54 protein-coding genes and 1 pseudogene (1 of these 55 running past the window's edge) are annotated in these 55,388 nt (G+C 72.8%); 27 read left to right on the top strand and 28 right to left on the bottom strand.

Going from position 1 to position 55,388, the window contains the following annotated elements:
- Both IE134_RS12555 and pgfA read right to left on the bottom strand, forming a co-directional pair.
- Positions 1-375, bottom strand: the start of a protein-coding gene (locus tag IE134_RS12555) for a glycosyltransferase family 4 protein (RefSeq protein WP_030714257.1). It extends 795 nt beyond the left edge of the window; only the first 375 of its 1,170 coding nucleotides appear in the window; the start codon lies at positions 373-375; its stop codon lies beyond the left edge, outside the window.
- A 275-nt stretch (positions 376-650) separates the two neighbouring features.
- Positions 651-1,634: a cell envelope lipid trafficking protein PgfA gene (gene pgfA / locus IE134_RS12550; protein WP_189430490.1), complete on the bottom strand. Its 984-nt coding sequence runs from the start codon at positions 1,632-1,634 to the stop codon at positions 651-653.
- A gap of 103 nt (positions 1,635-1,737) precedes the next feature.
- Between pgfA and IE134_RS12545 the strand changes: the two genes are divergently transcribed.
- Together IE134_RS12545 and IE134_RS12540 are read left to right on the top strand one after the other, a co-directional pair.
- Complete coding sequence (locus tag IE134_RS12545; protein WP_143660982.1) at positions 1,738-1,974, top strand: hypothetical protein; 237 nt, start codon at positions 1,738-1,740, stop codon at positions 1,972-1,974.
- Entirely contained in the window at positions 1,971-3,176 is a 1,206-nt protein-coding gene (locus IE134_RS12540) for a PucR family transcriptional regulator (protein ID WP_006122667.1), read from the top strand. The genes IE134_RS12545 and IE134_RS12540 overlap by 4 nt, the downstream gene beginning before the upstream one ends.
- Before the next feature lie 63 nt (positions 3,177-3,239).
- Here the strand turns inward: IE134_RS12540 and IE134_RS12535 are convergent, their stop codons facing one another.
- From IE134_RS12535 to IE134_RS12525, 3 genes are read right to left on the bottom strand one after another with little or no spacing between them, the layout of a single operon-like run.
- Positions 3,240-4,025, bottom strand: coding sequence for a 3-oxoacyl-ACP reductase (locus IE134_RS12535; RefSeq protein ID WP_030714253.1), 786 nt, complete (start codon positions 4,023-4,025; stop codon positions 3,240-3,242).
- A gap of 5 nt (positions 4,026-4,030) precedes the next feature.
- Positions 4,031-5,413: an aldehyde dehydrogenase family protein gene (locus IE134_RS12530; protein WP_189430488.1), complete on the bottom strand. Its 1,383-nt coding sequence runs from the start codon at positions 5,411-5,413 to the stop codon at positions 4,031-4,033.
- Between the two features lie 50 nt (positions 5,414-5,463).
- Positions 5,464-6,828 carry a glutamine synthetase family protein gene (locus IE134_RS12525; protein WP_030714247.1) on the bottom strand — a complete coding sequence of 455 codons (1,365 nt, stop codon included), beginning with the start codon at positions 6,826-6,828 and terminating at the stop codon, positions 5,464-5,466.
- 133 nt (positions 6,829-6,961) lie between these two features.
- Here IE134_RS12525 and IE134_RS12520 point away from each other — a divergent pair, with 133 nt between their 5' ends.
- The 3 genes from IE134_RS12520 to IE134_RS12510 all read left to right on the top strand — a co-directional run bounded on the left by IE134_RS12520 (position 6,962) and on the right by IE134_RS12510 (position 10,137).
- Positions 6,962-7,696 carry a FadR/GntR family transcriptional regulator gene (locus tag IE134_RS12520; protein ID WP_098020593.1) on the top strand — a complete coding sequence of 245 codons (735 nt, stop codon included), beginning with the start codon at positions 6,962-6,964 and terminating at the stop codon, positions 7,694-7,696.
- A 153-nt stretch (positions 7,697-7,849) separates the two neighbouring features.
- Positions 7,850-9,319: an ethanolamine permease gene (eat, locus tag IE134_RS12515; RefSeq protein WP_030714240.1), complete on the top strand. Its 1,470-nt coding sequence runs from the start codon at positions 7,850-7,852 to the stop codon at positions 9,317-9,319.
- Positions 9,320-9,387: 68 nt separating this feature from the next.
- A complete protein-coding gene (locus tag IE134_RS12510) occupies positions 9,388-10,137 on the top strand; it encodes a gamma-glutamyl-gamma-aminobutyrate hydrolase family protein (protein ID WP_030714237.1) in 750 nt (249 codons plus the stop codon).
- On the opposite strand, the gene IE134_RS12505 is transcribed toward IE134_RS12510, so the two are convergent.
- From IE134_RS12505 to IE134_RS12495, 3 genes are all read right to left on the bottom strand, one after another.
- A complete protein-coding gene (locus tag IE134_RS12505) occupies positions 10,040-10,801 on the bottom strand; it encodes a hypothetical protein (protein ID WP_098020594.1) in 762 nt (253 codons plus the stop codon). The two genes, IE134_RS12510 and IE134_RS12505, sit on opposite strands and share 98 nt — an antisense overlap.
- A 92-nt stretch (positions 10,802-10,893) precedes the next feature.
- Entirely contained in the window at positions 10,894-11,475 is a 582-nt protein-coding gene (locus tag IE134_RS12500) for a TerD family protein (protein ID WP_089114314.1), read from the bottom strand.
- 32 nt (positions 11,476-11,507) lie between these two features.
- A complete protein-coding gene (locus tag IE134_RS12495) occupies positions 11,508-12,083 on the bottom strand; it encodes a TerD family protein (RefSeq protein ID WP_010062701.1) in 576 nt (191 codons plus the stop codon).
- 244 nt (positions 12,084-12,327) lie between these two features.
- Between IE134_RS12495 and IE134_RS12490 the strand changes: the two genes are divergently transcribed.
- The 4 genes from IE134_RS12490 (at position 12,328) to IE134_RS12475 (ending at position 16,446) form a co-directional block, all read left to right on the top strand.
- Entirely contained in the window at positions 12,328-12,759 is a 432-nt protein-coding gene (locus IE134_RS12490) for a BlaI/MecI/CopY family transcriptional regulator (RefSeq protein WP_030714231.1), read from the top strand.
- 2 nt (positions 12,760-12,761) lie between these two features.
- Positions 12,762-13,697: a M56 family metallopeptidase gene (locus IE134_RS12485; protein ID WP_189430487.1), complete on the top strand. Its 936-nt coding sequence runs from the start codon at positions 12,762-12,764 to the stop codon at positions 13,695-13,697.
- Between the two features lie 371 nt (positions 13,698-14,068).
- Positions 14,069-15,427 (top strand): hemolysin family protein, encoded by a 1,359-nt coding sequence (locus IE134_RS12480; protein WP_189430485.1) that lies wholly within the window; start codon positions 14,069-14,071, stop codon positions 15,425-15,427.
- Positions 15,424-16,446 carry a hemolysin family protein gene (locus tag IE134_RS12475; RefSeq protein ID WP_030714224.1) on the top strand — a complete coding sequence of 341 codons (1,023 nt, stop codon included), beginning with the start codon at positions 15,424-15,426 and terminating at the stop codon, positions 16,444-16,446. Before IE134_RS12480 ends, IE134_RS12475 begins: the two co-directional genes overlap by 4 nt.
- A 9-nt stretch (positions 16,447-16,455) precedes the next feature.
- On the opposite strand, the gene IE134_RS12470 is transcribed toward IE134_RS12475, so the two are convergent.
- The 3 genes from IE134_RS12470 to IE134_RS12460 all read right to left on the bottom strand — a co-directional run bounded on the left by IE134_RS12470 (position 16,456) and on the right by IE134_RS12460 (position 19,361).
- Positions 16,456-16,680: a twin-arginine translocase TatA/TatE family subunit gene (locus tag IE134_RS12470; protein ID WP_126932060.1), complete on the bottom strand. Its 225-nt coding sequence runs from the start codon at positions 16,678-16,680 to the stop codon at positions 16,456-16,458.
- Positions 16,681-16,803: 123 nt separating this feature from the next.
- Positions 16,804-17,946 carry a winged helix DNA-binding domain-containing protein gene (locus IE134_RS12465; RefSeq protein WP_189430483.1) on the bottom strand — a complete coding sequence of 381 codons (1,143 nt, stop codon included), beginning with the start codon at positions 17,944-17,946 and terminating at the stop codon, positions 16,804-16,806.
- Between the two features lie 35 nt (positions 17,947-17,981).
- Positions 17,982-19,361: a geranylgeranyl reductase family protein gene (locus IE134_RS12460; protein ID WP_189430481.1), complete on the bottom strand. Its 1,380-nt coding sequence runs from the start codon at positions 19,359-19,361 to the stop codon at positions 17,982-17,984.
- Between the two features lie 142 nt (positions 19,362-19,503).
- On the opposite strand from IE134_RS12460, the gene IE134_RS12455 reads away from it, so the two are divergent.
- Complete coding sequence (locus IE134_RS12455) at positions 19,504-24,606, top strand: HEAT repeat domain-containing protein (protein WP_189430479.1); 5,103 nt, start codon at positions 19,504-19,506, stop codon at positions 24,604-24,606.
- A 25-nt stretch (positions 24,607-24,631) separates the two neighbouring features.
- Here the strand turns inward: IE134_RS12455 and IE134_RS12450 are convergent, their stop codons facing one another.
- Complete coding sequence (locus IE134_RS12450) at positions 24,632-25,195, bottom strand: DNA polymerase ligase N-terminal domain-containing protein (RefSeq protein ID WP_030714204.1); 564 nt, start codon at positions 25,193-25,195, stop codon at positions 24,632-24,634.
- Between the two features lie 273 nt (positions 25,196-25,468).
- Here IE134_RS12450 and IE134_RS12445 point away from each other — a divergent pair, with 273 nt between their 5' ends.
- Together IE134_RS12445 and IE134_RS12440 are read left to right on the top strand one after the other, a co-directional pair.
- The gene (locus IE134_RS12445; protein ID WP_097986531.1) at positions 25,469-26,374 is read left to right on the top strand and encodes a glycoside hydrolase family 16 protein; all 906 of its coding nucleotides are present in this window, start codon (positions 25,469-25,471) and stop codon (positions 26,372-26,374) included.
- A 130-nt stretch (positions 26,375-26,504) separates the two neighbouring features.
- The gene (locus IE134_RS12440) at positions 26,505-27,497 is read left to right on the top strand and encodes an aldo/keto reductase (protein WP_098019876.1); all 993 of its coding nucleotides are present in this window, start codon (positions 26,505-26,507) and stop codon (positions 27,495-27,497) included.
- A 45-nt stretch (positions 27,498-27,542) separates the two neighbouring features.
- Here IE134_RS12440 and IE134_RS12435 read toward each other — a convergent pair whose 3' ends face one another.
- Both IE134_RS12435 and IE134_RS12430 read right to left on the bottom strand, forming a co-directional pair.
- Entirely contained in the window at positions 27,543-28,844 is a 1,302-nt protein-coding gene (locus tag IE134_RS12435) for a serine/threonine-protein kinase (RefSeq protein WP_189430478.1), read from the bottom strand.
- A gap of 253 nt (positions 28,845-29,097) precedes the next feature.
- On the bottom strand, positions 29,098-29,607 hold the full coding sequence (locus IE134_RS12430) for an Lrp/AsnC family transcriptional regulator (protein ID WP_189430476.1): 510 nt from the start codon (positions 29,605-29,607) through the stop codon (positions 29,098-29,100).
- A gap of 325 nt (positions 29,608-29,932) precedes the next feature.
- On the opposite strand from IE134_RS12430, the gene IE134_RS12425 reads away from it, so the two are divergent.
- The 3 genes from IE134_RS12425 to IE134_RS12415 all read left to right on the top strand — a co-directional run bounded on the left by IE134_RS12425 (position 29,933) and on the right by IE134_RS12415 (position 33,107).
- A complete protein-coding gene (locus IE134_RS12425; protein WP_030714190.1) occupies positions 29,933-31,432 on the top strand; it encodes an FUSC family protein in 1,500 nt (499 codons plus the stop codon).
- 148 nt (positions 31,433-31,580) lie between these two features.
- Positions 31,581-31,892 (top strand): hypothetical protein, encoded by a 312-nt coding sequence (locus tag IE134_RS34090; RefSeq protein ID WP_078614411.1) that lies wholly within the window; start codon positions 31,581-31,583, stop codon positions 31,890-31,892.
- 153 nt (positions 31,893-32,045) lie between these two features.
- Positions 32,046-33,107: a lactonase family protein gene (locus IE134_RS12415; RefSeq protein WP_030714184.1), complete on the top strand. Its 1,062-nt coding sequence runs from the start codon at positions 32,046-32,048 to the stop codon at positions 33,105-33,107.
- A gap of 135 nt (positions 33,108-33,242) precedes the next feature.
- On the opposite strand, the gene IE134_RS12410 is transcribed toward IE134_RS12415, so the two are convergent.
- The 4 genes from IE134_RS12410 to IE134_RS12395 form a co-directional block, all read right to left on the bottom strand.
- The gene (locus IE134_RS12410) at positions 33,243-34,175 is read right to left on the bottom strand and encodes a sirohydrochlorin chelatase (RefSeq protein WP_078614405.1); all 933 of its coding nucleotides are present in this window, start codon (positions 34,173-34,175) and stop codon (positions 33,243-33,245) included.
- 156 nt (positions 34,176-34,331) lie between these two features.
- Positions 34,332-35,477 carry an N-acetylglucosamine kinase gene (locus IE134_RS12405; protein WP_229823531.1) on the bottom strand — a complete coding sequence of 382 codons (1,146 nt, stop codon included), beginning with the start codon at positions 35,475-35,477 and terminating at the stop codon, positions 34,332-34,334.
- A complete protein-coding gene (locus IE134_RS12400; RefSeq protein ID WP_030714176.1) occupies positions 35,474-36,151 on the bottom strand; it encodes a uracil-DNA glycosylase in 678 nt (225 codons plus the stop codon). The genes IE134_RS12405 and IE134_RS12400 overlap by 4 nt, the downstream gene beginning before the upstream one ends.
- A gap of 67 nt (positions 36,152-36,218) precedes the next feature.
- Positions 36,219-37,304: a WD40/YVTN/BNR-like repeat-containing protein gene (locus IE134_RS12395; protein ID WP_189430472.1), complete on the bottom strand. Its 1,086-nt coding sequence runs from the start codon at positions 37,302-37,304 to the stop codon at positions 36,219-36,221.
- A gap of 238 nt (positions 37,305-37,542) precedes the next feature.
- Here IE134_RS12395 and IE134_RS12390 point away from each other — a divergent pair, with 238 nt between their 5' ends.
- The gene (locus tag IE134_RS12390; RefSeq protein WP_030714170.1) at positions 37,543-38,259 is read left to right on the top strand and encodes a cupin domain-containing protein; all 717 of its coding nucleotides are present in this window, start codon (positions 37,543-37,545) and stop codon (positions 38,257-38,259) included.
- Positions 38,260-38,302: 43 nt separating this feature from the next.
- On the opposite strand, the gene IE134_RS12385 is transcribed toward IE134_RS12390, so the two are convergent.
- Complete coding sequence (locus IE134_RS12385) at positions 38,303-38,488, bottom strand: hypothetical protein (protein ID WP_143668783.1); 186 nt, start codon at positions 38,486-38,488, stop codon at positions 38,303-38,305.
- On the opposite strand from IE134_RS12385, the gene IE134_RS12380 reads away from it, so the two are divergent.
- Positions 38,466-38,924: a hypothetical protein gene (locus IE134_RS12380; protein WP_189430470.1), complete on the top strand. Its 459-nt coding sequence runs from the start codon at positions 38,466-38,468 to the stop codon at positions 38,922-38,924. The genes IE134_RS12385 and IE134_RS12380 overlap by 23 nt on opposite strands.
- Positions 38,925-39,001: 77 nt before the next feature.
- Complete coding sequence (locus IE134_RS12375) at positions 39,002-39,760, top strand: class I SAM-dependent methyltransferase (protein WP_030714164.1); 759 nt, start codon at positions 39,002-39,004, stop codon at positions 39,758-39,760.
- Between the two features lie 14 nt (positions 39,761-39,774).
- On the opposite strand, the gene IE134_RS12370 is transcribed toward IE134_RS12375, so the two are convergent.
- Both IE134_RS12370 and IE134_RS12365 read right to left on the bottom strand, forming a co-directional pair.
- Positions 39,775-41,196: an FAD-dependent oxidoreductase gene (locus IE134_RS12370; RefSeq protein WP_098019869.1), complete on the bottom strand. Its 1,422-nt coding sequence runs from the start codon at positions 41,194-41,196 to the stop codon at positions 39,775-39,777.
- A gap of 90 nt (positions 41,197-41,286) precedes the next feature.
- Positions 41,287-41,973: a DUF305 domain-containing protein gene (locus IE134_RS12365; RefSeq protein ID WP_179888276.1), complete on the bottom strand. Its 687-nt coding sequence runs from the start codon at positions 41,971-41,973 to the stop codon at positions 41,287-41,289.
- A 158-nt stretch (positions 41,974-42,131) separates the two neighbouring features.
- On the opposite strand from IE134_RS12365, the gene IE134_RS12360 reads away from it, so the two are divergent.
- Complete coding sequence (locus IE134_RS12360) at positions 42,132-43,625, top strand: LVIVD repeat-containing protein (protein WP_030714155.1); 1,494 nt, start codon at positions 42,132-42,134, stop codon at positions 43,623-43,625.
- Between the two features lie 306 nt (positions 43,626-43,931).
- Here the strand turns inward: IE134_RS12360 and IE134_RS12355 are convergent, their stop codons facing one another.
- The 5 genes and pseudogenes from IE134_RS12355 to IE134_RS12335 form a co-directional block, all read right to left on the bottom strand.
- Complete coding sequence (locus IE134_RS12355; RefSeq protein ID WP_179255609.1) at positions 43,932-44,108, bottom strand: hypothetical protein; 177 nt, start codon at positions 44,106-44,108, stop codon at positions 43,932-43,934.
- A 130-nt stretch (positions 44,109-44,238) separates the two neighbouring features.
- Positions 44,239-44,935 (bottom strand): annotated as a pseudogene (locus IE134_RS12350) (HAD family hydrolase).
- Positions 44,929-45,627 (bottom strand): phosphatase PAP2 family protein, encoded by a 699-nt coding sequence (locus IE134_RS12345; RefSeq protein WP_097986541.1) that lies wholly within the window; start codon positions 45,625-45,627, stop codon positions 44,929-44,931. The pseudogene IE134_RS12350 and the gene IE134_RS12345 overlap by 7 nt, the downstream one beginning before the upstream one ends.
- Before the next feature lie 90 nt (positions 45,628-45,717).
- On the bottom strand, positions 45,718-46,653 hold the full coding sequence (locus IE134_RS12340; protein WP_097885790.1) for a M56 family metallopeptidase: 936 nt from the start codon (positions 46,651-46,653) through the stop codon (positions 45,718-45,720).
- 98 nt (positions 46,654-46,751) lie between these two features.
- Positions 46,752-47,363 carry a DUF5134 domain-containing protein gene (locus tag IE134_RS12335; RefSeq protein ID WP_030714147.1) on the bottom strand — a complete coding sequence of 204 codons (612 nt, stop codon included), beginning with the start codon at positions 47,361-47,363 and terminating at the stop codon, positions 46,752-46,754.
- 222 nt (positions 47,364-47,585) lie between these two features.
- On the opposite strand from IE134_RS12335, the gene IE134_RS12330 reads away from it, so the two are divergent.
- Positions 47,586-48,131 carry a GNAT family N-acetyltransferase gene (locus tag IE134_RS12330; protein ID WP_030714144.1) on the top strand — a complete coding sequence of 182 codons (546 nt, stop codon included), beginning with the start codon at positions 47,586-47,588 and terminating at the stop codon, positions 48,129-48,131.
- 33 nt (positions 48,132-48,164) lie between these two features.
- Here the strand turns inward: IE134_RS12330 and IE134_RS12325 are convergent, their stop codons facing one another.
- Positions 48,165-48,848, bottom strand: a complete 684-nt coding sequence (locus IE134_RS12325; protein ID WP_189430468.1) for a glycerophosphodiester phosphodiesterase — start codon at positions 48,846-48,848, stop codon at positions 48,165-48,167.
- A 294-nt stretch (positions 48,849-49,142) separates the two neighbouring features.
- On the opposite strand from IE134_RS12325, the gene IE134_RS12320 reads away from it, so the two are divergent.
- From IE134_RS12320 to IE134_RS12305, 4 genes are all read left to right on the top strand, one after another.
- The gene (locus IE134_RS12320) at positions 49,143-50,540 is read left to right on the top strand and encodes a DUF6421 family protein (protein ID WP_030714138.1); all 1,398 of its coding nucleotides are present in this window, start codon (positions 49,143-49,145) and stop codon (positions 50,538-50,540) included.
- A gap of 26 nt (positions 50,541-50,566) precedes the next feature.
- Positions 50,567-51,334, top strand: coding sequence for an SDR family NAD(P)-dependent oxidoreductase (locus IE134_RS12315; protein WP_030714135.1), 768 nt, complete (start codon positions 50,567-50,569; stop codon positions 51,332-51,334).
- Positions 51,331-52,392 (top strand): threonine aldolase family protein, encoded by a 1,062-nt coding sequence (locus tag IE134_RS12310; RefSeq protein WP_030714132.1) that lies wholly within the window; start codon positions 51,331-51,333, stop codon positions 52,390-52,392. The genes IE134_RS12315 and IE134_RS12310 overlap by 4 nt, the downstream gene beginning before the upstream one ends.
- Positions 52,393-52,478: 86 nt before the next feature.
- Positions 52,479-53,078, top strand: a complete 600-nt coding sequence (locus IE134_RS12305; protein ID WP_030714129.1) for a transglutaminase-like domain-containing protein — start codon at positions 52,479-52,481, stop codon at positions 53,076-53,078.
- A 63-nt stretch (positions 53,079-53,141) separates the two neighbouring features.
- On the opposite strand, the gene IE134_RS12300 is transcribed toward IE134_RS12305, so the two are convergent.
- Positions 53,142-53,864: a lysophospholipid acyltransferase family protein gene (locus tag IE134_RS12300; RefSeq protein WP_010062748.1), complete on the bottom strand. Its 723-nt coding sequence runs from the start codon at positions 53,862-53,864 to the stop codon at positions 53,142-53,144.
- 230 nt (positions 53,865-54,094) lie between these two features.
- On the opposite strand from IE134_RS12300, the gene IE134_RS12295 reads away from it, so the two are divergent.
- The 3 genes from IE134_RS12295 (at position 54,095) to IE134_RS12290 (ending at position 55,127) form a co-directional block, all read left to right on the top strand.
- Complete coding sequence (locus IE134_RS12295; protein ID WP_030714126.1) at positions 54,095-54,421, top strand: TlpA family protein disulfide reductase; 327 nt, start codon at positions 54,095-54,097, stop codon at positions 54,419-54,421.
- 72 nt (positions 54,422-54,493) lie between these two features.
- A complete protein-coding gene (locus IE134_RS34620) occupies positions 54,494-54,574 on the top strand; it encodes a putative leader peptide (RefSeq protein ID WP_351449023.1) in 81 nt (26 codons plus the stop codon).
- Positions 54,575-54,617: 43 nt separating this feature from the next.
- Positions 54,618-55,127 (top strand): flavin reductase family protein, encoded by a 510-nt coding sequence (locus tag IE134_RS12290; RefSeq protein WP_126932066.1) that lies wholly within the window; start codon positions 54,618-54,620, stop codon positions 55,125-55,127.
- The last annotated feature ends 261 nt before the right edge of the window (positions 55,128-55,388 follow it).

The raw sequence follows: 55,388 nt of genomic DNA, 5'->3' as shown, positions 1-55,388 counted from the left end.
CCCGCGGTGCCACAGGGGCGCGAGGTACGGCATGCCGTTGCAGACCTCGACCAGCAGGTCGCAGTCGCCGACCTGCCGGGCGAAGGCGGACCGCGCACCGAGGTAGTGACCCAGGTTGCCGCCCGCCGAGACGACTCGGTAGGGCCTGCGGGCGGCCTGGCCGCCGCACAGGAGGGTGACGTCGTGGCCCTGCTCGGTGAGGCCCGAGGCGAGCCGGTCGATCAGCAGCTCGGAGCCGCCGGCGGCCGGGTTGCCCAGGTCGCGGTGGGCGAGGAAGACGATGCGTCGCGGGGCCGCGGGGACCCTGGAGGACGCCGGGCCCTGACCCTGGCGCGTGACTGCATCGAGCAGTGGGGGAGGTACGTGCTGGGGCATTGGGCGCTCCAACTCGGCTCGGGTTGCGGGAACTCGCGGATGAGCGGAAAGAGGGGGGAGAGGGTTGTCCGCGACGGGCGAGAGGACGGAAGGGGACGGGAGGGTCGAGGGGGTAGGGGAGGGGACGGGAAGGCAGGGGCGTACGGGGCGGGGCAGGGATCGCACATGATGTGACGGAAAAGGAAAGACCGGGGGGCCGTGCTCTGGTGGGGATAGACAGTTTTCGGCACGGGTTACCGCCCGGCTACTCACCGGCGCAACAACTTGCGGGTAACTCAGGTGTGCGTACTCGTCATCATGTGAGTGTTCGAGGCTTCCGGAGCCTCCCGGCGCCCCCGGACGACGAGGACGACCCCCACCACGGTGAGTACGAGGCCGATCCCGGCCGCTCCCATCGGCGCGGTCTCACCGAGCATCGCCAGCCGGTCGCTGTCCGCCGACGCCAGCTCGACCTGCTTCTTCTGGGTCGCCTCGGTGAACTCCACGCGCTTGCTCTCCAGCAGCACCACGGCGTCCTTCTTCGAGCCGGGAGCGCGCAGGGTCTTCTTCGGGCCGATCGCCGCGTTGATGATGCGGCCGGTGCGCTTGTCCACGACCAGCTCGATGCCGCTGTTGGAATACCACTCCTCGGCCAGCACCTGGGGCGTCTTCTTCCGGTCCACGAGGACCCCGGGCACCTGACGCACCCCGGTCCTCGTCGGCTCGACCTCGCCCTTGAACAGGTAGCCGGCGTAGCCCTGGATCTCCTTCTCGCCCTCGAAGGAGAGCCGCACCACACCGCCGAGCGTGCTGTCCCACCAGCGGTAGGCGCGCTTCTCGACGTCGAAGGGGAACTTGAGGTAGGCCTCCCCGTCGAAGGTCGGGGACTCCTCGCAGCAGTGCACCGGCTCGTTGGTGGTGCGGTCGGTCACCCAGCGCTCCAGTGTCCACTGGAGGGCGTCACGGGGATCCGATGCGGGCAGCGTCGCGTCGTGGTCGACGGACGTGGACACGTCCCAGACGGCGTTGCCGCTCTTCTCGCTGTCGGCCACGTCCCCGCGCACCTGCCGGGTGATCGTGATCGTCTCGTCGGCGACCGTCTCCACCTTGCCGGTGTCGAAATAGCTGCCGGTACCGGTGAACACGGTGGTGGTGTCGGTGTCTATGGGCGTGCGCTTGGCATGCGGCTGGACATACCAGACGAGCAGTGGTGCGAGGACGAGCAGAAAGACCCCCGCCCCCAGCAGAACGAGCGAGAGGGGTGAAGCATTGCGGCGCATCCGGGCACTCCTGGGTCGAAATCTCTTCGCGGAGGTGCACGGGCCCCGGGCCGGTCAGCCCTTGATTGGCGTGAACAGTAAGCAAGGCCTTGACGAGATGTCAATGACCTGTCGACACTGTGTGCGAGCCGGAGGGGCCCGGCTCGACGGGGTGGGGATCGCCTCCAGCAAGGAGCTGAACCCGACTATGCGCAGACTCATCGCCGCTCTTTCCACCGCCGTGGTGGCCGCGGCGCTCGCCGTAGGTGCGGCGGTCGGTGTCGTGGCACTGCTCGACGCCACCCCCGACCAGCCCAATACGCCGCTGATCAGCTACGACACCGCACCGGCGGCTCCATGACCCGCACGGCCTGGCAGGAGGTGCCCCGGTCCCAGCTGGACCGGTTCGCCACCATCGCCCTGTCCGAGGCCCCGGAGCTCGCCCAGACGATCCTGCACGCGATCCGCCGGGACTACCCCTACCTCCACCTCGTCGAGGACGAGTCCGGGGAGCCGCTGGCCCTGGTCGGCATCCGCCGTGCCATCGAGGGGTTCGTCGACAACCTCACCTCCGGCGCGCACCCCCGGGTGCCGCCGGAGATGTTCCAGGAGTTCGGACGGGGTGAGGGCCTGGAGGGCCGCAGCCTCGACTCGCTCCAGGCCATCTACCGCTTCGGCGTCCGGCTCACCTGGCGCAGGCTCGCCGAGATCGGCCAGCAGGTCGACATCCCGGCGCCCGCCATGTACGAGCTGGCCGAATCGGGATTCGAGTATCTGGACGGGCTCGTGGAACAGTCGGTACGGGGCTACGCCGAGGCGGCGGCCCGGCGCGCCAGCGAACGCCTCCGCCTCCAGCGCCAGCTGATCGAGATGCTGCTCATGGAGCACCGCGTCGAATCGACCCGGACCCTGGCCGAGCGGGCCGCCCGCATCGGCTGGGAGCTTCCCGAGACGATCGCGGTGGGCGTGCTCATCCGTCCCGCCCGGGAGGCGGTGGCCCCGGCCGTCGGCCAGGGCATCCTGCTGGAGATGGAGAGCGAGCAGCCGCGCATCGTCATCCCGGACCCGGACACGGCGGGCCGCGCGGAGACCCTGCGGCGGGCCACGGCGGGCTGGTCCGGGGCGATCGGCCCGGCGGTCCCGCTGGCCGCCGCCGCGACCTCGCTGCGCTGGGCGGAGACGGCGGTCCAGCTGATCAAGAAGGACCTGCTCCCGCAGGGCGAGGTGCTGCACTGCACCGAGCGCGTGGAGGAACTGGTCCTGCTGCCGGCCCAGGAGCTGATCGACGCCTCAGCCCGCCGCTGCCTCGCCCCGCTGGACGGGCTCAGCCCGACCCAGTCGCGGCGGCTGGCCGAGACGCTGCTCGCCTGGATCGAGACCCCCGGCGGCGCCCCCGAGGTGGCCGCCCGCCTCGGTGTCCACCCCCAGACGGCCCGCTACCGGCTGCGGCAGATCCGTGAGCTGTGGGGCGACGCCATCGACGAACCGGACCAGCGGTTCGAGATGCTGCTCGTGCTCCGCGCCCAGCGGCTGCGGGGCGACCTGGCCCCGGCCCAGGGCTGAGGCCGAAAGCCGGCGCGGCCCGCACGTCCTCGGACGTGCGGGCCGCGCGTGCGTCCGCCCGTTCTAGACCGGGGTGACGTACGCCCCGGCGATCCCGCCGTCGACCAGGAAGTCCGTGGCGTTCACGAACGAGGAGTCGTCGCTCGCGAGGAACGCCACGGCGGCGGCGATCTCCGTCGGCTCGGCGAACCGCCCGACCGGGATGTGGATCAGCCGCCGGGCGGCCCGCTCCGGGTCCTTGGCGAACAGCTCCTGGAGCAGCGGGGTGTTGACCGGCCCCGGGCAGAGCGCGTTGACGCGGATGCCGTCGCGCGCGAACTGCACCCCCAGCTCGCGTGACATCGCCAGCACCCCGCCCTTGGACGCGGTGTACGAGATCTGTGAGGTGGCCGCGCCCATCCGGGCCACGAACGAGGCCGTGTTGATGATGGAACCCTTGCCCTGCGCGCGCATGTAGGGGATGGCAGCCTTGCAGCAGAGGTAGACCGAGGTGAGGTTGACCTCCTGCACCCGCTTCCACGCCTCCAGACCGGTGTCCAGGATGGAGTCGTCGTCGGGCGGCGAGATCCCCGCGTTGTTGAACGCGATGTCGACCGAACCGTAGGTGTCGTGGGCGGCCTTGAAGAGGGCGTCCACCTCCTCGGCGTCGGTGACGTCGGTACGGACGAAGAGCCCGGCGGCCTCCTCGGCGGCGGCCTTGCCGCGCTCCTCGTCCACATCGGCGCAGACGACATGGGCGCCCTCGGCGGCCAGCCGCCGCACGGTGGCCAGACCGATGCCGCTGCCGGCTCCGGTGACGACGGCGGTGCGGCCGACCAGGCGGCGGCAGACGGAAGAAGTGTCGGTCATGGTGCTCAGGCCTCCGTGCTGATGAAGACGTTCTTGGTTTCGGTGAAGGCGGCCAGGGCGTCCGGGCCGAGCTCGCGGCCCAGCCCCGACTGCTTGTAGCCGCCGAAGGGGGTCGAATAGCGCACGCTGGAGTGCGAGTTGACGGAGAGGTTGCCCACCCGCAGCCCCTGGCTGACGCGCAGCGCGCGGCCCACGTCCCGGGTCCATACCGAGCCGGCCAGCCCGTAGTCGGTGGCGTCGGCCAGCCGCACCGCGTCCGCCTCGTCCCCGAACGGCAGCACCACGGCCACCGGCCCGAAGACCTCCTCGACGGCCACGGGAGCGTCGGGCGCGACCCCGGCGAGGACGGTCGGCGGGTACCAGAACCCGGGCCCCTCGGGAGCCTTGCCGAGCATCGCCCGTACGCCGTCGGCCTTCCGGCCGCCGTCGACGAGCCCCCGGACCCGGTCCCGCTGGACGGCCGAGATCAGCGGTCCCATCTGCGTCTTCTCGTCGGCCGGGTCGCCCACCGCCACGGCGGACACGGCCGGGACGAGGGCGTCGAGGAACCGGTCGTACACGGACCGCTCGACCAGGATCCGGGTCCGGGCGCAGCAGTCCTGGCCGGCGTTGTCCAGGAAGGACATCGGGGCGGAGGCCGCCGCGGCCTCCACATCGGCGTCGGCGAAGACGATGTTGGGGCTCTTGCCGCCCAGCTCCAGGGTGAGCCGCTTCACGCGCTCGGCGCAGCGGGTCATGATGTGCTTACCGGTCCGGGTGGAGCCGGTGAACACGATCTTCGCGACGCCCGGGTGCTCGACCAGCGCGCTCCCGGCCACCGGGCCCTCGCCGGGCAGCACCTGGAAGAGACCCTCGGGAAGGCCTGCCGCCAGGGCGAGTTCGGCCAGCCGCAGAGCTGTCAGCGGGGTCGTCTCGGCGGGCTTGAGGAGGACGGCGTTGCCCGCCGCGAGGGCCGGGGCGAGGCCCCAGGCGGCGATCGGCATCGGGAAGTTCCACGGGGCGATGACCCCGACGACACCCAGTGGCTCCAGGATCGTGAAGTCGATGCCGCCGGCCACCGGGATCTGCCGGCCCAGCAGCCGTTCGGCCCCGCCCGCGCTGTAGTCGAGCAGATCGCGGACGTTGCCCGCCTCCCACCGGGCGTTCCCGATGGTGTGGCCGGCCTCCCGGACCTCCAACTGCGCGAGTTCCTCGATGTGTTCGTCGACGACGACGGCGAAGCGGCGCAGCAGCCGGGCCCGGTCGGCGGGCGCGGCGGCGGCCCAGGAGCGCTGGGCGGCCGCCGCGCGGACGACGGCGGCGTCCACATCGGCGGCGGAGGCGGCGGGGACGGTGGCGATGACCTCGGCGGTCGCCGGATTGAGGACGTCCAGGGTGGGTTGTGACACGTACGGACCCCGATCAGGGAAGCGGGTGGTGGTCAGTGGCGTTCGAGGGATCAGAGGCGTTCGAAGGAGCGGCGCAGCTCCCAGTCGGTCACCGCGGAGTCGTACGCGGCCAGTTCGACCCGGGCCATGTTCAGGTAGTGCGCGACGACCTCCTCGCCGAACGCCTCCTTGGCGATCGGGCTGGCCTCCCACAGTTCGGCGGCCTCGCGCAGGGTCGTCGGCACCTGGTCGTAATCGGCGGTGTAGGCGTTGCCCGTACAGGCCTCGGGCAGCTCCAGCCGGTGCTCGACCCCGTACAGTCCGGCGGCGACCAGTCCGGCGACGGCCAGATGCGGGTTGACGTCGCCGCCGGGCAGCCGGTTCTCGAAGCGCATCGAGCGCCCGTGGCCGACGACCCGCAGGGCGCAGGTGCGGTTGTCGACGCCCCAGGCGACCGCGGTGGGGGCGAAGGAGCCGGGCTGGAAGCGTTTGTAGGAGTTGATGTTGGGGGCGTAGAGGAGGGAGAAGTCCCGCAGGGCGGCGAGCTGCCCGGCCAGGAAGTGGCGCATCACCTCGGACATGCCGTCCGGTGCGTCGCCCGCCATCACGTTCTCGCCGTCCGCGTCGGTCAGCGAGAGGTGGATGTGGCAGGAGTTGCCCTCGCGCTCGTCGTACTTGGCCATGAAGGTCAGCGAGACACCCTCCTGGGCCGCGATCTCCTTGGCGCCCGTCTTGTAGACGGCGTGCTGGTCGCAGGTGGTGAGCGCCTCGTCGTAGCGGAAGACGATCTCGTGCTGGCCGGGATTGCACTCGCCCTTGGCGGACTCGACGGTCAGCCCGGCCTGCTGCATCTCGTTGCGGATGCGGCGCAGCAGCGGCTCGATGCGGCCGGTGCCGAGGATGGAGTAGTCGATGTTGTACTGGTTGGCCGGGGTCAGCCCGCGGTAGTCGCGGTCCCAGGCCTCCTCGTAACTGTCCCGGAAGACGATGAACTCCAGCTCCGTGCCGACCTGGGCCGTCCAGCCGCGCTCGGTCAACCGGTCGAGCTGGCGGCGCAGGATCTGCCGGGGGGCGGCCACCACCGGACTGCCGTCGTGCCAGGCGAGATCGGCGATCAGCAGGGCGGTCCCCTCGTGCCAGGGGACGGGCCGCAGGGTGGCGGGGTCGGGGACCATCCCGAAGTCGCCGTAGCCGTGCTCCCACGAGGACATCGCGTAACCGTCGACCGTCTGCATCTCGGTGTCCACGGCCAGGAGATAGTTGCAGCCCTCGGTGCCGTGCTCCAGCACCTCGTCGAGGAAGAACCCGGCCGCGAACCGCTTGCCCTGAAGCCGGCCCTGCATGTCCGGGAAGGCCAGCACCACGGTGTCTATCGACCCGTCCGCGACGCGTGAGCGGAGCTCGTCGACGCCGAGCGGGGGTGTGCGGTCTGCCACGGGATGCCTCCTTGGGTGAACCGGGAGGCATAAGGTATGACAGAGAACCATTGCTTGGGAAGGGGATCCGTCAGTGGCCACGAGCGGAAGAGCGGACGACACCCGTCCGGGGGTACGGGGAGAGGCGGACGGAGTGGCGGGCGGCGCGGGCGATCCCCCGCCCGGCCCGCTGGACTCCGTACTGCGCCCGGTCCGCGCGGGCAACGGCTTCGAGGAGGCCCTGGAACAGGTCCTCCAGCTCCTGCGCCTCGGCCTCGTACCACCGGGCGAACGCCTGCCCTCCGAGCGCGAGTTGTCCCAGCACCTGCGGATCAGCAGGGTGACACTGCGCGAGGTCCTCAAGGTCCTCCAGGACCAGAACATGGTCGAGAGCCGCCGCGGCCGCTACGGAGGAACGTTCGTCCTGCCGCGCACCGCCGCCCCCGACGGCAGCGGTGAACTGCGCCGCCGTATCGCCGCCGTCGACGTCGAGGACACCCTGCGCTTCCGCGAGGTGCTGGAGGCCGGAGCCGCGGGCCTGTGCGCCGAGGGGCTCGCGGCCGACGGCGAGGACCGGCTGCGCGGAGCGCTCGACGCCACCCAGGGCGCCCGGCTGGAGGACTACCGCCGCCAGGACACCCTGCTCCACCTCACCCTCGCCGAACTCTCCGGCTCCCGCACACTCGCCGCCCAGTACGCCGCCGTCCGGGCCACCCTCAACGAACTGCTCGACGGCATCCCGCTGCTGGTGCGCAACCTGGAGCACTCCCAGCAGCAGCACACGGCCGTCGTCGAGGCGGTCCTCGACCGGGACCCGGACGCGGCGCGCGAGATGATGCGCGAACACTGCGGCGGCACGGCGGCCCTGCTGCGCGGCTTCCTCGCCTGAAAGCGGTGCCGGCGGCGCCCGGCGAGGCGAATCCGTAACCACTCTTTAACGCACGCCCCTTGCCAGGCGCCGCCCCGTTCCACAAAGGTGTGCCGACGAACCTTTGATCGAAGCAGTTCCAACGATGAAGTCGACACATATCTGGAGCGCCTCATGGCTCAGGGAACCGAAACACCCGCCGGACCACCCGGTGACGCGGGCCCGGCGAAGTCCGGTACGGACGCGTATCTGCACCGCAGGACCCTGCGCCGCGGCAGCGCCGGCTGGCTCCTGCTGACCGGACTCGGCGTCGCCTACGTCGTCTCCGGGGACTTCTCCGGCTGGAACATCGGCCTGTCCAAGGGCGGCTTCGGCGGACTCGCCGTGGCCATGGTCCTGATGGGCGTCATGTACGCGTGTCTGGTCTTCGCGCTGGCCGAACTCTCCGCCATCCTCCCCACGGCGGGCGGCGGTTACGGCTTCGCCCGGCGGGCGCTGGGCACCTGGGGCGGCTTCCTGACGGGGACGGCCATCCTCATCGAGTACATCCTCGCCCCCGCCGCCATCTCCCTCTTCATCGGCGACTACGTCGAATCGCTCGGCCTGTTCGGCCTCACCTCCGGCTGGCCCGTCTACCTCGCCTGCTTCGTGATCTTCATCGGCATCCACCTCTGGGGTGTCGGCGAGGCGCTCCGCTTCAGCCTGGTGGTGACCGCCATCGCGGTGGCCGCGCTGCTGATCTTCGCCGTCGGCGCGTTCACCGAGTTCGACGCGGGCCGCCTCAACGACATCCCGGCCGACGCCTCCGCCTTCGGCTCCTCCTCCTGGCTGCCGTACGGACTCCTCGGGATCTGGGCCGCCTTCCCCTTCGGCATGTGGTTCTTCCTCGGGGTGGAGGGCGTGCCGCTCGCCGCCGAGGAGGCCAAGGACCCGGTCCGCTCGATGCCCAAGGCCCTGGCGATCTCGCTGGCCGTGCTGGTCTTCCTGGCCCTCATCACCTTCGTCTCCGCCACCGGCGCCCAGGGCGCGAACGCCATCAAGGAGGCCGGCAACCCGCTCGTGGTGGCCCTCCAGGGCGACGGCGAGCCGACCGCCCTGAGCCGCTTCGTGAACTACGCGGGCCTCGCCGGGCTCGTCGCCTCCTTCTTCTCCCTGATCTTCGCCGGATCCCGCCAGCTCTTCGCCCTCTCCCGGGCGGGCTATCTGCCGCGCTTCCTCTCCCTCACCAACCGCCGGAAGTCCCCTTACCTCGGCCTGCTGATCCCCGGCGTCATCGGCTTCACGCTCGCCGCCTGGAGCGGCAACGGCGGCCGGATGCTGAACGTCGCCGTCTTCGGCGCCACCATCAGCTACGCGCTCATGGCCCTCTCCCACCTGGTGCTGCGCCGCCGCGAACCGGAGCTGCCGCGCCCCTACCGCACCCCCGGCGGCGCGCTCACCTCGTCCGTCGCCTTCGTTCTGGCATGCTCGGCCCTGGTGGCGACCTTCCTGGTGGACCGCGACGCTGCGTTCATCGCGCTCGCCGTGTACGCGGTGGCGCTGGCCTACTTCGCCTTCTACAGCCGTCATCGGCTGGTCGCGGGAGCCCCGGAGGAGGAGTTCGCCGCACTGGCGGCGGCCGAGGCCGAACTCGCCCGCGACTGAGCACGCCGGAGTCCCCGGCCGCCGACGCGATCCGCCGACGCGATCCCCCGACCGAAGGAGTACGTTCCATGCCCCGGCCCGTCATCGGCATCAGCACCTACCAGGACCCGGCCCGGTGGGGGGTGTGGGAGATGCCCGCGGTGCTGCTGCCCGCCGCTTATCCGCGCCTCGTCCGGGCGGCGGGCGGGCTCGCGGTGCTGCTGCCGCCCGATGACGCCGAGGACGCGGCCCGGGACACCGTCGCCGCGCTGGACGGGCTGGTGATCGCCGGGGGAGCGGACGTCGAGCCTGCCCGGTACGGGGCGGCCGCCGACCCCCGTACCGGCCCCCCGGCCCGCGAACGCGACGCCTGGGAGCTGGCGCTGATCCGGGCGGCGATCGACCAGCGGGTCCCCCTGCTCGGCATCTGCCGGGGCATGCAACTGCTCAACGTCGCCCTCGGCGGCACGCTGATCCAGCACCTGGAAGATCACACCGGCGGCCTCGGCGTCTTCGGCAGTCACCCGGTGACCCCCGTGACCGGCACCGTGTACGCGGACGCCGTGCCGGAGACCGCCATGGTGCCCGCCTACCACCACCAGGCGGTCGACCGCCTCGGCGCCGGCCTGCTGGCCTCCGCCCATGCCCCGGACGGGACGGTGGAGGCCCTGGAACTCCCGGACCACGCAAGCCTGGTGCTCGGGGTGCAGTGGCACCCGGAGATGGGCCAGGACACCCGGGTCATGGCCGCCCTGATCCGGGCTGCCGGGGAGCGGGCCGCTGCGACCCCTCGAACCCCGGACCGGAGTAGTCGGGCCCCGCGAACGCCGGTGAGCTGAAGCGGGAGCCGCGCCCCTCGCCCGCACCCGGCGCGGACGCCTCCGCCTCGGCCAGCTCCTGGAGGAGGAACGGCCGGATCCCCCGGTCGCGCAGCGCGACGAGCCACGCCTCACGGGCCTGGGCGAGCGCTGGAGAACCGTCGGCGGAGGGACCGGGCACGGCCGCCGCAGACTGCCGCGCCGCCGTCCGGTAGAGGGCGACCACGCTGACCAGGGCCGCGAGCGCCGCGACGACCAGACTGAACCAGCCGACGCCGACGAGGGTGTCCGCCAGGGCGGGCAGGGTGTCGGCGAGCCGCAGACCGTACCCGAGCAGCAGGAACGTCGCCGCGGCCACGGCGGCGAGCACCGGTGTCAGCACCCCGAGGACCGCCAGCACCCCGGCCCCCGGCCGCTCCTGATCGCCGGGACCGGAGAGCGGCCGGGGGCCTCGGTCCCGCCGCCCGCCCTGGGCGTGGAGCCGCAGGGCCGCGTATCTCCGGTACTCCGCGTCGGCGGCGGCCGCCGTGCGCGCCACGGCCGCCAGGCCCCGGACGCGCAGCCGGTCGCCGGGGACGCCCGAGCGCTCCAGCAGGCGTCGGATCTCCGGGGAGGCGATCACCTCGTCGAGCGCGCTCGCGTAGTCGGATCTGTCCTCGTCCCCGAGCCGGGAAGGTCTGCCCATGCTGTCCCTCGGTCGATACGTGCGTCGATGTGTAGGGCGGTACAGGGGTGCGCACGTGCCGCGTGCGCACCCCCGCGAAGCTGCCGGCTGGGTCAGAGGTGCTGCGTGACCGCGGGCATGAGGTCCTGGAAGGTCCGCCCGTCCGCCGCTGCGCCGATCGCCGTCATCTGCCAGCCCGAGCCGGTCCGCTGGACCTTGGCCATGATCTGGGCGGTGTTCCGGCCGCCGCCGGTCAGCGTGTACCGGGCCAGCTCCTGGCCGTTGCTCTCGTCGACCAGCCGGCAGAACGCCGCCTCGACCTCCTCGAAGGTCTGGCCGGTGAACGAGTTCACCGTGAAGACGATCTGGTCCACATGGGCCGGGACGCGGCGCAGGTCGACGACGATCGACTCGTCGTCGCCGCCCTGGCCCGCCCCGCCGACCCGGTTGTCCCCGGTGTGCTGGACCGAGCCGTCGTCGCTGGTCAGATGCTGGAAGAAGACCACGTCCTGCGGGGCCTGGCCCGCGAAGAGCACCGCCGAGGCGTCCAGGTCGATCTCGCGGGCGGTCAGCCGCGCCAGAAATCCCTTACGGGGAGCGGACTTCCAGCCGAGACCCATCCGTACGACGTCGAGCTCGCCGCCGCCGGACTTGGTGAGGCTGACCTGCTGGCCCTTGGTGAGGTTGATCGTCATCGTTCCGCCTTCCGTGATCGCGTCCGAGCGGTTCAGAGACTGACGCCGAAGTCGGCGACGATGCCGCTCAGCCCGGATGCGTAACCCTGCCCGACCGCACGGAACTTCCACTCCGCGCCGTGCCGGTACAGCTCGCCGAAGACCATCGCCGTCTCGGTGGAGGCGTCCTCGCTGAGGTCGTAGCGGGCGATCTCCGCGCCGCCCGCCTGGTTCACCACCCGGATGTACGCGTTGCGGACCTGGCCGAAGCTCTGGCCCCGGCTCTCGGCGTCATGGATCGAGACCGGGAACACGATCTTCGCGACGGTCGCGGGCACCGAGGCGAGGTCGACCTTGACGATCTCGTCGTCGCCCTCGCCCTCACCGGTGAGGTTGTCGCCGGTGTGCTCCACCGAACCGTCGGGGCTCTTCAGGTTGTTGTAGAAGACGAAGTGCTCGTTCGAGAGCACCTTGCCCGCCTCGTCGCAGAGCAGTGCGCTCGCGTCCAGGTCGTAGTCGGAGCCCGTGGTGGTGCGGACGTCCCAGCCGAGACCGACGAGGACCGCGGTCAGCCCCGGAGCCTCCTTGCTCAGCGAGACGTTTCCACCCTTGGCGAGGCTCACACCCATGATCTTCTCCCTTGTCGGCAGCGGTGAGTAAAATCTACAGCACTGTAGATTTTCGGGGCCAGGAGGCGGGCCGGCCGGGGTGCGAGTGGTCCCGCGCCGGCCGGGCGTGGGCGGTCCCGCGCCTGTCGGTGGCCGGTCGCTCCGCCGGCTGGATACGATTCCCCGATGCCCGGCGGGTCCAGTGCCACGGCCGGGCGGCCGAACGGAGAGAGCCGGGCGGCCGGACGGAGAAAGGGGCCGGGCCGTGGACGCCGAAAGAGCCGGTGGCGAACGGGAGACGCCCGCCCGCAGGCGCGGCCAGGGCGAGCTGGAGGCCCAGGTGCTGTCGGTGCTGGGCGAGGCGAGCGAACCGGTGACCGCGGCCTGGGTGCAGGAGCGGCTCGGTGCGGGCCTCTCGTACAGCACCGTCATCACCATCCTGACCCGGCTGCACGCCAAGCAGGCCGTCACACGCACCGGACGGGGACGCCCCGTCCTGTGGGAGCCCGTGGCGAACGAGGCGGGGCTCGCCGCCCTGCGGATGCGCCGGCTCCTCGACAAGCAGAGCGACCGCGACGCGGTGCTCTCCAGCTTCGTCTCCGTCCTCTCCTCCCACGACGAGGACCTGCTGCGGTCCCTGCTCGCCGAGAGCGGCCCCGACGGGACCGACACGCCCTCGGACCGGCCGGAGCGCTGACGATGGGGGTCTTCGTCTACCTGCCCCTGGTGCTGCCCCTGACCGCGCTGCCGATCGCCCGCCTGGCCGAACAGCATCTGCACCCCCGCAGGGCCGCCCGGCTGCTGACCACCGTCGCCGTCATCCTCGCCTCCTGCAGCCTCCTGTGCCTCGGGCTGCTGGTGGTCGTGGGCACCGCCCAGCTGCCCGGCAACCCGCTGCCCGACGGCTGGTCCGACGACGAGGTCCGCGAGGCCGTGCCGCACGACGCGTTCGCGGGCAAGGCGTCCATCCTGGCGCTCGTCGTCGTGACCGCCGCCTGCGGATTCACCGTCCACCGCCACTTCCGCTTCCGGGTCCGGGCCCACCGGGCGCTCCGGGGGCTGGGAGGGGCCGACGACGTCGCCGTGCTGCCCGACGCCGTCCCGTACGCCTACGCGCTTCCCGGCTCCCCGGGGCGGGTGATGGTCTCCACGGCCATGCTCGCCTCCCTCGAACCGGCCGAGCACCGGGCGCTGTTCGCCCACGAGCGGGCTCATCTGACGGGGCGTCACCACCGGCTGCTGCTCGCGACCCGACTGGCCGGCTGCGTCAACCCCCTCCTGTGGCCGCTGCTCGGGGCCCTGGTCTACAGCACGGAGCGCTGGGCGGACGAGGAGGCGGCCCGGGTCACCGGCGACCGCCGGCTGACCGCCCGTGCCGTCGGCAAGGCGGCGCTCGTCGCCCGCCCGGTGCCCGGCGGCGCGGCCTTCGCCGCCTTCGCCGCCGCGGGCCCGGTGCCGCGCCGGGTGGCGGCGCTCCTGGGACCGGTGCCGCCGGACCGGAGCTGGCCCCCGGCCCTCACCCCGGCCGGGGCCGCCGCGCTCGTCGCCGCCGCCGGGACGACCGTCTCCGCGCTGTCCGCGCTGAACGCGGCCGTCGCCCTGTTCCTCGTCCTGGAGGCGGCGACCCCGCTGTAGGGGCTGTCCCCGCGTGGCGCTCGACCCGGCGCGGCCGCGAGGAGTGTCCGTTCCGTCCCCGGATATGCCCATGGGCGTACGGTTCTCGTCACGGAAGCCACCCCTGAACCGCCCATCTACTCCGCTGTAGAGTTCATGGACCGCAGGCCCGACCGTGGGCAGAACCGGAAACGCACCGGTGCGGCGGAGCGGGCCGAACCCCTCCAGACAGTGGCTGGAAACCCCCAGCCGGACAGGAGCCACGCGTTGTCTGCCAGTACGGGCCCTTCGGGGCCCGACCTTCGCCCTCCGGGGCCTGACTTCCACCGCATCCGATCCGCCGACGCGGCCACGGGCCGGGCCGGCCGCCGCTCCTACGGGGCGAGGACCCGATGACCGCCGCGCTGCTCGGCCTCCTGGCCGTCTTCGTCCTGACCGCCGGGACCGGCTACTTCGTGGCCCAGGAGTTCGCGTACGTCTCCGCCGACCGGCTGACCCTCGCCCGGGAGGCCGCCGCCGGGGACAAGCGGGCCGCCCGCGCCGTGAAGGTGCTGGAGCGCCTCTCGTTCATGCTCTCCGGCGCCCAGCTCGGCATCACCGTCACCGGGCTCGTCGTCGGCTTCCTCGCCGAACCGTCCGTCTCCGCGCTGCTGCGCCCCGCCCTCAGCGGCACCGGCGTGCCCGACGGCGTGGTCTCCGGCATCTCCGTCGTGCTGTCCTTCGTGGTGGCGACCGTCATCCAGATGGTCCTGGGTGAACTCGCCCCCAAGAACCTGGCCCTCGCCATCCCGGAGCGGATGGCGAAGTCCCTGGCCGCCTCCACCCTGATCTACCTCCGGGCCGTCGGCCCGGTGATCCACATCTTCGACAGCGCGGCCAACCGGCTGCTGCGCCGGATCGGCATCGAACCCGTCGAGGAACTGCACCACGGCGCCACCCTGGAGGAGCTGGGCCACCTCATCGGCGAATCCCACGAGCAGGGCGAGCTGCCCGCCGCGACCGCCGAACTGATGGACCACGCACTGGAGTTCTCCGAGCGGACCCTGGCCGAGGTGATGATCCCGCGCGCCGACGTCGCCTTCGTCCGCCGGGACGCCCCCGCCACCGAGGCGGTCGAGCTGATCGCCCGGCACGGGCACTCCAACTACCCCGTGCTCGGTGACCACCCCGACGACCCCGCAGGGGTCCTGGGCGTACGGGAACTGATGCGCCTGCCCGCCGCCGACGTCGGGAGCACCACAGTCGGCTCCCTGGCCCGCCGTCCCCTCCTGCTGCCGGAGCTGCTCAGGCTCCCGGCCGCGGTCGCGCAGATGCGGGAGCGTGACGACGAGTTCGCCGTGGTCCTGGACGAGCACGGCGGTCTCGCCGGGATCGTCACGTACGAGGACATCGCCGAGGAACTCGTCGGGGACATCGCCGACGAGTCCGACACCGTCGTCGAACTCGCGGTCCCCGACGGCTCCGGCTGGATCGTGGACGCGGGCCGCCGCCTCGACGAGATCGAGGAGGCCACCGGGATCGAACTGCCCCAGGAGAGCGACGACTACGACACCCTGGCCGGACTGATCATCGACCGGCTCGGCCGCTTCCCGACGGTGGGGGACCGGCTGACCGTCTCCGGCGTCCGGATCGCCGTCCGCTCGCTGGACCGGCACGTCGCCGAGTACGTCCGCATCGAGCACGAAGACCCCGCCGCCGACGCCGCCCGGACTGCCGACGGCGATCGCACCGGACAGGAGCCGCAGGCATGAGCTTCCCCCTGGCCCTCTTCGTGACCGTCCTGCTGCTCATCGGCAGCGGGTTCTTCGTCGCCGCCGAATTCGCCCTGGTCGCCGCCAAGCGTCACCGCATGGAGCAGGCCGTGGCCCGCGGACAGCGCGGTGCCAAGGCGGCGCTCGCCGGGATGCGCGAACTGTCGCTGATGCTCGCGGGCGCCCAGCTCGGCATCACCATCTGCACGCTGGGCCTCGGCTCCGTCTCCAAGCCCGCCATCTCCCACGAGCTGGACCCGCTGCTGGAGAAGCTCGGGCTGCCCGCCGCCCTCAGCTACGGCATCGCCTTCGCGCTGGCGATGATCGTCGTCGTCTTCCTGCACATGGTGGTCGGCGAGATGGCCCCGAAATCCTGGGCCATCGCCCACCCGGAGCGCTCGGCGATGCTCCTGAGCCCGGCCTTCCGGGCGGTGGTCAACGCCGTACGGCCGCTGATCCGGCTGATGAACTGGATCAGCAACGGGCTGGTGCGGCTCTGCCGGGTCACCCCGCGCGACGAGCTGACCTCGGTGCACAACCGGGACCAGCTCACCCACCTCATCGAGGAGTCCGAGCGGCTCGGGCTGATCAGCAAGGGCGACTCCGGCCTGATGACCCGGTCCCTGACCGAACCGCAGGCCCCGGTCTCCACTCTCCGGATCCCGGCCGAACGGATCGCGACCGTCCCGGCCGACGCGGGACTCGACGAGGTCCTCGCCACTGCCGCCGAGGCCGACCGCACCCGCCTGCTGGTACGGGACGGGGACGACATCCTCGGATCGGTGCACGCCCGGGACGCCCTCGTCGCCCGTGCCGGAGGCCGGGCGGTCCTCGCCAGGGATCTGGCCCGCCCGGTCCCGGAGCTGGCCCCGGAGGAGACCGCCGCCCACGCCGTGGAGCAACTGCGCGAGCGGCGGGCCACCATCGCCGTCGTACGGGACGGAGAGGGCCGGCTCACCGGACTGGTCAGCCTGGACGACCTGCTCGCCAGGCTCCTGCACCCGCCGGCGACCTCCTAGGCCCACGACTCAGGGAGCGTCCCGCTCCGTCGCCTCCCCGCGGATCACCTGCGGGGAGGCCGGCGGCCGGTCCGCGCCCGGGGCCCGGCCGTCCTCGTCCTTGAGCGCCCGCTTCTGGGCCTTGAGGATGCGCGCGGCCTTTCCGGCCGACCGCATGAGCTCGGGCAGCCTCTTGACGGCCAGCACCGCCACGATCACCAGGAGGAGGAGAGTGAGTTCACCGATCCCGAACATGGGCGCTGCTTTCTCTGGGGTGGAACCGACGCGGAGCGGGCCGGACCCCTGACGGGGCGGCCGACCGTAATCTACAGGCCTGTAGAGGACTCGTCGGCGACATCGCGGAGCGCACGCACGATCTCAGCCACCGGGCAACAGCCGCACGGTGGCGTCCGGGAGACGGTTCCACCAGTGCCCGTAGCGCCGGTAGACCTCCGGCTCCCGGCCGGCCAGGAACCCCACCAGCGACCGGGCCTCGACGGCGAGCCCCTCCCAGACCTCCTCGGGCAGCGGATGGAACGCGGCCGCCTCGATGCCCCCGTCGACCGGCCGCCACACCCCCGCCACGTACCCGTCGACCAGGAGCGTCGGCAGCACGTCCCCGTTCGCACGGATCACGACCTTGCGGTACGCGGGCGGGAGAATCCGGCCGCGATCCGCGTACGCCAGCAGAACGCTGTCCCACATCGCCATCAGCCGGGGCGGCGCAGGTGTCGTCGCGTCCGGCCGCGGAGCACCCGGCAGATCGAACAGCTCCCCGCCCTCCGGCCCCTCCTGCCGGTCCAGTTCCCCGGCGAGCTCCGCCAGCGCCGCCCGCGCCCTGGACCGTGTGACCATCGCGAACTGCGCCACGTCCGCGACCGACGCGGGCCCGAAGCCCGAGAGGTAGCGCACGACGAGGGTCCGCAGCGAAGCGGCCGACGCCTCCGCGTCGGTGCGTGGAGGGCCGGTCCGCGGCGCGATGTACGAGGGCCGGTGGCCGAACGACCACGGCGGCGCGGTGGGCGCGTGGAGCAACGGCGTGAACTGCCGCAGCCCCCACCAGGCGCCCGGCTCCGGCGGCGCGCCCAGCCGCTCACCCAGCCACGCCTCGCACTCGGCGGTGGTCCGGGGACGCCCCGCGAACTCCAGCAGCCCGGGGACGAGTTTCTCGGCGTCCTCGGCCGTCAGCCCGGATGCCGTGAAGCGGGATCCCAGCCGGGACGCGCGGATCACCGGATGCATGGCCTCCCGGAACACCGCGTGATCCTCGGCGTGCACGACGTGGAGCGTGAGCCGCATCAGCGTCGCCTTGACGACCGCGTGATCCGTGAACGCGGCGTCGAGACCGGCCGGATCGAAGTCCGCGAGCCGGTTCCAGAGGGCGAGATAGGGCGAGGCGGGCTGCTGCGCCTGGAGTGCCACCACACGCCGCACCCCCTCGGCGGCGTCCAGCGGCTCGCGCCGCAGCAGCAACTGCCGGGCGAGCGTGGAGCGGTTGAGTTCGCGAGCGGTGATGGTCATGCCGTCGTCCTTCGATCAGTTCCCGCGCTGGGCCGTCAGCGTTTCCGGCCCAGCGCCCCGCCGCGCCCCGCACCCCGCCGACGGCTCGGACCCGGAGCCGGGACGAGGCGGAACGCCGTGTTGAGGACATGGTCGGCCACGTCGCGCGACGGCTTGTCCGTGAGGTCGGTGAGCAGCCGGGCCAGCAGGTCGAGGAGGAACGGTGAGCCCATGACGTACCGGTTGAGCACCGGCTGGAAGCCCGAGCGGCTGAAGACCAGGTCGGCGGCGGTGTTGCCCAGCCGGTAGTAGCGGCCCCAGCGGCGGTTCATCTCCACCGGGTAGCCGCGCAGCACCTGTTCGCGGCGGGGCCCTTGGGCGTGCGCCAGGGCGAGGGCCGCGGTCTCGGCGGCCACCTCGCCCGCCTCCATCGCCTGGGCGATGCCCTCGCCGTTCCAGGGGCTGACCATCCCGCCGGAGTCGCCGACCAGCAACAGCCCCCGGGCGTACAGCGGATGGCGGTTGAAACCGAGGGGCAGGGCGGCGCTGCGCACCGGGCCCTCCGCGTTCTCCTCGCGCAGCCCCCACTCCTGCGGGGTGCGGGCCAGCCACTGGTCCAGGGTGGCGCGCAGGTCCGCCTTGCCGTGCCGCCGGTGGGGGAGCGCCCCGAGGCCGACGTTGACCCGGCCGTCGCCCATCGGGAAGATCCAGCCGTAGCCGGGGAGGTACGGGCCCCCGTCGGGGAAGCGGAGGTCGGCCCACAGCTCCAGGTACTCCTCCCGGGAGCGTTCGGGGCTGCGGTAGTAGCGCCGGGCGGCAGTCGCGATCTGCCGTCGCGGGTCCCGCTCCAGGCCCAGCGCCAGGGCGAGGCGGGCGGACGCCCCATCGGCGGCGATGACGACCGGCGCGCGGAAGTCGACCGGCTCCGGTGCGTCCGGCGAGTCCGAGGACGCGGTGACCCCGGTGACCCGGCCCGCCCGGTCCGTCAGCGGCCGATCCGCCTTCCAGCCGCTGTACAGCCGGGCCCCCGCCGCCACGGCGTGCCGGGCCAGGATGTCGTCGAAGTCGTGCCGGCTGCGGGAGAGGCCGAAGTCCGGGTAGCGGCCCAGCGCCGGCCACTCGATGTGCACCCGGTGCTTCCCGGCCACCCAGCGCATCCCGCGCGAACGCGTCCAGCCCGGTGCGGTGATGTCGACGCCCATCCGGATGAGCTGGTGCACCGCCCGCGGGGTGAGACCGTCGCCGCAGACCTTCTCCCGGGGGAAGCGGGCCTTCTCCAGCAGGATCACGTCCACCCCGGCCCGCGCCAGGTGGTACGCGGCCGAGGAGCCGGCCGGGCCCGCCCCCACCACGATCACCTGGGCGTCCGTATCCGTACGGGACGCCTGCCGTGCGTCCGTGTCCGTCGTCGCCGGGTCCGTCGGCTGTTCCCGCATGACCACCCTTTCCTCCCACGGCTGTTGCTCTGCCCCGGGGCGGCGGCCCCGCCCGACATCATCGATCAGGACGGGCCGGGGCGATACCCGGCGTCCGGATAACCGGGGGCGGCGGAGCGAACCGGCCGTCTACGCTCCGTCGGTGACCACCCCGCCGGACGACCCGATCAGCGACGCCCTCGACCGCGCCGACGCCGGTCTCCTGGCCCGGCGCCTCGACGCCCGCACCTGCCCACCGGGACTCCTCGGCCGACTGGTACGGCACCCCGCCCCCCGCCTCAGGCACCTGGGCCTGACGCTCCTCGCCGAGCGCACGGACACGCCGAACGCCCCGGACACCCCGGACGCCGAGGGCGGTCAGCTCGCCCTGGTGGCAGGCCTGTTGCCCGATACGGTGGGGTCGTCGCCCGAGGAGTCCCTCCTGCTCGCCCGACTCCACGCCCGGCTCGGTTCGCGAGAGCCGCGCCCCCGGCTGCCCGACTGGCGGGCGGCCGCGCTGCCCGCCCGGGTACGGATCGCCTGGCTGCGAGCCGAACTCCTCGGTGACCCGGCGGTCCTGCGCACGGAACCGGCGGGCGAGCCCCTCTACCGGGCCGTCCGCGAGAGCGCCGCCGCCGATGCGCGCCGCCCCGACCGTCTCGTGGCCGAACTCGTCGGCACCGGGGACCCGGTCTTCCAGGCCGAGGCGCTGCGGCTGGCCCGCGAAGGACTGCACGCCGGACTGCTGGCACCGGCGTTCGTACGCGACCGGCTGGTCCGCCTGCTCGACGCGCCGGACCACGACGTCGTGACCGGTGCGCTGCGCGAACTCGCCGAGCCCTGGGCGGCGGTGACCCCGCTGTCCCCGTCGTCGCTGACCCGGTCGGCGGGTGCGCGGGGTGGTGGGGGTGCGGCGCTCGCGGCCGCAGTTCTCGTCGCCGCGGCCCGGCACGGGCACCACGCGGTGCTGTGGAACACGGCCGAGGACCCGGCCGGGCCCTCTGCCCTGCGCCGGCAGGCCGTGGAACTCCTGGGCGAGCGGGCGGAGCGCACCGACGTCGGACGCCTGGTGGTCCTGGCCGCGACGGACCCCCTCCTGCTCGCCGGGCCGGTGCTGACCTGTCTGCGCGGACTGCACCGGCGCGGCCACTTCCCGGCGGACCGGGACGCCGGGCCCGTCCTCGATCTGGCCCTGGCCGACCACACGGTCCCGGCCGAGGACGTCGCCACGGTCCTCTACACGTGCCGTCGCCCGCTGTTCGACGCCCTCATCGACGCCCCGCCCGCTGCCCCGGACTGGCCGCGCCGGCTGGAGCTGCTGGTCGCCCTGGAGCGGCAGGGGGTCACCGACGTCCCCATCGGCGAGACCGTCGCCCGGCTGCTCCCGGCCGCCCGGGACCCGCGCCCGTTCCTCGCCGCGATCCGCGCCCTGCGCCCCCCGAACGCCGAGGACGCGGTGCTCGCCCTGCTGCCCTCGGCCCCGTCGGCCGCACTCGACGCCCTGGAGGCCATCGGCGGAGACCGTACGCGATCGGCACTGGCCCGGGCGTTCGGCATCGACGCCCCGCCGGAGGCCCCGGGCTCGGCACCGGAGGCCCCGGGCTCGGCACCGGACGCCCCGGGCTCGGCGCCGGACGCCCCGGGCTCGGCGCCGGACGGCCCGCCCGAAGCGCCGGACCGCCGATCGCAGGCACCGGGCGGCCCATCCCCGGCGTCGGGCGGCCGACCCCAGGCACCCGGCGCCCCGGCCCCGGAACCGGACCGCTCACCCCGCCCCCCGGTCGCACCCGAGCTGCGACCCGTACGCGACCGTGCGCTGGTGCTCCTGTGGCACCTCACCCTCGTACCCGAGCAGCGTCGGGACCTGCTCGACCGGCTCGACCCCCGGCACCTCCCGCACACCGTCGAGGCCGACCTCGGCGCCCCCGACGAGCGGGAACTGGCCGTTCTGCGGGCCCGCGTGGACGCGGACGCCCCCGTGGCGGCGCTCCGCCGGATTGCCGAGCACGCCGGTACGGGTGCCCTGCCCCTGGTGTCCGAGCTGCTCCAGCGCATCGTGCGCGATCTCGCCGCGCCCCGCGATCCGGACGCGGGGCCGCCCCGGCCGGGGCCGGACACCCCGTATCCCGACCTCGTACCGGCTGGCCGGCCCCGCCCCGACGGCGAACCGGAGCTGCCCGCCGAGGCGTTGGAGGCCGTGCGTGCTCTCGGGAGCCGGCTGTGGCGGAGGCGGCGGATCAGGCCCGTCTGTCTGCTCGACGCCCCGGACGACACCGGCGCGGGACACGCGTTCCTCACCGCGACGGTGCTCGGCCTGCTGGAGCGCCCCGGGCTGACGGGCGGCGAACAGGCGGTGCTGCTCAAGGCGTTGCTCAGGGTTCCCGCGACCGCGTCCACCCGGGCGCGGGTGCACCGCCTGCTGCGCGGCCGCGATCCGCACGTGCGTAAGCACGTCATCGCCCTGCTGGCCCACGACGCCTCGGGCGCGGACGCGCGGGCCCTGTCCGCGACGCTCGTCCCGCTGACCTCGGACCCGGACATCCGGACTGTACGGGCGGCCTTGCTGGCCCTGGGCACGGCACGGGCCGACTGGGCGGGCGAGTCGGTCGCCGCCTGCCTCCACCACCCGAACATGAACATCAGGAAGACGGCGGCGGCCACCCTGCTCCACGCGGGAGCGCCCGCCTCCGTCCCGCATCTCCTTCGCGCGCTCGGCCGCGACGACAACCCGGGGCTGCGGACCGCCCTGACCCGGGCACTGGGGGCGGTCGTGGGCGATGCCCGCACCGCGACCCTCTTCGCCGCCGCCGAAGCGGCCGGGGACGAGCGCACGCGCCGCCTCCTGCTGAGCGCCCTCGACGGCGAGGTCACCGCCCGCGCCGTGCTCGCCCTCGACGCGGGGGCCTCGCCGGTCGTCCCCGCCCTGCTGGCGCTCGTCGCGGACGGCGGTGTACGCCTTGCCGACGGGTCGGGCTCCGTGGCGGACCTGGCGGAACCGCTGGCCCGGCACGGTGTGCCGATGCCGCCGGACGCCCCGGGCAGGGCCGCGACCGGTGCCGACCCGGATGTGGCGACTCTGCTGCGGACCGGCTGGGACCCGGAGATCGCCCTGCGCATCGCCCGTCGGCCCGCACCCCCGGAGACGGCGGACGCCCACGAAATACCAGCGGCACGGGCCCTGTTGGATCACTGGCTCGACCTGGCCGCCCGGACCGACGAGGCCGGACTCCGCAGCCGCCTGGTGCGGTGCGCCCTGCGTCTGTGCCCGGGGCCGTGGTCCGCCGGCGAGGTGGCCGTGCTCGCCCGGCACACCGGTACGGTCACCGACGCGTTCGGCACCGCCACGGGGGGAGAGGCGGCCGGGTTCGTCGGAGAGGCGGGAGAGCTGATCGACGTCCTGCACGCCGTCGCACCCCACCTGTCCGCCGGCCGGCGCCTGCCGGTCGTCGAGGCACTCCGCGCCCTGCCGCCCGCAGGTCCTGGCGGTTCATCCGGGCCCGAGGCGGCCGCATCCCCGTTTTCTCTGCTCCGGCAGCTCGGTGCGGTGCTCGTCCGCGCCGATCTCGACCGGGCGCTGGCCGCTGCCCACCTGGGCGCGGACCCCTGGCGAACCGCGCCCGCCGTGCTCCGTGAGGCGTTCGGCGTACCGGGTGAGGGCGTGACCACCGAGGAACCGGCCGCGTGGCAGGCCGAGTTGGCAGCAGCGGTACGGACCCCGGAAGCGCTGGCCGAGCTCCGGGGGCGTAACGCAACCGCCGGGGTCGGAGCCCCGATCCATCCCGGCGCGGAAGGGGGCGGCCGTGTGGTGGAGAGGAGCCCCCGCGCGGCGAACGCGACCGGCCCCACGGCCGAAGAGCCCGCCCACCCGCCCGCCGTGCCTCGCTCCCGGAGCCTGCTCCGCGCGCTCGTCGAGGCGTACCCGGGGGCCGCGGCCGAGGCGCGGGCGCACCTCGTCGACTGGATGACCGAGCTTCAGCCGCTCGACGCGCCCGAGTGGACCATCGCCGAGACCCGGTCGGCGAACGCGGCTGCCGGGGCCCCGGCACGTCCGGCGCGGGCCGACGATCTCGACCAGCCCCGGTCGGCCGCCCAGCGGTCCCGGCTGCTGGCCATGCTGGCCATGCTGGACGCCGGGAGCCCGGAGCGCCGGACCGCCGCCGCGTCGGCCCTGCGCCGCTGGCCCGAACCGGACGTGTCGCGCGCCGTCCTGCGGGCGTATCTGCGCGGCCGGACCGACGTACTCCCCGACACCTCCTCCACGGATCCGGTGCACGACGGAGAGCTGACCGCCCCCGGGGTGCTGCCCGATCGGGCGCTGCGCTGGGTGGAGCGGCTGCCCGAGGACGATCTGCCCCCGCTCGTCCCGCTGCTCGTCGAGTGGTGGGAACACGGTCCGCCCGCCGTGCACGCGGGGGCCCGGACCGCGCTGCGCCGTGTTCCCGCCGATGCCCTCGCCCACCTCCTGGCGCCCCGTATCGAGGCGGGCGAACTCGGGCTGCTCGACCTGCTGACCGGCCTGCGCCTGCTGCGGACCCCCCTGCTGACCCGGGCCGAGCGCCTACTGCGTACTGAAGGCCGCGCGGACCTGGCCGACGGGCTCGTCCTCCTCGACGGCCCCCTGCGCGCCCCCGGGACCGCGCCCGAGGACGCTGCCGCGCTCGCCTCCCTGCGCACCCCGTCGTGGGCCCCGGTGGCCCCGGCGGACCCACCGCCGCTGCCGGAGCTGCTCGACCTCGCCCGCACCGGCCCGCCCGGGCGGACCCGGGAGGTCCTGACCCGCCTTGTCGAGGAGTACGCGCCCGCGCCCGGCGCCCGTCCGGAAACGGAACTGTGCGCACTGGTCGAGGAGTTGCTGCGCCACCCGCGTGCCGGGGTGCGGCTGCACGCGCACCGGGCCTCGCGCGCCCTGTTCGACCGGGACACCCACGCCCGGCTCACCGCGCTCCTGCTGGCCGACCCGCTGCCGGACGTGGTGCGCATGGCGGTCCGGACGCTGGGCCGCGCCGCCTGGGCACCCGCGCTGCCGGACCTGGTCCGGCTCCTCGACCATGCGAAGCCGATGGTCCGAAGTGCCGCCCGGGACGCGGTCGTCGGCTTCGGCGGGGCGGCGGTGCCGGCCCTGCGCCGGGCCGAGGCCCACGCCCGCCCCGACCGGCGGTCGCTCTACACGGAGGTGCTCGCGCAGATCACGGACGAGCAGATCACGGACAAGCAGGCCACGGGCGGGCAGGTCACGGACGGGCGGATCACGGACGGAAAGGCTTGAAGGGCAAGGCTTCCCGGTCCGCGTATCAGCCCTCGCCGCCCCGGGCCGCCGCCGCGGCGACCTGGTGCAGCGTCCGTCCCGTACGGGCGGACCGGGCGTGGTACGGGTCCGGTGAACCGGGCCTGCCGCGTACGGCGAGACGGTCGTTGGCCTTGATCAGGAGCCAGGCCTCATGGCCGCCGCTGTCCGGCTCGTCGCCCTGCTTGATGCGGGTGAGCGCGAACTCGCCGTGCAGCTTCGACCCGTACAGCCAGAACGTCGCGTGACCCAGCTCCAGGGATTCGGCGAAGGGGACGGAGTCGCCCTGCCCGTCGTGTCCGAGCGGCCGGTAGGTGCCCTGGTCCCAGACGATGACCGTGCCGCTGCCGGACTCGCCCCGGGGAATGACCCCCTCGAACTCGCGGTACTCCAGAGCGTGATCCTCCGTCGGCACGGCGAGCCGACGGTCGCTGGGGTTCTCCGACGGCCCGCGGGGCACCGCCCAGGACTTCAGTACGCCGTCGACCTCCAGCCGGAAGTCGAAGTGCAGCCGTCGTGCGTCATGGATCTGCACGACGAAGTGGGGCCGCGGTGTGCCGTCGTTCTCCACGTCGTGCTCCCTTCGCCGCCCGGTCCGTATCTCCACTCTGCCGCCGCCCGGGAGGAACCGCACGACGGGGCCGCTGCCTTCAGGCGCATATGCCGATGAAGCATGCCGTTCCTTCTCCGGTCCGGACCAAGTTATTGACGGCTCCTGTGGCACTCCCTTAAATCAAGAATTGAAATATGCGCCCGAGGTGATCGCCCCAACCGTTCACCTCTCGGCGTTGACCTGTCATGCGCATGCCCACCATGCGTGTGTCCCCCCACGCGAAGTGATGTGATGACCGTGCATCCCACGCACTCCACGGCGCGCAGCGTCTCCCGGCGCCGCCGCGTCGCCCTCTACGCGGCCTCGCTGCTCTGCTGTTCCGCCATCCTCACCGCACTCCCCGGCGGAGCGTCCGCCGCACCCGCCGCCGACTCCCCGGCTCCCGGACCGGGAACCATGGCCGTCGCTTTCGAGGACCAGTTCGACGGTCCGGCCGGTGCCGGCGTGGACGGCGGCAAGTGGCAGACGGAGACCGGCGACAACGTCAACAACCACGAGCGGCAGTACTACACCCCGGGCAACGACAACGCCGCGCTCGACGGCCAGGGCAACCTCGTGATCACCGCCCGGAAGGAGAACCCGGGCAACTACCAGTGCTGGTACGGGGCATGCGAGTACACCTCGTCCCGGCTCAACACCTCCGGCAAGTTCGCCGCCGCGTACGGCCATGTCGAGGCCCGGATCAAGATCCCGCGCGGCCAGGGCATCTGGCCCGCGTTCTGGATGCTCGGCGACGACTTCGGCAACGTCGGCTGGCCCAACAGCGGCGAGATCGACATCATGGAGAACGTCGGCTTCGAGCCCGGCACGGTCCACGGCACCCTGCACGGCCCCGGCTACTCCGGCTCGGGCGGCATCGGCGCCGCGTACACCCTCCCGAACGGGCAGGCGTTCGCCGACGACTTCCACACCTTCTCCGTCGACTGGGCGCCCGACTCCATCACCTGGTCCGTCGACGGCAACGTCTTCCAGCGGCGCACGCCCGCCGACCTGGGCGGCAACCAGTGGGTGTTCAACAAGCCCTTCTTCCTCATCCTGAACCTCGCGGTCGGCGGCTACTGGCCCGGCGACCCCGACGGCTCCACCCAGTTCCCGCAGCAGATGGTCATCGACTACGTCCGGGTGACGACCTCGTGACGACCGGCGGCTGAGACCGGGAGCTCCGAAGCGTGGACGGCGGCAGAGGTGCTCCTGCCGCCGTCCACCCCGTTCCCCTCCCGCCGCGCTCTGCCCCGCCCGCCCCGTTCGACACGAGAAGCGGAATAGCATGATCCCCATGGAACAGCGCACACTCGGCAGGACCGGCCGTGACGTCTCGGTCGTCGGACAGGGCACCTGGCAGCTCGGCGGAGACTGGGGAGAGGTTGCGGAGGACGACGCGTTCGACGTCCTCGACGCGGCCGTCGCATCCGGCGTCACCTTCTTCGACACCGCGGACGTGTACGGGGACGGCCGCAGCGAACAGCTCATCGGCCGCTACCTCAAGAACCGCCCCGACGCGGACGTCTTCGTCGCCACCAAGATGGGCCGCCGCGCCGACCAGGTGCCGGAGAACTACGTCCTGGACAACTTCCGTGCCTGGAACGACCGTTCCCGGGCCAACCTCGGCACCGACACGCTCGACCTCGTACAGCTGCACTGCCCGCCCAGCAGCGTCTACTCCTCCGACGCCGTCTACGACGCCCTGGACACCCTGGTCGCCGAGCAGCGGATCGCCGCCTACGCGGTGAGCGTCGAGACCTGCGCCGAGGCGCTGACCGCCATCGCCCGCCCCGGAGTGGCGAGTGTGCAGATCATCCTCAACCCGTTCCGCCTCAAGCCGCTCGACGAGGTCCTCCCGGCGGCCGCCGCCGCGGGCGTCGGCATCATCGCCCGGGTCCCGCTCGCCTCCGGACTGCTCTCCGGCAAGTACACCAAGGACACCGTCTTCGGCCCCGAGGACCACCGGACGTACAACCGGCACGGCGAGGCGTTCGACCAGGGTGAGACGTTCTCCGGCATCGACTACGCCACCGGCGTCGCCGCGGCCGCCGAGTTCGCCGAGCTGGCCCCGGAGGGCGCCACCCCCGCGCAGACCGCGCTGCGCTGGATCATCCAGCAGCCGGGCGTCACCAGTGTGATCCCCGGGGCGCGCTCGGTGGAACAGACCCGTGCCAACGCGGCGGCCGCCGCACTGCCGCCGCTGCCGCAGAACACGCTGGACGCCGTGCGCGAGCTGTACGACCGGTCGATCCGCGCAGAGGTCCACGACCGCTGGTGACGGCGAGGGGCGGGGAGTGATGGGCGACGGAGCGGCGAGCGGGACTCAGTCGTCCTGCTCGTCCTCCCCGTCCCTGCCCCTGCCCCTGTCCCCGCCCTGCCGCTGATCGCCCTGCTGCCGGTCGCCGTGCTGTTCACCGTCCGGCTGCTGATCGCCCTGCTGCTGAGCGCCGCCGTCGCCGTCCTGCGAGGGTGCCGAGGGGGCCGACGGGGCCGAGGACGGGCTCTGGTCCGGCGTACCGGCGGAGCTGGAGTCGGGGGAGAACAGGATCATCCCCAGATACACGGCGGCCAGGAACGTCGCCGTGCCCGCGATGGCGCTGGCCACCCTGGGGCGCCGCCGGATCGCCTCGCGGGTACTGCGACGGCGGGCCGGCGCCGAACGGGCCGGCGCCTGCCGTCTGCGCCCCGTGGGCCCCGGGAGCCGGTACGTCGTCGGGCCGACCGGTGCGGGCGGGGCCGCGGGGGAGGCCTTCGGGGCTACGGGGGCGGTGGCCCGGTGGGATAGGGGCGCCTGCATCGGGAGAGGCTCCGGCCGGCCGCGCCACGCGTCGGTGCGGAACCAGTCGGAGACCTGCTGCGCGGTGGGCCGTTCCTCCGGCTGTTTGGCCAGCAGCCCGAGCAGATACGAGTCGAAGGCGGCGGATATCTCCACACCGCGCTGCCGCAGCGGGACCGGCGGGGTGTCGACATGCTGGTACAGCGTCGCGGTCGCCGTGTCGGAGCGGAACGGGGGCTGCCCGAGCAGCAGTTGGTAGACGACGCAGCCCAGCGAGTACATGTCGGACGCGGAGTCGGCGGTACGTCCCAGCGCGCGCTCGGGGGCCAGGTAGAGGCTCGTGCCGACGATATGACCGGCCGTCGTCAGCGCGGTCGAGGGGTCGTCGACGAACTGGGCGATCCCGAAGTCGCCGATCTTCACCGAACCGTCCGCGTCCAGCATCAGGTTGCCCGGCTTGATGTCGCGGTGGACGATGCCCTGGCGGTGCGCGGCGGCGAGACCGGCGGCCGCCTGACCGGCGATCCGGGCGACCATTTCGGGATGGACGCGCTCCTGGGCGGCCAGCAGGTCTCCGAGGCTCTGCCCCTCCACCAGCTCCATCACCAGGAAGAACCGGTCCTCCCAGGCGCCGAAGTCGAACACCGCCACCAGGTGCGGGTGGCTCAACCGGGCGGCTGTCTGGGCCTCCAGCCGGAAGCGGGCGGTCGACGAGGCGTCCGCCTGGTCCCCCAGCAGGAGCTTCACGGCCACGGCCCGTCCCAGGACCTCGTCCGTGGCGCGCCACACCTCGCCCATGCCGCCACGACCGATGGGGGATACCAATCGGTACCGACCAGCTACCAGCACCTGTACACCTATCTCGAATGGCGGCCCGCTCCGGCTGTCGGCACCCCGGAGCACCCGGTCTCCGGCGGAGTCCTGGGCGGTGTGGTGAACGACATGATCAGGATATCGGTCCGGCGGAGCCCGATTGCCCCGACGGCCCCTTCACCAGGCTCGGCTGACGGCCCGCCACACCTCCCGGCCCGCCGCGATGCGGCCGCCGCCCGGGCCGGGGCGCACTCCGGCCGCCGAGCCGTCCACCGGAACACCTCTCCGGTCAGCCCTGAACGGTCCCGGATCCCGGCCGGTCCCGGTCGCCCGCCGCGCGTACCACGGACTCCACCAACGGCAGCACCCGGTGCGCCACCCGCTCGCGCAGCGCCACATCGGTCCGGGTCCTGACGACCCCCGGCAGCTGGATCAGCCGCTGGATCACGTCCTCCAGGTGCCCGTTGTCCCGGGCGACGACGCGGGTCAGCAGATCGCCGCCGCCCGTTGTCGAGAACGCCTCGATGATCTCGGGCACGGCCGCCAGCGCGTCGCCCACCTCGACCAGATGCCCCTGGGTGACCTCCAGGTGGACGAAGGCGAGCACGGGGTGGCCGAGCGCGGCGGGGGAGAGGGTCGGCCCGGTGCCGGTGATCACGCCGTCGCGCTCCAGCCGGTCGAGCCGGGCCTGCAGGGTGCCGCGGGCCACGCCGAGGATGCGCGCGTACTCCCGGACGCTGGTGCGCGGCTGCTCGATCAGCAGGCGCAGGATCCGGGTGTCGAGAGCGTCCACCGTCATGATCCGCCGATCTCCTTCCCAGCCGTCCTGTCCGGCCCCGACTGTACCCAGGGTGCGGGGTCCGGCCCGGCGGTCACCCAGTCCCTCGACCCTGTAGCCGCCGGGAGGCTCTCCGGGGATGAGTGCGCGTACTCATCCCCGGATGGTCCGTTGGCATGCTCGTGGCCGACTCGCCACCCTCTTTACTGGTCCATTGGTACAGCATATTCCTCCCGGTTTGATCCAAGCGCCCGCTGGATGCTGCAATGGAGACGTCGATGGCGCTGCGGACTTCCGCGGCGCCTTTTTCATGCGAGTTCTGCGGCGACGCGGAAGGGGCGGAAGTGTGCTGAAGAGGGTGTTCGTGGCGCCGGACCCGGGGCGGGTCCGGCTGCGCTTCGCCTCCCGTGCCGTGGTCGGCATCGGCCTCGCGGTCGCGCTGTGCGGGCTCGTCGGGCATTCGCTCGTGGCGGCCATCACCGGCGGCCTGGCGGCGCTGCTCGCCCTCTTCACCGTGACCGACCCGACGGTGCGCGGGCAGGCGGTCACCACCGCCCTGCTCCCGGTCGCCGGTCTGCCCGTCCTCGCCGTCGCGGCGGTCCTGCACGACCAGCCCCTCGCCCGGGACCTGGTCTTCCTCGCCGTGATGGGCGCGGGCGTGTACACCCGGCGGTGGGGGCCGCGCGGGCACGCGCTGGGCGTCTTCGCGTTCATGATGTTCTTCGCCGCCCAGTTCCTGCACACCGTGCCCGGCCAGCTGCCCGAGCTGTACGCCGCCGTGGCGCTGTCCCTGTGCGCCTCGTCCACCGTGCGCTTCGGCCTGTGGTGCTACGAGCGACGGCTGCCCCTCCCCGCCCTGCCCGCTCCGCCGGAGGTCCGGGGCCGGCTGCGCGTCACCACCCGGCAGGCCGTCCAGGCCACCCTGGGCGGGGCCTTCGCGCTCGGCATCGGGCAGGTCCTGTCCGACGAGCGGTGGTACTGGGCGGTCGGCGCCACCTGGTGGGTCTTCGTCAACACCACCTCGCGCGGCGAAACGCTCGTCCGTGGATTCCGCCGGGTCCTGGGGACCGTGATCGGCATCGTCTCCGGCTTCGCCGTGGCCATCCCGCTCGACGGCGCGGCCGTTCCGACCGCCCTCGTCGTCGCGATCGGCGTCTTCGGCATCTTCTACACGGCGGCGGTCTCGTACAGCTGGATGATGTTCTTCGTGACGGTGATGGCCGGCATGCTCTACGGCGCGCTGGGCGTCCTGGACGCCGCCCTGCTCTGGCTGCGCGTCGCGGAGACCGCCGTCGGCGCGCTCGGCGCGGTGCTCGCCGTGCTGCTCGTCCTCCCCGTCACCACCCACGCCATCACCGACGCCTGGATCCAGAAGGCGCTGCGGTGCGTCCACGCCTGCACGGCCGAGGCGGCCGACCGGCTCGCCGGGTCGACGCTCGCCGACCCCGCCCCCCGTGTCGCCGAGCTGGAGGTGCTGCTCGGCCGGGTCCGGCTCTCCCTCGCTCCGCTGGTGCACCCCCTGAGCCCGCTGCCGGCCCGCAAGGCGCGCGCCCGCCAGGTGATCGCGCTGCTGGACGACTGCGTACGGGAGGTACGGGGGCTGGCCTCCATCGCCGCCGACCCGGACGCCTCGCACGACGCGCGGCTGTCGGCCGCGTGCTCCCGGGTGGAGGCGGCCGTCGAGGCCCTGACCGCGCCCGAGGGCCCCCGGGGCTTCCACCTGGCCGAGCTGCCCGGAGTCGCCGTGGACCCGGCCCTGGCCCACCTGCACGGTCTGGAACGAGCGCTCGCCGGACTCGTCAGCCCGCTGAGCCACGCTCCCCGAGCGGCGGCGACGAACGCCTGACGTTCGGAGGGGTGCACTGCCCCTGCCTGTTCGAAATGGTTCTTTTGCCCGCTTCTGTCCGTCATGGCAGCCTTGCCCGTAAGGGGAGAGACAAGGCGAGAGTTCGTAGCCGCCGTCCTTGACCGGACGGTCGCCCGAGCATGTGGAGATGGACAGCGTGGCAACATCCCTGCAGCACCAGCCGCATCCCGGACACGACCACGCGCACGGCGAAGGCTGTGGGCACGTGGCGGTCCCCCACGATGATCACGTCGATTACGTGCACGACGGTCATCTGCACCGTGAGCACGAAGGCCACACGGACGAGTGTGAGGCCGCCGGGCATCACGAGCATGCCGGCCACGACCACGTCCACGATGAGAGCTGCGGGCATGTGGCGGTCCCCCACGGCGACCACGTGGACTACGTGCACGACGGCCACCGTCATGCGGCCCACGAGGGCCACTGGGACGACCACTGACCCCCTCCCGGGTCGGCTGAAGGGCGCCGGTCGCCCACACCCCGAGAGGCCGTCCGCGCCGCATGACGAAGCCCTGGATTGGTCTGGACCGCAGCGGCCTGCCTGCTACCGTCGCCCGTGAAGATCGCGGCGACGGTGAAGAGGGGTAGCGCGATGATCGGCAACAGCGCCGGGCGGGCATTCTTGGGGTCGTTCACCTCGGCGGGCGGGGTCGGCATCACCGCCGCCTCCGTGGACCGGGAGACCGGGGCGCTGACCCTGCTCGGGTCCACGGACGCCGTGGCCGATCCCTCCTTCCTCGCGGTCGGCCCCCGGGAGGGCGGCACGGTCCTGTACGCGGTCGGCGAGAGCGCCCCGGGCGTCGCCGCCGCCTTCGCCGTCGACGAGGACGTCCCGGCACTCCTGGGCCCCGCACAGGCTGTCGACGGGGACGCGCCCACCCACCTCGCGCTCGCCGCGAACCACCTGGTCACCGCCAACTACACCTCCGGCAGCGTCACCGCCCTGCCGGTCCTCGCCGACGGATCGCTCGGGGCGGCGGCCTCGGTGCTCCGGCACGAGGGCAGCGGCCCCGACACCGGCCGCCAGGAGGCCCCGCACGCCCACCAGGTCCTCGCCGATCCCTCGGGGAACTGGCTGGTCAGCGTGGACCTCGGCACCGACTCCGTACGCGTCTGTGCCCTGGACCCCGCCACCGGCGCCCTGCGCCTGCACGGCGAGACGGTCCTGCGCCCGGGCACAGGACCGCGCCATCTGGCGTTCCACCCCTCGGGCGCCCTCGCCTACGTCCTGGGCGAGCTGGAGCCGGTCCTCTCCTTGTGCCGCTGGGACGCGGCGACGGGCCGCCTCGACGTACTCGGGGAGACCCCGGTGCTGCCCGAGCACGAGACGGCCGACGACGCGGTGCGCACCTACCCGTCCGAGGTGGTCGTCGCCCGCGACGGGCGCTTCCTGTGGACCGCCAACCGGGGGCACGACAGCATCTCCGTGCTCACCCTCGACGAGAGCGGCGAGAAGGCGGCCCTGGTGGCCACCGTCGGCTGTGGCGGCCGCTGGCCGCGCGACCTCACGCTCGACCCGAGCGGACAGTGGCTGTACGCGGCCAATGAGCACTCCGGGAACGTCAGCTGGTTCGCCGTGGACGCCGAGACGGGCATCCCGCGCCACGCGGGCTCCGTCGAGGTCCCCGCGGCCTCCTGCGTCGTCTTCGCCTGACCCCCGGCGCCGTCCTCGCCCGGCCACGAAAGCCCGGGAACAGCGCAGCGGGCCCGGACCGGAGGAGAATCCCCGGTCCGGGCCCGCCGCGCTGTCCGGCTTCCCGAGCCGCCGCCCGACGGCGACGGCCTCCGGTCAGTGAGCCTGAGCTCCCTGGGTGCCCTGCGGCGTCGCGGGTGTGATGCCCAGCGTCGTGGCGTACAAGGACAGCACGAGCTTGCCGATCGCCGGGTAGGCGCCCAGCGGCTCGGCCGTCGCGCAGCCCGCCTCCTTCGCGGCGGCGTCCAGCAGGCCGGGGTCGACCTCCGGGCCCACCAGGTACGGCGCCAGCGCCAGCTGCGCGGAGCCGGAGCCCTGGAGCTGCGCCGCGATCGAGGCGACCGAGCCCTCCACGTCCAGCGCGGCGGCCATCACCGGCACGGCGAGCCGGGCGGCCAGCAGCATGCCGGTGATCCCGGCGGCCTGCACGGCCTCCTCGCCGCCCACGGTCGCCAGCACGATGCCGTCGGCGGCCGTGGCGACGGTGAACAGCCGGGCGCGGTCGGCGCGCGCGAGACCGGCCTCCGACAGCCGTACGTGCAGGGCCTCGGCGAGCAGCGGGTGCGGGCCGAGCACGTCGGTCAGCTCGGCCTGCGTACCGCTGTCCATCACGGCCTGCCGTATCCGCCGGATCAGCGCGCTGTCCGGACCCGCGAGCAGCGGGACCACGACGGCGGACGGACCGGTGGGCTCGGCGACCTCACGGCCTGCCGCGACGGCCTGCTCGAAGCGCGCGACGCGCTCGGCGGCGTTGTGGGCGAGAACGGTGGCAAGGGTCGGGTACTCGGCATCGTCGCCGTCGAGGTAGCCGATCCGGGCGTTGAGGCCGGGCAGCTCGGAACGGGCGATGCTGATCACCTCCTCGGCCAGGCTGCGCGTGGCCGGGGAAGGGGTACCGGGAACGGCGAGAACGAGCGCGGCAGCGCCCTCAGGTGCGACCACGGGCTCCGGGCGGCGGTGCCGTCCGGACTGGCGAGGTCGCGGCATTCGTACAGGCAGGCCGGAAGCGGGCCCAGTGGGGGTGCTCATGGCGCCGCATGCTACTGGTTTTACCTGCCCCTCTGTTCGGGGAGGGGCAGGTCGAGCGTTAACTATCCGCTTATGTCCGATGAGTGATGTACCACCGGAGTGTCCCTGTCTGTCGGCTCGCTATTCGGCCGATTCGCCCGCCTGTCCTTCTCCCTGTCACTCCGGCCGGGGCTCGCTGTGCACCGCCGTCTCCTCGCGCTGCCCGGTCTCCTGCTCCCGGGGTACGAACAACATCGTCGGGTGGTGCGGCAGGCGCAGGTCCCCGGCCGCCAAGGCGCGTGCGATCCGGAGTGCGCCCGTCAGCGGATCGCCCGTCGCGGTGGTCATCCGGGCCCCGGGCAGCAGCCGCGCCAGCTCCTCGCGCAGAGGTGCGATCAAGGGCTCGCCCATCCGGAACAGGCCGCCGGTCAGGGCCACTTGGCCGGTCCCGCCGCCCTCGCCGTCCGGCTCGGCCGGCGCCGGGCACACGGCCGCCGCCGCCTCGGCGATATGGCCCGCGGCCTGCCGCAGAATGCCCGCGGCGACCGGATCCGCTCCGGCGCACGCCGCCACCTCCGGGGCGAACGAGGCCAGCACGGCGGGCCGGTCGGAGCGCGGATAGAGCAGTCCCGGCAGCGCCTCCGCCGGCCCGAACACGGCCCGCAGCCGGTCCAGCAGCGCGGCGGAACCGCCCCGCCGCCCGTCGTGGGCCCGCATCGCCGCGTCCAGCCCGGCCCTGCCGATCCACGCACCGCCGCCACTGTCACCCAGAAGATGACCCCATCCGTCGGCCCTGTGCCACTCCTTCAGGTCCGTACCGAGGGCGATCATGCCCGTGCCGCCCGCGACGACCGCGCCGGGGCGCTGTCCCACCGCGCCCGCGTAGGCCGTCACCGCGTCGGCGGCCAGCGCCACCCGGCGTACCCCCAGGGCGTCCGTGAGCGCGCCGGGAAGCTCCGCCCGCAACCGCTCGCCCAGCGTGGCCATCCCGGCGGCCCCGATCGCCACCGCCGCGACCTCATGAGCCGATCCGTCGTCGGCCCGGGAGCCGCTGGGCCGGGCGTCGCTCCGGGTTTCGGCCGACGCGGCGGCCGACGCCCGCTCCAGCAGCTCCCGGGCGGCGGGCAGCAGCTGATCCAGCAGATGCCCGGCGTCGATGCCGCCCGGACCCGTCCGTACCGGCTCGGCGCAGACCGTCGTCGCGAGGGGCCCCGGCTCGCCCGCCCGGCCCAGCGCCACCCGCAGCCCGGAGCCCCCGGAGTCGACCCCGAGGACGTACGCACCGGGACAGGCCGGACCGCCGGGCGCCACGGCGTACGTCACGGAAGCCGCCAGTCCACCGGCGCCGCTCCCTGGCGCTCCAGCAGTTCGTTGACCCGGCTGAACGGCCGCGAGCCGAAGAAGCCCCGGTCCGCGGACATGGGGGAGGGGTGCGAGGACTCGATCGCCGGGAAGTCACCCAGCAGCGGGCGCAGATTGCGGGCGTCACGCCCCCACAGGACCGACACCAGCGGGGTGCCCCGGGCCACCAGCGCCTTGATGGCCTGCTCGGTGACCTCCTCCCAGCCCTTGCCCCGGTGGGCGGCGGGCCGCCGCGGCGCGGTGGTGAGCGCCCTGTTGAGCAGCAGCACCCCCTGCCTGGTCCACGGAGTGAGGTCGCCGTTGGACGGTCTGGGCAGCCCCAGGTCCCCGTGCAGCTCCCGGAAGATGTTCTCCAGGCTGCCCGGCAGCGGCCGGACGTCGGGGGCCACCGCGAAGCTCAGCCCGATCGCGTGTCCTGGGGTGGGATATGGATCCTGGCCGACGACCAGCACTCTCACCTCCTCGAACGGCTGCTGGAACGCCCGCAGTACATGAGCCCCGGAGGGCAGGTACGTGCGTCCCGCGGCGATCTCCGCGCGGAGGAAGTCGCCCATAGCGGCGATGCGTTCGGCGACGGGTTCGAGGGCGTCGGCCCACCCCGGCTCGATGATCTCTTTCAACGGTCGTGCTGCCACGGCCCGCACTCTACTGCTGATACGACCACTCCGATCAACTGCCGTCGGTGCTCCGGCCGACCGCCCGTCAGCCGAGCGCCACCGCCCGTACGCACAGGACGTCCGGCAGATGGGAGGCGAGCTGCTGCCAGCTGTCCCCGTCGTCCGCGCTGGCGTACAACTCGCCGTTGCGGTTGCCGAAGTAGACCCCGGCGGGGTCCGCGTCGTCGGTGCAGAGCGCGTCCCGCAGCACCGTGCCGTAGTGCGCCCCGGCCGGCAGACCCTCGGAGAGCGGCTCCCAGGTGCGCCCCGCGTCGGTCGTACGGAACACCCGGCAGCGGTGCTCCGCCGGGACCCGGTCGGCGTCGGCGTTGATCGGGAAGACGTACGCCGTATCGCCGCGGTGCGGATGCGCGACGGCGGCGAACCCGAAGTCGGAGGGCAGCCCCGCGCCGATGTCGCTCCAGTGGTCACCGGCGTCGTCACTGCGGAACACGCCCCAGTGGTTCTGCAGATAGAGCCGGTCCGGGTCGGCCGCGTCCCGGGTGACCTTGTGGACGCACTGGCCGAACTCCGGGTCGGGGTCCGGGAGGAAGACCGCGGAGACGCCCCTGTTCGACGGCTCCCAGCTCGCCCCGCCGTCCTTCGTCCGGAACACCCCCGCCGTCGACACGGCGACCGTCACGGCCTTGGCGTCCCGGGAGTCGGTCAGGACGGTGTGCAGCCCCTCACCGCCGCCGCCCGGCTCCCACCGCGAGCGGGTCGGGTGCTCCCAGAGCGGACGGACCAGCTCGAACGACTCGCCCCGGTCCTCGGAACGGAACAGCGCGGCCGGCTCCGTGCCCGCGTAGACCACGTCCGGTGCCTCGGGGCCTGCCGGATGCAGCTGCCAGACGCGCTCCAGCGAAGCCCCGGTGGACTTGGGGAACTTCACCGCGGGCTGCCGTGGCTCGACCCAGGTCTCGCCCAGATCGTCCGAGTGGAAGACGGACGGCCCCCAGTGCGCGCTGTCCCCGCCGACCAGGATTCTCGGGGTGTCCCCCCGGGTGTCCACGGCCACCGAGTAGATCGCCTGCGCGTTGAAGTGCGGGCCCGTGATCTCCCAGGTCCCACCCCGCCTGCGGCCGATGAAAAGGCCCTTGCGGGTGCCTGCGGTGAGCAATACATCGGTCATGGTTCTGGACCTCCCGATACGCCGTTGTGCCGGAACAGTGCCAGTCTGCACCCGGCCACTGACAGTGGCTCGCGCACACGCCAGCCGCCCGTGGTCATGCCCGGGGTGCGCCGCCCGTGGCGCTGTCCGCCCGCCCGGTTCCCTTGACCGGGGTCCGGCGGCGGCCCTAGCGTCCAGAGTCGTAGAAAGCGCTTTCGGTGCGGTTGGGAGACCGTGCCGCCGAGACCCAGGAGCCCCCGTGGTGACCTTCGAAGGACTGCCCGGCGCCGTCGCCGTCTCGCATCTGACCGTCTACGACTGGCCCGCCGTCGACGGACAGCGTGGGGGCACCCCGCATCTCCACCTGACCTGCTCGGAGGGGTACGTCGTGGTCGGCGGAAGCGGCTCCGTGCAGACCCTCACGACCGCCGGATACCGGGAGACACCGCTGACGCCCGGAGCGCTGGTCTGGTTCACCCCGGGCACCATCCACCGCCTGGTCAACGAGGACGGGCTGCGTCTCATCGTGCTCATGCAGAACAGCGGGCTGCCGGAGGCGGGCGACGCCGTGCTCACGCTGCCGCCCCGCAGGCTGACGGACCCGGACGACTACCGCGCGGCGGTGGCGCTCCCGGTGGACGCCGAGGAGGCCGTGCAGGAGAAGGCGGCGCGGGCCCGGCGCGACCTCGCCGTGGAGGGGTTCCTCGCCCTGCGGGAGGCGGTGGAGGACGGCGATCCGGAGCCGCTGGCCTCGTTCCATCGGGCCGCCGCCGCGCTCGTCCGCCCCCGTACGGGGGAGTGGCGCACCCGCTGGGAGAAGGGGGCCGCCACGGCCGCCGCCGCGACCGCCGACCAGCTCGACGCCCTGGACCGGGGCGAGGCCGGCCACCTCGCCGACGCCCGCGTCCACGCCGAACGCCCCTCGGCGTACGGCCGGTTCGGCATGTGCGGCCGCCTGGACGTCTACCGCACCTGAGCCCGCCCGGCCGATGGGAGCCGGCCGAGTCCTGACCACCCCGTCATACCGCCCCGGCCGCCACCGGGCCCGCCCGTACGCCCGGCGGCCGGGAGCTGACATCCTGGTGGCGGCCGGACAGCGGCCAGGCCAAGCCCCCGGACGGCCAGGTGGCGGTCAGGAACAGCCGGGGCCGGTCAATGGCCAGGTACACCGAGGAGACGACGATGAGCAGCGGGACCGGGATCACGGACGCCGACGGCCGCCCGGTGCCCATCACGGTCACCGTGGACGAGCACATGCCGGCCACGGCCACCGCGGGCGGTCCCGCCCCGGACGCCGGCCCCGCCCCCGCGCCCCGTATCGGCATCCGCCTCACGCCCCCGGCGGGCGAGCTCGTCTGGTCCTGCACCCCTGAGGCGGCCCGCGAGCTGGCCGCGGAGCTCCTCCGGGCAGCCGAGGAGGCCGAGAGCGCGCCCGCGGGGCACCCCGTCACGGTCGAGGCCGGCGAACTGCGCCGCGGCGACGTGCGCGACGGCGACCGGGCCATGACCGTCGAGAGCGCCCGGACCGACGGCTCCACGGTCCACGTCACCTGGAAGTCCGGAGTCGGCCGCAACTGGACCCAGGCCTACGCAGCCGATACCGCCATCACCCTCAAGCGGCGACTTCCCGAAGGCCGTTGACTGCCTCGCCCTCCCGTTCCGGGCGGCACGGCAGTGCATGGCCGCAGGGGGCGGCCGCGTCGGTAGGGTGGCCCGTGATGTTTACCGAACAGGGCCCCACCGTGCGCGAACTGGCCGTTCAGGCGCTCTCCTCGATCGAGCGCGGCTACGACCTCCTCGCCCCGAAGTTCGACCACACGCCCTACCGCACCCCGGACCGCGTGCTCGACGCCGTCACCGACGAGGTGCGCCGGCTCGGCCCCTTCGACACCGGACTCGACGTCTGCTGCGGCACCGGCGCCGGGGTCGGTGTACTCCGGCGGCTGTGCCGCGAGCGGGTCGTCGGGGTCGACTTCAGCGCGGGGATGCTCGCCGAGGCCCGGGCCGCCTTCCCGCCCGAGGGCGAGCGACCGGCAGAAGACGAACCGGCAGGCGAGGGCCCCGCAGTGGACTGGGTACGGGCCGACGCCCGCTCCCTGCCCTTCGCGCCCGCCTTCGATCTCGCCCTGAGCTTCGGGGCGTTCGGCCATTTCCTGCCCGCCGAACGCTTCGGCCTCTTCGCCGAGGTGTATGGATCGCTCCGCCCGGGCGGACAGTTCGTCTTCCCGATCGGCGCACCGCCCCCCGTGGGGTCCCGCGCCTACTGGACGCTGCTCGGCTTCGACGCGGCGATGCGGGTGCGCAACGCCCTGTGGCGCCCGCAGTTCGTCATGTACTACCGCACGTTCCGGCTCGGCGATGTGCTGGAGGACCTGACGCGGGCCGGATTCGCCGTGCGGCTCGTGCCGCTCGCCGAACTGGGCCGCCGCCCCGACGGCAGCCCCCGCGCCCGGCTGGTGGTGGCGACGCGGGAGTGACCGTGCGGGGCCGCTCAGCCGTTCTCGTCCCGGGCCGCCGCCAGCAGCCCCGCCCAGTCGGGGATCTTCACCGGGCCGCGCCCCAGCGACCGGCCCAGCTCCGCCTCCGCGCGCTCGATCGACAGCCAGCCGGCCCACTCCACCGGCCGCAGCCCCCACTCCCGCAGCACGGCCAGCGGGTCGTCCGCCGCCGTACGCCGCGTCAGCGCGGCCGCGTCCGCCAGCAGCGAGGCCACCGTCTCCTTGGCGCAGGAGCGGTTCGAGCCGATCACCCCGGTCGGCCCTCGCTTGATCCACCCCGCCACGTACTCACCCGGCGACGGCACCCCGCCCCGCAGCACCCGTCCCGCCGCATGCGGCACCGTTCCCCGCACCGGGTCGAACGGCAGCCCCGGCAGCTCCACCCCGCGATAGCCGACCGCCCGCAGGACGAGCTGCGCCTCGACGTCCTCGTAACGACCGGTGTCCCGTACGCCCCCGGCCTCGTCCGGGGCCGTCCGGGCGAACCGGACCCCGGCCACCCGCCCGCCGCGCTCCAGCAGCTCCACCGGCCGCAGGAAGAACCGCAGCCGGATGCGGCGTACAGCATCGGCCGAGCCCGGCGCCCCGCCCGGCATGTCCCCGGCGGCCCCCGCCCCGCCGCCGACCGACCAGCCGCGCAGCACCTCCAGGTTCCGCCGCACCACGGCGGGCAGCGGCAGGGCTCCGGGCAGGCCGTCCGGAGCGGCGTACGCCGGGTCGAGCGCCAGCTCGGTCGGGTCGACGACGACCCGCGCACCGGGCAGCGCCCCCAGCTCCCGCAGCTCCCTGGTGGTGAACCGGGCCTGGGAGGGGCCCCGGCGGCCCACGATGTGCACCTCGCGCACCCGGCTCTCCTCCAGCGCGCGCAGCGCGGCGCGGGGCACGTCGGTGCGGCGCAGTTCGCCGGCGCCGCGCGCCAGGATCCGGGCCACGTCGACCGCCACGTTGCCCACGCCGATCACGACGGCCGAGCGGGCCTCCAGGGCGTCCCGGGCGAACGGGTCGGCGCCGATGTCCGGATGGGCGCTGTACCAGGAGACGAAGCGGGTGGCCGAATAGCTGCCCGGCAGGCCCTCGCCCGGCACCGCCAGCGCCCGGTCCGCCGACGCCCCGACGCAGTAGACGACCGCGTGGTACAGCTCCGCGAGCCGGGCGGGGGAGACCCCGTCCGGGCCGCCGACGCCGACGTTGCCCACGAAGGTGACCCGCTCGTCCTCCAGCACCGCCCGCAGGCTGTTCTGCAGCGACTTGATCTTCTCGTGGTCGGGGGCGACCCCGTACCGCACGAGTCCGTACGGGGTGGGCAGCCGGTCCAGGACATGCACGCGCACATCGGGCACCAGGGACTGCTGGAGGAGGGCCTGGGCGGTGTAGACCCCGCTGGGACCGGAACCGACGACGGCGACGGAGAGCACGGCGCACCTCTTTCCCGGAGGTTCCCTCCAGGATGGCACCGCCGGGCCGATCCGCACCGCCGGGCGCAGGAGGCAGCGCGGCCAGGTGGCTCAGTCCATCATTCCGCGCATCCGGTTGATCTCCACGGTCTGCTGGGCGACCACGTCGCTCGCCATCTCCTCGACGAAGATGTCGTTCCCCTCGGTGAGTGCCTCCGTGGCCATGGTGATCGCCCCCTGGTGGTGGGTGATCATCAGCTCCAGGAAGAGCTTGTCGAACGCCTTGCCCTCGGCGCCGCGCAACTCCTTCAGCTGGGCCTCGGTCGCCATGCCGGGCATGCCGGAGTGGTCGTGGTGCTGCTTGCGCTTGTCGCCGCCGTTTCTCTTGAGCCATCCCTCCATCGCGCCGATCTCCGGCTTCTGGCCCGCCGCTATGCGTTCCGCCAGCCGTTTGACGGTGCTCCGGGAGGCCCCTTTCGGGGCGAGTTCGGTCATCACGAGCGCCTGTGCGTGATGCTCGATCATCATCTGCGCATACCGGAAGTCCGCGGAGTTGGCGGTGTCCTGACCGGTCTCCTCGGCGGCCTCCTCGGCGGAGAGCGTCCGGGCCGGCTCGCCCGGTCTGCCGGGCGCGACCACGCCGGGACCCGCGTCTTTCGCCTTGCCCGACGTTCCGTCACCGCTGTCCGCGTCACAGGCTCCCAGGACGAGCGCGGCGGCAATCGCCGCCGCCGCGAGAGCGGTTGAGCGCAGAGCTGCGGTCCGGCGATGGATCAACACGGTGACCTCCTGTGCCACAGGGTTTGTTGCAGACCGTCCTAACACGCTTCCACCGGCGGAAGATCAAAAACTTTTATTACGTCTGCGTTGCCATCTGTTGATGTGTACATGTGAGGGACGATACTGCCGGGGGTTCCATAACCGTTCGACCCCGAACGGATCCTAGGGAGGACGCAGTGACCTCGTTGCACACCACCCGCGTGCGGCGCAGACGTCTGGGCGCGGTGGCAGCCGCGGCCGGACTCCTCGCCACGCTGCTGACGGCCACCACAGCGGCCGCGACCCCCGACCCGGGCGATGCCCCGGCCGAGCGCGGTTCCGTCTCCAAGAGCGACCAGGCCGAGGCCAGGGACGCGATATCCGGGGGTGACATACCCGGTGTGGACGAGATCGTCCACAGCTCCAACATCAAGCACCTGACGAACGTGCCGAAGGGCGCCCTCCAGGGCACCAACACGGACCTCGCGTTCCAGGGGAAGTACGCGTACGTCGGGAACTACGACGGCTTCGTCATCTACGACATCAGCAAGCCGAAGAAGCCCAAGACGGTCGCCCAGGTTCTCTGCCCCGGCTCCCAGAACGACATCTCGGTCTCCGGGAACCTGCTCTTCCTGTCGACGGACTCCTCGCGCAGCGACGACTCCTGCTCCAGCACCTCCCAGCCCGCCACGGAGAAGTCCTCCTGGGAGGGCATGAAGATCTTCGACATCAGCAACAAGCGGCAGCCCAAGTACATCGCCGCCGTGGAGACCGCCTGCGGTTCCCACACGCACACGCTGGTGCCGGACGGCAAGAAGAACGTGTACGTGTACGTCTCCTCGTACTCGCCCAACGAGACGTTCCCGGACTGCAAGCCGCCGCACGACGGGATCTCCATCATCAAGGTGCCGCTCAAGGCGCCCCAGAAGGCCCGGGTCATCGACTTCCCGGTGCTCTTCCCGGACGGCGGTAACCCGGGAGCGCCCGAGAACCCCGGCGTCTCCAAGACGACCGGCTGCCACGACATCACGGTGCTGCCGTCGAAGGACCTGGCGGCCGGTGCCTGCATGGGTGACGGTCTGCTGTTCTCCATCGAGGACCCGGAGCACCCGAAGATCATCGACCGGGTCCAGGACAACGTGAACTTCGCGTTCTGGCACTCGGCGACCTTCAACCAGGGTGCGAACAAGGTCGTCTTCACCGACGAGCTCGGCGGCGGCGGCGCGGCCACCTGCAACGAGCAGATCGGTCCCAAGCGCGGCGCCGACGGCATCTACGACATCGTCGGCAAGGGCGACAAGCGCAAGCTGGTCTTCCGCAGCTACTTCAAGATCGACCGTCACCAGGCCGACGCCGAGGTCTGCGTCGCCCACAACGGCTCGATCATCCCGGTGAAGGGCCGCGACCTGATGGTCCAGGCCTGGTACCAGGGGGGCATCTCCGTCTGGGACTTCACCAACTCGGCCAAGCCCAAGGAGATCGCCTTCTTCGAGCGCGGTCCGGTCACCCTCGACCAGGTCACCACGGCCGGCCCCTGGTCGGCGTACTACTACAACGGTCACATCTACTCCAGCGACATCGCCAAGGGCTTCGACGTGCTGAAGCTGGACGACCGGCGTACCGACCCGGCGAAGCGGGTCAAAATGGACGAGCTCAACGTGCAGACGCAGCCGGACTACTTCGACCGCTGATCCGTCAGCGCGTCGCGCAGCAGGTTCGTCTGCCATTCCGGGGCCGGTGTCTCCCGGGCGGTCTCCCGCCCGCGAGACACCGGCCCCGGTGCGTGCGGAGCGGAAATTCATTGACCGATGAGCGGGGTGGGGACATGCTGGATCCCTGCGACGGCGGACCCCGCAACACCGGTCCCCGGCGCGGTCCACGGCCGTGTCCCACGGGGCACGCCGGGGGTGTGCCCGGATCCGGCGACGCGGGGGATCGCCGGATCGGGCGCGATCTCCCACAAGCTCCTGGTCACGGGCCGACGGCGGCCTCGGCGGTCAGGCGGCGGTGCGTACGCTCCCGCCGGCGGCGGCGGCCCACTCCACCAGCAGCCGCTGGTATGCGGCCTCGTCCTGCGGCGTCAGGGACCCGCCCGAACGCTGCCACAGGTCGCGGATCTCCGCGTTGACCTCGGCTGCGGAACGGGTGGACACGGACGACGGCATAGGGGACATGCCCACCAGGCTACGACCACGGGCGGCTCCCTTTACCCCTTCCGCGGCGGGATATGCCTCACACCCCGGCCCCATCTCTCGTGATCTCCTCGGTCCCGCCGGTGGGCCTCGCCCCTGCCCGCAGTGGGCCTCAGCCCGGGACCAGCCCCAGGGAACGCAGACCGTCGGGCCGCTCCGGCACGGGCAGATGGTCCACGAACCGCACCTCGCAGCCCAGGGCGGCCGCACCCCCGTCCGCGATCCGGTCGTCGCCGACCATGACCACGTCCGCCGGATCCCGGCCGATCATCGTGCAGGCGATGCGGAACAGCTCCGCTGCGGGCTTCTGGAGCCCGTGCTCGAAGGACAGCACATAGGCGTCGACCAGGTCGTCGAGCCCGTGCGCACGGAAGACCGGACGCAGGTCCCAGCCGATGTTGCTGACCACACCGACCGCGATCCCCGCCCTCCGCAGCCCTTCCAGGACCTCCACCGCGTCCGGATAGGCCTGCCAAGGCCTCCGGCCGCATATGGCGGGCGTACAGCGCGTCGTAGAGCCCCGGATCGGGCAGCGCGACGGTCCGGGCCAGCCCGGTGTACGCCTCGCGGTGCAGCGCGGGGGTCAGGTCCCGGCGCGCCATCGCGTCGGCCAGCCGCTCCGGGACCCGGAGCGGAGGCGGACCGCCCGGGAGAGCGCCGGCCTCCGTGAGCCCCGTCACGTACGGCTCGAAATCCTCCGGCGGTACGTCGACGCCCTCCTCGCGCAGCACGGTGGCGAGCCAGTCCCGGACCGGCTCGATCCGGAACAGCGTTCCGGAGAAGTCGAACAGCACGCCTTCGATCACCATCGGTGCGATCCCTCCCGGGGCGCCGTGTACCGGGCGTAACCGGCGGCGCTCAACGCCACCACGGCCACCCCCAGCAGCGCACCGCCCACGACATCGGTCAGCCAGTGCACCCCCAGATATACCCGGGTCGCCGCGACGCCGATCGCCGAGACCACCGCCACGGCCAGTGCCGTACCCCACAGCCCGGGGCCGGCGCCGTACAGCCGCAGCAGCCACAGGAGCAGCCCGCAGGTCACGACGGCCGTCATCGCGTGCCCGGAGGGAAAGGCGGCGAAGTTCGCGGAGTCCACCGGGTCGGTCCACTGCGGGCGCTCGCGGTCCACCGCGGCCTTCAGCCCCTGCTGGAGGAGGGTGGCGAGCAGACTCGTCGCGGCCGTCCACAGGGCGAGCCGGCGCGCACCGCGCCACCACAGGGCGATCACCGCCACCGCGATCAGGGCGCGCATGGTCCAGGGATCCCACACCCAGTCCGTCAGCACCCGGTTCACGTGGACCAGACCGGGGTCGCCGACCGCGTGCCGGTGCAGGGCGTCGGCGACCGACCGGTCCAGGGACATCAGCGGCGACCAGCGCACCGCCACCAGGACGAGCAGCACCAGAGCGGCCGCGCCGACGACGGCTCCGGTCCACAGGGCGGGCGCGGTGCGGGGGGAACGGTCCGGTGAACGGAAGCGGAAGTGGGGGGAGGGCATGGGGTGATCCTCGCGGAGGACCCCGCCCGAAGGCCAACCCGGGTACGGAACCGGGCCGATCCGGGTGCGGAACCCCGGCCGCCCGGGGGGCTATCCGAGGGCGCGGAGCCCCGGGACGAAGGCCACGACCACCGGGACGACCGGCACCAGCGCGGCGGCGGCCGTCAGCCGGAGCCTGCGGCCCGCCGTGAGCCGCTCGACCGGGGCCAGCAACCGGTTGACCCGGAGGGGCACTTCGGCCTGCGGAGTGGGGCAGGGGCCGAACACCCCGCGGTCCTCGTTGAGTCCGACCAAGGCGAGCGCGGTCGTCAGCCTGCCGAAGCGGCGCGACGCCACGTCGTCGGCGGCCAACTCGACCAGCCGGTGCATCTCGTCGCGGAACGCGGCGAACACCGGGATCTGCGGGAAACCGATCGCCAGCGCAGACGAACAGTGCAGCAACCAGTCGTGCCGGGCCTGGGCGTGCCCCTGCTCATGGGCCAGCACCGCATCGAGCTGACGGCCCTTCAGGCGGCCCAAAGCTGCGGTGGTGATGACGAGTTGGGGTGCGGTGCCGGGCAGCCACCAGGCGTCCGGGCGTTCGCCCTCCAGCACCACGAGACGGTCGGCCCCGGGCTCCTCGCCCGGCATCAGCGGGGCGCGCACCAGCAGTTCCGCCCGGCGCTGCTTGCGGCGACGCCGTGCCCGCCGGATCTCCCGCAGGAGCATCGTGCCGGACCACAGCCCGCCGAGTGCCAGCAGCACCGCGATGACCGCCGACCAGGGCCCGTACGCCGCCAGGGCGTACGCCTCGACGACGGCGTGCGGAGCGGGGGCGAAGACATGGCCGCGCACCGCCTGCCAGGCGGCGGCCGCGCTCAGCGTCATGGACAGGGCGAACGACAGGAGGACCGCGGCCACCACGCACTGCCAGACCCACAGGGCCACGACCGGCTCGCGCTCCGGCCACCGGGCCCGCGCCATCACACGCGGGGTCACCAGGGCGGTCAGTGCACCGAGCAGCAGCAGCGCGAGGGAGACCAGCATGGCTTCAGCTTATGAGGGGCGGGTCGGCCGGGGGTACGGCCGCGACGGCCAAGTGACGCAGGCCACTGTTTGAAGGGGGTTCTGTCCCACTTCCCGTCTCACAGGGTGAGAAGCATGGCGAACATGCCGATGCCCATCGTCAGTCGGCAGGCCGTCGTGAGCTCGGGCCGCCCGTCCGCCCCGCCTCCGAAACCGCCCGGCCCCCGGCCGACGGCCCCCGTGCCGCCCGCCGGGGGCACGGCAGCTCCGGGGAGAAGCCGGCCGGCCGAGCCCAGCACGTAGAAGGCGTAGTAGACGAGCAGAACCCCGGTCAGCACGGGTATGCCACCGGCCCCCGCCGACGCCGCCCCGTGCCCGGCGTGACCGCCCCCGCCGCTCCCCGTCACCGCCGGGGCCATCGCCACGGCCATGTAGACCATGGCCAGCGAGCCGACGAGGTGGTGCAGATGGTGGCCGCCGCGCAGGGCGGGCCGCAGCGCCCGCAGCGCGGCCGCGCCGAAGAGCACCGCGTACACCGCCCAGGCCCAGCCCGGGGGCGACAGCACCGCCGCCGGGACGGCCATCGCCGCCATCCCGAAACCCATGAGCGCCTCCGAGCGCGCTGTGCGGCGCTCCTGAGGCGTCCCCGTGCGGGTGCGCAGAAGGCAGTAGGCGCCGCTCACCGCGCACAACACCATCAGCAGCCAGCCGGTCGAAGCCCCTCCGTGCACGGCGCGCCTCCCCCGGTCGGACGTACGGCACTGTTGCGGGTCGCCCCCATCGCTGCCCACGCCGACGCCGCCGAACCCGGCGCACAGGGGAGTGAAGGGAGCGCGCCGGGGCCCGCCGGGGGCGCTCCGGGTCGCGTTACTCTCGACCGGACGCGCAGCAGCGACCGTACGCACGGCAGCGGAGAAGCCCGTACGGCAGCAGAGAAACGGAGAGCCCCACCCATGGACACCGCCACGCCCGACTCGGCCCGGCTGACCTTCCGTGACGCGACCGAGGCCGACGTCCCGGCGCTGGTGGCCCTGATCGAGTCCGCCTACCGCGGTGACTCCAGCCGCACCGGCTGGACCACCGAGGCCGACATCCTCCAGGGGCAGCGGACCGACGAACAGGGCGTGCGCGACGTCATCGACGCTCCGGCGAGCAGGCTCCTCGCGGTGGAGCGCGGCGGCGAACTCGTCGCCTGCTGCCAGCTCGAACACCGGGGCGACGCGGCCTACTTCGGCATGTTCGCGGTACGGCCGGGACTCCAGGGCGGCGGACTCGGCAAGCTGATCATCGCCGAGGCGGAGCGCGCGGCGAAGGAGAGCTGGGGCGTCGGCGAGATGCACATGACGGTCATCTCGGTGCGCGACGACCTGATCGCCTGGTACGAGCGCCGAGGCTACCGCCGTACGGGGGCGCTCACCCCGTTCCCGTACGGCGACGAGCGCTTCGGCATCCCGCAGCGCGACGACCTGGCCTTCGAACTGCTCGTCAAGAACATCTGACGGCCCGCCGGGGCGACCGGCCCCGGCGCGCCCTCAGGCGGTGAAGCGACCGGTGCGGCGGATCTCGGGGAAGTCGGTCGTCGCACCGTCCAGGTTCAGGGCCCGGGCCAGGCGCAGGTGGTCCTGGGTGTTCACCACCCAGCCGATCACCTTCAGGCTCTCGGCGTGCGCCTGCTCCACCACCTCCAGGGTGAGGCGGCGGATGTTGAGCGCGAGCGTCGCCGCGCCCACCGCCTTCGCCCGGTCCACCACGTCCGCGCCCCAGCGGCTGGCGATGAGGACCGTCCGGACGCCGGGCACCAGCCGGGCGATCTCGGTGACGGCCTCGTCGTGGAACGAGGACACCTCCACCCGCCCGGCGAGATCGCGCTCCAGCATCACGTCCGCCAGCGCGCGGGCCGCCGCCACATCCTTGATCTCCGCCTGCAACGGGGAGGAGACTGCCTCCAGCACCTCTTCGAAGACGGGGATCCGCTCGCCCCGGCCGGCGTCGAGCTCGCGCAGCTCCGCCAGGGTCTTGGCCGCGATCGGCCCGGTGCCGTCCGTCGTGCGGTCCACGTCCGCGTCGTGCATCACGGCGAGCGCGCCGTCCTTGCTGAGGTGGAGATCCAGCTCGATGGCGTCCATGCCGGACGCCTCGGCACGGACGAAGGAGCGCAGGGTGTTCTCGGGCTCGACGCCCATCACTCCGCGATGACCCAGGGTGAGAAATGACAAGGCGACCTCGTTTCCGTCGGCGGCTTCCCGTCGACTGCTCCTGCCCGCGCTGAGGTACGGCAATACGGCACTGGGGAGGGTAACGGCCCGGGCGCGGGATGTCCCACGCCGTGCGGGCCCGGTCGCCCGGATCCGAGCGGCACTGCGGGAACTGCGCCCCTACCCGGCATCCCACAGGAAAAACAGCGGTGACCATAGGGGGTACGCAGGATAATTTTCAGGTCTGCACTTGTCGGAGTGAACCCTGCCCGGCTACGGTGATGTCACGCGAGGTTCTCCCGTGGAGGAAGTGTTATGACGGAAATTCTTGTGCACGACGCCACCGACGGCGCGATAGCTACGGCCCAGCGGGTCGTCGAGCACCCGGCCTGGCCCGTGCTCAGGGATGCCGTCGAGGAGATCCGCCCCTGGCAGTCCAAGGACGGATCCATCGACTTCGAGGCCGACGGCGCCCCGTCCCCGGCCGACGTCGAGCGCGTCCTCGACCGGGTGATCGGCGCGGTCGAGGAGCTGTCCCCGCTCCTCCCGCACGACGCCGCCTACCACCGCGCTCTCGTCACCGACCTGCGCCGCTGGGCCGCCGACGGCTTCCGCGTCCCCGACTTCCTGGACTCGCTGCTCGCCTTCCAGCCGGCGAAGATGCGGGCCGACGGCCTCCAGCACCTCGTTGTCTTCGCGATGTACACGCAGAACGGCAACCCCGACCGCAACCTCGAAGCGGTCGTCCTCAAGATGGTCTGGCCCGAGTGGCTCGCCGACCTGGAGGCGAACCGCTACGACAACCCGCTCTTCTGCGGCATCACCTTCGAGGACTTCACCTCCGGCTACGACACCAACTCCGCGGTGCTCTTCCCGGAGACCATCGCCGTGCGTGAGGCCCCCGAGCGGTTCAGCTGGGGCGGCATCTTCTGCGACCGCGAGGCCGCCCGCTTCCGCCGCGTCACCGAGGCCTCCGTCGAGCTGCTCGGCCTGGAGCTGCCCGACGACATCCGCGAGATGATCGGCGACCAGAAGCGCTGCGAGCAGGCGTTCGTCCTGTGGGACATGGTCCACGACCGCACCCACAGCCACGGCGACCTGCCGTTCGACCCGTTCATGATCAAGCAGCGCCAGCCGTTCTGGATGTACGGCCTGGAGGAGCTGCGCTGCGACCTCACCGCCTTCAAGGAGGCCGTGAAGCTGGAGTCCGAGGGCAACGCCCACGGCCGCGACGTGCAGTACGCCGTCCTCTTCGACCGGATGTTCCGCTTCCCCGTCTCCGGTGAGCGGGTCCGCAACTACGACGGCCTCGGCGGTCAGCTCCTCTTCGCCTACCTCCACAAGCACGACGTCGTCCGCTGGACCGACAACACCCTGAAGATCGACTGGGACCGTGCCCCGCAGGTCACCAACCAGCTCTGCGGCGAGATCGAGCAGCTCTACCGCGACGGCATCGACCGCCCCAAGCTGGTCCACTGGTTCGCCGCGTACGACCTCGTCTCCACCTACCTCGCCCCGCACCCGGGATCGCGCTGGGCCAAGGGTCCCGACGCCCTCGACCTCACTCTTCCTCCTCGCAAGCTCGTCGACGACGTGCTTCCGGACGAGTTTCCCCTGAGCATGTTCTATGAGGCGCTCGCCAAGAAGCTGAAGCACGTGATTGCCTCCACCAAGGGAATCACCGCGGCGAACGACGAGCGGGCAGCCGCGTGAACCATTCTCCCGAGGAGGCGGTGGCCATGAACGGAAACGGCACGGGCGAGGGGACGGGCGCGCTCGAAGGAGCCGTGGTCGCGGTCGCCGGAGCGGCGGGACCTGCGGGCCGCGCGACCCTGCTGCGACTCGCCGAGGCGGGCGCCACGGTGGTCGGCTGCGATGCCAACCCGGAGCGGCTCGCCGAGGCGGTGGACGCCGCCCGGTACGCCCACGGGGGCGCGACCGTCACCGGCGAGACCGTCGACCTGCTCGACCTCGACGCCACCCGCGACTGGGCCAAGCGCACCGAGGCGGAGTTCGGCCGCATCGACGGCCTGGTCCACCTCGTCGGCGGCTGGCGCGGCAGCAAGTCGTTCCAGGAGACCGTCCTGTCCGACTGGGACGCCCTGGAGAAGCTGCTCATCCGCACCGTCCAGTCGACCACGCTGGCCTTCCAGGAGGCCCTGGAGCGCAGCGACAAGGGCCGCTACCTCCTGATCAGCGCCGCCGGAGCCAGCAACCCCACCGCGGGCAACGCCGCCTACTCCGCCGCCAAGGCCGCGGCCGAGGCATGGACCCTCGCGCTCGGCGACGCCTTCCGCAAGGCGGGGGGCGAGGACGGGCCGCGTACCGCTGCTGCGATCCTGGTGGTCAAGGCACTGGTGAACGACGCCATGCGTGCCGAGCGGCCCAACGCGAAGTTCGCGGGCTTCACCGACGTCACGGAGCTGGCACGGGCCATCGCCGGCGTCTGGGACGAGCCCGCCCCCGAAGTGAACGGAAAGCGCCTGTGGCTGACCCCGCAACCGTGAGGACCGACGCACGACGTCACCACGATCCGCAGGTACGCGGCTTCGCCAGTGACAACTACGCCGGAGCGCACCCGGAGGTCCTCGCGGCCATCGCGCTGGCCAACGGCGGCCACCAGGTCGCCTACGGCGAGGACGACTACACCGGCCACCTCCAGCGCGTCATGCACAGCCACTTCGGCCCCACCGCCGAGGCCTTCCCGGTCTTCAACGGCACCGGAGCCAACGTGGTCGCCCTCCAGGCGCTCACCGACCGCTGGGGAGCGGTCATCTGCGCCGAGTCCGCGCACATCAACGTGGACGAGGGCGGCGCGCCCGAGCGGATGGGCGGGCTCAAGCTCCTCACCGTGCCCACCCCGGACGGCAAGCTCACCCCCGAGCTCATCGACCGGCAGGCGTACGGCTGGGACGACGAGCACCGGGCCATGCCGCAGGTCGTCTCGATCACCCAGAACACCGAGCTGGGCACCGTCTACACCCCCGACGAGATCCGCGCCATCTGCGACCACGCCCACGAGCGCGGCATGAAGGTGCACCTCGACGGGGCCCGGATAGCCAACGCGGCCGCCTCCCTCGACGTGCCGATGCGGACGTTCACCAACACGGTCGGCGTCGATGTGCTGTCCTTCGGCGGCACGAAGAACGGCGCGCTGTTCGGCGAGGCCGTCGTGGTGCTCAACCCGGACGCCGTCCGGGCGATGAAGCACCTGCGCAAGCTCTCCATGCAGCTCGCCTCCAAGATGCGCTTCGTCTCCGTCCAGCTGGAGGCGCTGCTCGCCAAGGACCTGTGGCTGCGCAACGCCCGGCACGCCAACGCCATGGCCCAGCGCCTCGCCGAGGGCGTCCGGGCGATCGACGGGGTGGAGATCCTCTATCCGGTCCAGGCCAATGCCGTGTTCGCCCGGCTGCCGCACGCGGTCACCGAGCGGCTCCAGGAGCGCTTCCGCTTCTACTTCTGGGACGAGGCGGCAGGAGACGTCCGCTGGATGTGCGCCTTCGACACCCGCGAGGACGACGTCGACGCCTTCCTCCAGGCGCTCAAGGAAGAGATGGCGCGGTAGCCACACCACTCTCGCGCATTGCATGACTATGCGGCCGACCGGAAATCAATTGATCTCCGGTCGGCCGCTTCGTACGCTCCGTGACCATGCAGCTGAACCAGCAGTCCCCGGACATCGCCGCCTATCTGGCCGCCGACGAAGCCATCGACCATGAACACCCCCGGGTGCGGGAGGTGGCGGCCGACCTGGCGTGCGAGCCCGACGACGCATACACATACGCCCGTACCGCCTTCACGTACGTACGCGACACCGTCCCGCACTCCGCGGACTCCGGCGATCCCCGCGTCACCTGGCGCGCCTCCGACGTCCTCGCCACCCGCAACGGCATCTGCTACGCCAAGTCCATCGCCCTGACCGCGCTGCTCCGGGCCCACGGCATCCCGGCCGGCCTCTGCTACCAGCGCCTCGCCGACGACGACGGGACGAACCCCGCGGTCCACGGCCTGGTCGCGCTCCGCCTCCCCGGACACGACCGCTGGGCACGGGTGGACCCCCGGGGCAACAAACCGGGCGTCGACGCGCGGTTCTCGCTGGAGGAGGAGCGGCTGGCGTGGACGGTGCGCCAGCACCTCGGGGAAGTGGACTACCCGACCGTGTATGCCGCGCCGCCCCCGGAAATCCTCCGCACGCTCAGAAGCGCCCGGGACCGCACGGAGCTCTGGCGGACCCTCCCCACGCACCTCTGAGCCCCCGGCGTACATGCTCACCGGGGGCTCGGGAGGAGAGAGGGGAAGGGGGGAGAGGGCCGGTCAGCCGAGCTCGCGCACCTCGGCGGGGGTCGGGGCCGTACCGCCGAGATGGGCCGGCACCCACCAGGTGTCGCTCGCGTCCTTCGGTCGCACCGGGTAGGCCCGCTGTGCCGCCTCCAGCAGCTCCTGGACCCGCTCCCGCAGCCGCCGGGTGATGGCGCCCGCGTACTGGTCGGTGGGCGCCTCCACGGGCTCGCCGACCCGGATCGTGATCGGGATGTGGCTGCGGGAGAAGTTGCGCGGCCGCCCCTTCGTCCAGATCCGCTGCGTCCCCCAGAGCGCCATCGGGATCAGTGGAACGCCGGCTTCCTGGGCCAGGCGCGCGGCACCCGACTTGAAGCTCTTCAGCGTGAAGGACTGCGAGATGGTGGCTTCGGGGAAGACGCCGACGATCTCACCGGAACGCAACGACTGCAGCGCGTGCGCGTACGCGTCCTCGCCCTGCTTGCGGTCGACCGGGATGTGCTTCATTCCCCGCATCAGCGGACCGGAGATCTTGTGCCGGAAGACCGATTCCTTCGCCATGAACCGGACGAGCCGCTTCTGCGGAAGAGCCCCGAGGCCGGTGAAGATGAAGTCGAGATAGCTGATGTGATTGCTGACCAGCACCGCGCCACCGGTCTTCGGGATGTGCTCCGAACCCTGAGTGTCGATCTTCAGGTCGAGCGCCTTGAACATGGTGCGAGCGGCGCCGATGACCGGTCGATAGACGAGTTCTGCCATCTGGGGAAGACCCTTCTTCAGTGCCTGGGGAGGGTTCTCCCGGCGGAAGTTACGCAGCCGTAGGTATTCGGCATTGTGGCGATGGTGCCCCATGCGCGAGCCGCTGGCCAGTCCCGGAGGACGTGGACCGCGAGATTCTCGTCACGTGCGCGTGACCCGCACGCTGCGGGAATGCCGGGGCGGCCGCCGGTGCTGACCTCTGACGACGAGCTCTGATCAGGAGGCACCAGGTGGACGGCCGGACCCGAGGACAGCGACTCGACGCAGCCCGACTCGGCGCGGAGTTGGGGGAACGCGCGACGCTCGTCCAGTTCTCCAGCGCCTTCTGTCAGCCGTGCCGGGCCACCCGCCGCACGCTCACCGAGGTGGCCGGGATGGTCGACGGGGTCGCCCACATCGAGATCGACGCCGAGGCTCATCTCACGCTGGTACGGGAGCTGGACATCACGAAAACGCCGACCGTCCTGGTGCTCGACGCCGAGGGCGAGGTGGTCCGCCGGGCGTCCGGCCAGCCCCGCACGGTCGACGTCGTCGCGGCGCTGGGGCACGCCATATGACGGACCGTGACGCATCTCCCACATTCCGGAACCCGCTTGACTGCACGCACCACGCATCGTCAGTCTGACGTTATGCCGCCAGAACTCCTTCTTCACGGCCGGGTCCATGTGGACCTCGCACGCTACGCGAGTGCGCGCTGTCCGGGTGTCTGAGCACCCACGGACCCGTACGCCACTTCCGCAGAAGGACACGTCCATGACGGCAACGCCCGATCTCGCCCAGGCCCCGACGGTCGCCACGCCCGAACTCTTCCGCTCGGTCTTCCGCCGCCACGCCGCGGGCGTCGCCGTGATCACGGCCGCGGGGGAGCGCCCCGTCGGCTTCACCGCCACCTCCCTGACCTCCGTCGCCGCCGAACCCCCGCTGATCTCGTTCGGTATCGGTACGTCGTCCTCCAGCTGGCCCGTGCTGTCCGGGGCCGCGTACGTCGGCGTCCACATACTCGGCGAGCACCAGCAGGACCTGGCCGCGACCTTCTCCCGCAGCGGAGCCGACCGCTTCGGCCCGTCGACCGACTGGAGCAGCGGGCCCGAAGGTGTTCCGCTGCTGGCGGACGTGTCCGCCTGGCTGGTCTGCCGGGTCGTGTCCCGCGTGCCGGCGGGGGACCACCGCATCGTCATCGCGGAGGCCGTGGCAGGCTCACCCTCAGGGGCCGGCCGTCCGCTGGTCTATCACCAGGGACGGTTCACGGCTCTGCGAGACTGAGGTCACGCACGCACGGGTCTGCCGCGTTGGCAAGGTCACAGTGCGGTGCGCTTGCTCAGGGGTAACAGTCTGGGTGTACTGGCGAGTAATATCGGCCTCGGAGCCTCGGTCGTCCCGACCGGATCCGGCCCGACAAGGCGCCTATGCTGCGTGCAACAAGGCAGCCCGGAAATGACGATGCAGTAGGAGAGCCGGCGTGAGCTTGAGGATCGTTGTCTGTGTGAAGTACGTGCCCGACGCGACCGGTGACCGGCGTTTCGC

Origin of the sequence: Streptomyces rubiginosohelvolus (assembly GCF_014649875.1) — a bacterium.
GTDB lineage: Bacteria > Actinomycetota > Actinomycetes > Streptomycetales > Streptomycetaceae > Streptomyces > Streptomyces rubiginosohelvolus.
The sequence above is the reverse complement of the archived record's forward strand: the minus strand, read 5'-3'. Positions and strand labels throughout refer to the sequence as shown.

What these genes read in the sequence shown, in the direction of transcription:
- pgfA (WP_189430490.1), bottom strand. Translation starts at nt 1,634, where the DNA reads ATGCGCCGCAATGCTTCACCCCTCTCGCTCGTTCTGCTGGGGGCGGGG.
- IE134_RS12545 (WP_143660982.1), top strand. Translation starts at nt 1,738, where the DNA reads ATGACCTGTCGACACTGTGTGCGAGCCGGAGGGGCCCGGCTCGACGGG.
- IE134_RS12540 (WP_006122667.1), top strand. Translation starts at nt 1,971, where the DNA reads ATGACCCGCACGGCCTGGCAGGAGGTGCCCCGGTCCCAGCTGGACCGG.
- IE134_RS12535 (WP_030714253.1), bottom strand. Translation starts at nt 4,025, where the DNA reads ATGACCGACACTTCTTCCGTCTGCCGCCGCCTGGTCGGCCGCACCGCC.
- eat (WP_030714240.1), top strand. Translation starts at nt 7,850, where the DNA reads ATGGCTCAGGGAACCGAAACACCCGCCGGACCACCCGGTGACGCGGGC.
- IE134_RS12510 (WP_030714237.1), top strand. Translation starts at nt 9,388, where the DNA reads ATGCCCCGGCCCGTCATCGGCATCAGCACCTACCAGGACCCGGCCCGG.
- IE134_RS12505 (WP_098020594.1), bottom strand. Translation starts at nt 10,801, where the DNA reads ATGGGCAGACCTTCCCGGCTCGGGGACGAGGACAGATCCGACTACGCG.
- IE134_RS12500 (WP_089114314.1), bottom strand. Translation starts at nt 11,475, where the DNA reads ATGACGATCAACCTCACCAAGGGCCAGCAGGTCAGCCTCACCAAGTCC.
- IE134_RS12495 (WP_010062701.1), bottom strand. Translation starts at nt 12,083, where the DNA reads ATGGGTGTGAGCCTCGCCAAGGGTGGAAACGTCTCGCTGAGCAAGGAG.
- IE134_RS12485 (WP_189430487.1), top strand. Translation starts at nt 12,762, where the DNA reads ATGGGGGTCTTCGTCTACCTGCCCCTGGTGCTGCCCCTGACCGCGCTG.
- IE134_RS12480 (WP_189430485.1), top strand. Translation starts at nt 14,069, where the DNA reads ATGACCGCCGCGCTGCTCGGCCTCCTGGCCGTCTTCGTCCTGACCGCC.
- IE134_RS12475 (WP_030714224.1), top strand. Translation starts at nt 15,424, where the DNA reads ATGAGCTTCCCCCTGGCCCTCTTCGTGACCGTCCTGCTGCTCATCGGC.
- IE134_RS12470 (WP_126932060.1), bottom strand. Translation starts at nt 16,680, where the DNA reads ATGTTCGGGATCGGTGAACTCACTCTCCTCCTCCTGGTGATCGTGGCG.
- IE134_RS12465 (WP_189430483.1), bottom strand. Translation starts at nt 17,946, where the DNA reads ATGACCATCACCGCTCGCGAACTCAACCGCTCCACGCTCGCCCGGCAG.
- IE134_RS12460 (WP_189430481.1), bottom strand. Translation starts at nt 19,361, where the DNA reads ATGCGGGAACAGCCGACGGACCCGGCGACGACGGACACGGACGCACGG.
- IE134_RS12445 (WP_097986531.1), top strand. Translation starts at nt 25,469, where the DNA reads ATGACCGTGCATCCCACGCACTCCACGGCGCGCAGCGTCTCCCGGCGC.
- IE134_RS12440 (WP_098019876.1), top strand. Translation starts at nt 26,505, where the DNA reads ATGATCCCCATGGAACAGCGCACACTCGGCAGGACCGGCCGTGACGTC.
- IE134_RS12430 (WP_189430476.1), bottom strand. Translation starts at nt 29,607, where the DNA reads ATGACGGTGGACGCTCTCGACACCCGGATCCTGCGCCTGCTGATCGAG.
- IE134_RS34090 (WP_078614411.1), top strand. Translation starts at nt 31,581, where the DNA reads ATGGACAGCGTGGCAACATCCCTGCAGCACCAGCCGCATCCCGGACAC.
- IE134_RS12415 (WP_030714184.1), top strand. Translation starts at nt 32,046, where the DNA reads ATGATCGGCAACAGCGCCGGGCGGGCATTCTTGGGGTCGTTCACCTCG.
- IE134_RS12410 (WP_078614405.1), bottom strand. Translation starts at nt 34,175, where the DNA reads ATGAGCACCCCCACTGGGCCCGCTTCCGGCCTGCCTGTACGAATGCCG.
- IE134_RS12395 (WP_189430472.1), bottom strand. Translation starts at nt 37,304, where the DNA reads ATGACCGATGTATTGCTCACCGCAGGCACCCGCAAGGGCCTTTTCATC.
- IE134_RS12380 (WP_189430470.1), top strand. Translation starts at nt 38,466, where the DNA reads ATGAGCAGCGGGACCGGGATCACGGACGCCGACGGCCGCCCGGTGCCC.
- IE134_RS12375 (WP_030714164.1), top strand. Translation starts at nt 39,002, where the DNA reads ATGTTTACCGAACAGGGCCCCACCGTGCGCGAACTGGCCGTTCAGGCG.
- IE134_RS12355 (WP_179255609.1), bottom strand. Translation starts at nt 44,108, where the DNA reads ATGTCCCCTATGCCGTCGTCCGTGTCCACCCGTTCCGCAGCCGAGGTC.
- IE134_RS12345 (WP_097986541.1), bottom strand. Translation starts at nt 45,627, where the DNA reads ATGCCCTCCCCCCACTTCCGCTTCCGTTCACCGGACCGTTCCCCCCGC.
- IE134_RS12340 (WP_097885790.1), bottom strand. Translation starts at nt 46,653, where the DNA reads ATGCTGGTCTCCCTCGCGCTGCTGCTGCTCGGTGCACTGACCGCCCTG.
- IE134_RS12330 (WP_030714144.1), top strand. Translation starts at nt 47,586, where the DNA reads ATGGACACCGCCACGCCCGACTCGGCCCGGCTGACCTTCCGTGACGCG.
- IE134_RS12320 (WP_030714138.1), top strand. Translation starts at nt 49,143, where the DNA reads ATGACGGAAATTCTTGTGCACGACGCCACCGACGGCGCGATAGCTACG.
- IE134_RS12315 (WP_030714135.1), top strand. Translation starts at nt 50,567, where the DNA reads ATGAACGGAAACGGCACGGGCGAGGGGACGGGCGCGCTCGAAGGAGCC.
- IE134_RS12305 (WP_030714129.1), top strand. Translation starts at nt 52,479, where the DNA reads ATGCAGCTGAACCAGCAGTCCCCGGACATCGCCGCCTATCTGGCCGCC.
- IE134_RS12300 (WP_010062748.1), bottom strand. Translation starts at nt 53,864, where the DNA reads ATGGCAGAACTCGTCTATCGACCGGTCATCGGCGCCGCTCGCACCATG.
- IE134_RS34620 (WP_351449023.1), top strand. Translation starts at nt 54,494, where the DNA reads ATGCCGCCAGAACTCCTTCTTCACGGCCGGGTCCATGTGGACCTCGCA.
- IE134_RS12290 (WP_126932066.1), top strand. Translation starts at nt 54,618, where the DNA reads ATGACGGCAACGCCCGATCTCGCCCAGGCCCCGACGGTCGCCACGCCC.